Raw genomic sequence first — 57,671 nt, 5'->3', positions numbered from 1 at the left:
TTTTGGCGTGGTATGCCTGTTGCTGCTGGTGATGGTCGTGCTGAGCAATACCATGATGGCGCGTATCAACGCCGGTACTGACGAGATCGTTCACGACCGGATGCCGAAAATCGAGGCCACCACCCAGCTGATGGCCGGGGTCAACGAGATCGCGATCTCGCTGCGCAACATCATGCTCAGCGACGATGCTGCAGACCGCAAGGCCCAGACCGAGCGCATCATGGCGACGCGGCAGTCGAACCAGCAGGCGCTCGACATGCTCGAGCGCACCATCCGCGATCCGCGCGCGCGCGAACTGCTCACGCAAATCAAGGGCCATATCGGCCGCTATCGTCCGGGCCAGGACCGCATCATCGCCTACATGCAGGCCGACCGGCTCGGCGACGCCCGCGCCTACCTGGCCAGCGAGCTGCGGCCGATACTTACCGATCTCAAGCAGACAGTCAACGCGCTGGCAGCGCGCCAGAAAGAGCTGAGCGGCAAAACCGCCGACGCTGCCGAGGCCACTTTCCGCCAGAGCCAGCTCCAGTCGTGGGGCCTGGGTGCGCTGGCGATCGCGTTCGCAGCTGCCGTGGCATGGTGGATCACGACCTCGATCACGCGCCCAGCCAACCGTGCGCTGAGCATCGCCCGCACCGTCGCCAGCGGCGACCTCACCAGCCAGATCCACAGCGACAGCAACGATGAAATGGGCCAGCTGCTGCAAGCCCTGAAGGCGATGAACGACAACCTGGCCGCCACGGTCGGCACGGTGCGCACCGGCACGGACACCATCGCGACCGCCGCGCTGGAGGTGGCGTCGGGCAGCCTGGACCTGTCGTCGCGCACCGAGCAGCAGGCCAGCTCGCTGGAAGAAACCGCCTCGTCGATGGAGCAGCTGACCTCGACCACCCGGCAGAACGCCGAGAATGCGCGCCAGGCCAACGCGCTGGCGCGCAGCGCCTCGGAAGTGGCTGCGCGCGGCGGCCAGGTGATCGACCAGGTGACCGGCACCATGAACGATATCAACGCATCGTCGGCGCGGATCACCGACATCATCAGCGTCATCGACGGCATCGCGTTCCAGACCAACATCCTCGCACTGAACGCGGCGGTGGAGGCGGCGCGCGCCGGCGAAGACGGGCGCGGCTTCGCGGTGGTGGCGTCGGAGGTGCGCAACCTGGCCCAGCGGTCGGCATCGGCCGCGCGCGAAATCAAGGAGCTGATCGACGCGTCCACGGCCAAGGTGGCCAGCGGCAGCGAGCTGGTCAATACTGCCAGCCAGACCATGCGCGACATCGTCGACAGCGTGCAGCGGGTGACCGACATCATGGCCGAGATGTCGTCGGCCAGCGCCGAACAGAGCGCCGGCATCGAGCAGATCAACCAGGCCGTGATGCAGATGGATGCCGTGACCCAGCAGAATGCGGCGCTGGTCGAGCAGTCGGCTGCCGCGTCGGAATCGATGCAGGAACAGGCGGCGACGCTGGCCCAGGCAGTGGCCGTGTTCCGTCTGCACGGCGACACCGCCCAGGCGCACACCCCGGCGCCAGCACGGCCCACGACGGCGCCTAAACCCGCGGGCAAGGCGATGGTAGCGCTGCCGCGCCAGCAGCGGGCGCCGACAAAACCGGCCGCATCCGCAACAGCGGCGGCGCCATCAGCCGCAGCGAAGCCAGCCAGGCCGCAGCAGGCCGGCGTCACCCAGGGAGCCGGCGAGTGGGAAGAGTTCTGATGCCGGCGACCGCAGTCTGACGGTCGGTTTTACTGCCGGGTGGCAGTAACAGTGGTGGCGGTGGCGGAAGCGGTGGCGGTGGCGGCAGCGGCAGCGACAGCAATGCCAGCAGCGCCAGCAGCGGCAACACTGCCGCCAGCCCGCCATCGCCGCGCGCACCGCTCAGGGCGTCAGCTTCTTCATCCGGTACGACAGCTGCGGCCGCGTCAGTCCGAGCATGCGTGCCGCTGCCGACAGGTTACCGTCGGCGCGCTTGACGGCCGCCAGGATCAGCGTGTTTTCTAGCGTATCGAGCGACCAGTTCTGCGCATCGCCAAGCATGGCCGGCAGTGCGTCGAGCAAGTCGATGCGGACAGCAGCGGTGGGCCCTGCGCCTGATGCCGCAGCAGGTAGCCCTGCCGACGTTGCCGGCGCAGCCGCCGCGCCACCGCCCGCGCGGTCCCCTGCGCCGGTCGGGCGCCCGCTCTGCGCCAGCGAACAATACGCGGCCTGCGATTCCTCGCCGCTGGTAAACAGGTGCGCTACATCGATCGGGCCATCTTCGTCGGCGCAGATGACGCCGCGCTCGACCAGGTTCTGCAGCTCGCGGATATTGCCAGGGAACGCGTAGTTGAGCAGCGCATCGACCGAGCGCGCCGTAAAGCCGGTCAGGCGGCGCTGGTGTTTCTGCCCGTAGTGGCGCATGAAGTAGCCCATCAGCAGCGGGATGTCGTCGCGGCGGTCGCGCAGCGGCGGCAGGTGGATCGGAAACACGTTCAGGCGGAAGAACAGGTCTTCGCGAAAGCGTCCCTGGCGGATTTCCTCGCGCAGATCGACATTGGTGGCCGCCACCAGCCGCACATCGACGCGCTGGCTGCGCACCCCGCCCACGCGCTCGATCTCGCCTTCCTGCAGCGCGCGCAGCAGCTTGCCCTGGGCGACCAGGCTCAGGGTTGCGATCTCGTCGAGGAACAACGTGCCGCCGCTGGCGCGCTCGAAGCGCCCCGGGCGCGACACGGTGGCGCCGGTGAATGCGCCGCGCTCGACGCCGAACAGTTCCGATTCGATCAGTGTCTCCGGTATCGCCGCACAGTTGACCGCCACGAAAGGCCGGTCCCTGCGCTGGCCGATCTGGTGCAGCATATGGGCAAACAGCTCCTTGCCCACGCCCGATTCGCCCGTAAACAGTACCGTGGCCGTAGTCGGGGCGACGCGCCTGAGCATGTGGCAGGCGGCGTTAAAGGCAGGCGACACGCCCACCATTTCCTTGTCGGCGTAAGGACGCCCGTCGTCGCCTGCGAGGACGGCGGCCTGGCGCCGGGCCTGCGGTTCGCTGTAGGCCGTGGTGCTCACGAACGCTTCCGCATTCAGGAAGCGCAGATCCTCTTCCACGTGGTCCCATTCGTCGGCCGGCTTGCCCACCAAGCGGCAGTGCTGGTGGCCCATCGCGCAGCATTCGACTTCGCGGTAGATGGTCAGGCGGCCGATCATGGCGCTGGTGTAGCCGATCGCATACCCGGTCTGCATCCAGCACGCGGGCCCGCTGCCGGTGCCGAAATCGGCGACGTGGACTTCGCCCTCGCCCGAGTGGTGCCACAGGAATTCGCCACGATAGGTGCCCAGCGCCTGGTCGAATTCGAAGTGCAGCGCTTCCACCCTGGCCGCCCCCTCGAGCGAATGCATGCGCGGACCGGCCGAGAACAGCGCCGCCGGATCGGCATCGGGCCAGCGCTCGCGCAGCAGCTGGGCGTCGCGCGCGCCGGCCGTGTAGCCGACCCGCGTCAGCAGGCCGCGGGTGCGCTCGGCACCGATGCTCTCGATCAGTTCGCGCCGCAGCGAACCGAGCGACGACAGGTGCAGCAGCTGCATGCGCTGGCCGTTGAGCCAGATGCGGCCGTCGCCCGGCGAGAAATGCAGGCTCCCGGTGATGTCGTCGAGCGTGGGCGCCGCGCCCTCGTCCAGGTGCGCGCTGTCGCCCCGGTGCAGCATCTTGCCGCTGGACCTGGCCAGCTCCGCCAGCGAAATGCGGTCACGCTCGTTCATGTCTCCTCCGTCCGGTTTGATCAAATCATACATCGGCACATCGCAAGGTTGATGATTTGATGAAGCGGGCCGCCGCGCACGCGTTTGCTGCGCCGCGCCAGCGACATGCCGCAGCGTTCACCGGCGCGCCCGTGAGGAGGCCCATGCTGCGATGCATCAGCGCCGGCCGGCGCTGCCGGCCCGCGAACCTGGCACGCAACTTGTAAGAGAACCGGCACAAGCGGCAGACCATCGACTGCCCGTTCCTCAACCAAGGAGACGACATGACCGAGACCAGTGATCGCGCCGGCGCCAGTGCCGGCAAGCCCTTCCTCGACCCCGCCACCTGGCGCGGCCGGATCTTCAACGGCGCCTGGGTCGCCGCCCAGGGCGGCACGCACACCTTGACCGAGCCGGCCACCGGCGAGCAGCTGGGCGTGACCGGCATGGCCAATGCGGCCGACGTGCTGACGGCAGGCGTGCAGGCGCGCGCGGCGCAAACGGCTTGGGCGGCGTCCGACTACAAGGCGCGCGCCGACATCTTCCGCCGCGCTGCCGACCTGGTGGCACAGCACCACGACGAGCTGGCCACGTGGATCATGCGCGAGACGGGCGCCATCCGCGCCAAGGCCGACCTCGAACTGCGCGAGGCGATGGCCCACCTGCACGAAGCGGCAGCCATGCTGCGGCAACCGAGGGGGCAGCTGCTGGCGTCCGCCAGCGGCACCATGAGCATCGCCCGCCGCGTGCCGCACGGCGTGGTGGGCGTGATCTCGCCGTTCAATTTTCCGCTGATCCTGTCGATCCGTTCGATCGCGCCGGCGCTGGCCACCGGCAACGCCGTGGTGCACAAGCCGGACCTGCAAACGCCGGTCAGCGGCGGCGTCCTGATCGCCCGCATCTTCGAAGCGGCGGGCCTGCCTGCCGGCGTGCTGCACGTGCTGCCGGGCGGCGTCGAGGCCGGCCAGGCCCTGTGCAGCGCCCCCGCCATCGGCATGATCGCCTTCACCGGATCGACTGCGGCCGGTCACAGCGTGGGCGAACTGGCCGGCCGGCACCTGAAGAAGATGTCGCTGGAACTGGGCGGCAAGAACGCACTGATCATCCTCGACGATGCCGACCCCGAGATCGCCGCCGCCAACGCCGCCTGGGCCACCTTTTTGCACCAGGGCCAGATCTGCATGTGCGCCGGCCGCGTGCTGCTCCAGCGCGGCATCGCCGACGCCGTCATCGCGCGCCTGGTGGAAAAGGCGCGCCGGCTGCCGGTGGGCGACCCGATGGGCGGCAACGTGGCGCTGGGGCCGATGATCAATGCGCGCCAGGTGGCGCGCGTACACGCCATCGTCGAAGACAGCGTGGCCGCCGGCGCCACCCTGCTGGCCGGCGGCACCTTCGAGCAGCTGTTCTACCGGCCCACGGTGCTGACCGGCGCCCGCGCCGGCATGCGCTGCTTCGAGGAAGAGCTGTTCGGACCCGTCGCCTCGATCACCGTGTTCGATACCGACGACGAAGCGATTGCGCTTGCATCGGCCACCAGCGGCTGCCTGGCGCTGGGCGTGATCACGCCCGATATCGGCCGCGCCATGGCGATCGCCGACCGCGTGCCGTCCGGCCATGTCCACATCAACGACCAGACCGTGGTGGCGGAGGCGCATGCGCCGTTCGGCGGCGGCGGCACGTCCGGCAACGGCGGGCGGCACGGCGGCACCATCGACTGGGAAGAGTTCACGCAGACCCAGTGGCTCACCATCAAACCCGCGGCACCGCGCTATCCATTTTGAGGAGACCTCATGAAATTACGTAACAAGACCGTCGTTGTCACCGGCGCAGCCTCGGGCATCGGCGCCGAGGTGGCGCGCCTGGCGCGCTTCGAAGGCGCCACCGTGATCGGCATGGACCGCAACGCACCGGGGCTCACGCTCGATCGCTTCATCGCCGTGGACCTGAGCAGCACCGCCAGCATCGACGCCGCCATCGCCGCCCTGCCGCAGCGCGTGGACGCGCTGTGCAATATCGCCGGCGTGCCCGGCACCGCCAACCCGACGCTGCTGGCGCAGGTGAACTACCTGGGCCTGCGCTACCTGACCACCGGCGTGCTGACGCGGCTGCCGGCCGGCGGCGCCATCGTCAACATCGCGTCCATTCTCGGCGCCGACTGGCCGCAGCGGCTGGACCTGCACAAGCAGCTGGCCGCCACCGAGGGCTTTGCGGCCGGCCAGGCCTGGCTCGACCAGCACCCGGTGCCGGACGACAGCTGCTACCAGTATTTCAAGGAGGCGCTGATCGTCTGGACCTACGTACAGTCGCAGAAATGGTTCCTCGAACGCTCGGTGCGCATGAACAGCGTGGCCCCGGGCCCCGTCTTCACGCCGATACTGGGCGACTTCGTGTCGATGCTGGGCCAGGAGCGCGTGCAGCGCGACGCCGGCCGCATGAAACGTCCGGCCTATGCCGATGAAGTGGCGTCGGTGGTGACGTTCCTGTGCAGCGACGATGCGCGCTGGATCAGCGGCGTCAACCTGCCGGTCGATGGCGGCCTTGCCTCCACCTTCATCTGACGTTGCCCTTGTGTCCGCAGTGCGGAAGCGCCGGCGGACCCACGAACCGGTGCCGGCCGCGCGCATCGGTCGGGATAGTGCACAGTGCACGGCAGTACCGGCCAGGTCGCTGTACTCCTGCCCCGCTACGACTGCCGAACCTTAGCCGCATCTTGACGCCCGCTGCGGGCGGTCGGCGCGGGCGCCGCTGCGGCGCGGTACCGGCGCGGCGAGCTGTCCATCACGCGCTTGAAGGCGGCGCCGAAAGCGCTTTCCGATTCATAGCCGACCGAGGCGGCAATGTCGGCCAGCGCGCGGCTGGAACCGGTGAGCCTGTCCGCGGCCAGCACCATGCGCCAGCGGGTCAGGTAGGCGATCGGCGTGTCGCCGGTCACCCGCTCGAAGTGGGCCGCAAAGCTCGACCGCGACATGCCGGCGACGGCCGCCAGATCGCGCAGCGTCCAGCGCCGGGCCACATCGGCATGCATGGCGCTCAGGGCGCGCCGCAGGGTGGGCATGCCCAGCGCAGCGAGCCAGCCCTGGCTGCCTTCCCCGCTTTCCAGGTGGGCGCGCAATGCCTCGACCAGCAGCGCCTGGGCCAGGTGACTGGCGATCAGGTCGCTGCCCGGGCGCGGTGTGCGCAGTTCGTCCATCAGGCGTTGAACCCCGGCGCGCAGCGCGGTCTTGCTGCTGGCCGAGCGCACGTGTACCACGGCCGGCACGGCCGCCAGCAGGCTGGCCGCATGCCACCCCTGCAAGCCGAAAAAGCCGCCGATGCCTCGGCAGTCGCCGCCGCCGTTGAGGACGGCGACTTCGCCCGGCGGCACGCCGGACAGAAAGGCCGCAGCGTCGCGCCGTGGCGCGGCCTGGTGCGAATACAGCTCAACTTCACCGCCGCTGCTGAGCAGCACCACGTCGCCGGCAGCGAGCCGCAGCGGCGCCGGCGCCGACGCCAGCTGCAGCCAGCAGCTGCCGGTTTCGATCGCAAAACACAGCACGCCATCGGCAGCAGCAAAGGCAAGCGCCCAGTCGCCGCCGGCGTCGATACCGCGAAAGCCGTAGCCGGCAGGTTTCATCAGGGTCAGCAGGTCGGACAGAGGATCCATGGATTTGGACGATGGCGATGAATATTGCGACGATTAGCGGTGGATGGTCCGGAAATTGACGCCTATAGTAACGCCAAACATCACCGGACCACCACCATGACTGCCCAAATTCACCCCGCACCCGGCCACCACCTGCGCACCTGGCCGCGCCGCGCCTGGCGCGCGATGACTTTGCTCGCCACGATCGTCGCGCTGGTGTCGTTTCGCTACCTGTTCGGCAAGGGGCCGGTGCCACCCAACCTGCCGCTAAACCCGTATTTTCACCCGTGGCTGGTCATCCATGCAACGGGCGCCGCCACGGCGCTCCTGGTGGGGTCGCTGCAGTTCCTGCCGTCGCTGCGCCAGCGCCTGCCGGCCGTGCACCGCGCGGTGGGCCGCGTGTATGTGGCGGCCTGCCTGGTCGGGGGCGTGTCGGCGCTGGTGCTGGCGCCCGGTGTGTCGGCCGGCCCGGTCGCCGGCGCCGGCTTCGGCGCGCTCGGTATCGCCTGGCTGGTGACGACCGCTATCGCCGTCCGCCGCATCGTGGCCGGCGACGTGGCAGCGCACCGGCGCTGGATGGTACGGTCGTTCGCCCTCACCCTGGCGGCCGTCGCGCTGCGGCTCTACCTGCCGCTGTCGAGCGTGCTGGGCGTCGAGTTCCTGCTCGCCTACCGCGTCATTGCCTGGCTGTGCTGGGTGCCGAACCTGCTGCTGGCGCAGTGGTACCTGGCGCGCCGCACGCAGCCATCCTGAACCGGATCAACCGGGCAGCGCCAGCCGCGACATCGACCGCGGCGCCGGCAACGCGGTTTCCGCCGCCGACAGCTTGAAGATGCTGACCGCCTGCGACAGGTGCTGCGCCTGGTCCTGCATGCTCAGCGCCGCAGCGGCCGCTTCCTCCACCAGTGCCGCATTCTGCTGGGTGACGCCGTCGAGCTGACGGATGGCGTCGCTGATCTGGGCGATGCCGTCGGTCTGCTCCTGGCTGGCGGCGCTGATGTCGCTGATCAGATCGGTCACGTGGCGCACGCTGTCGACCACTTCCTGCATCGTGATGCCGGCCTGGCTGACCAGCTGCGCGCCGGTATCGACGCTGTGGACCGAATCGTCGATCAGGTGCTTGATTTCCTTGGCGGCGGCAGACGCGCGCTGCGCCAGGTTGCGCACCTCGGAGGCGACCACCGCGAAGCCGCGTCCCTGCTCGCCGGCGCGCGCCGCCTCCACCGCAGCGTTCAGCGCCAGGATGTTGGTCTGGAAGGCGATGCCGTCGATGACGCCGATGATGTCGACGATCTTCTTCGACGAATCGTTGATGGCGCCCATGGTATCGACCACCTGCGAGACCACTGCACCGCCGCGCAGCGCCACGTCGGACGCCGACAGCGCAAGCTGCTGCGCCTGACGCGCGTTGCCGGCGTTGTGCTTGACTGCCTGGGCCAGCGCCTCGATCGACGACGTGGTCTGCTCCAGTGCCGACGCTTGCGCTTCGGTGCGGGCGGACAGGTCCTGGTTGCCGGAGGCGATCTGCGCCGAGGCGCTGGCGATGGTGCCGGTCCCGCTGCGGATCTGGCCGACGATATCGACCAGCCCCCCTTGCATGGTCTTCATTGCCGCCAGCAGGCTGCCCTGGTCGCGCCCTGCGACCCGGATGCTGATGCCGAGATTGCCGGCGGCGATGCTGGACGCGATGGCCGCCGCATCGCCGGGCTCGCCGCCCATCTGCCCGATCAGGCTGCGCGCCAGCGCGTACGACACGGCCGCCGCCAGTCCGACCGACGCCAGCAGGATGGCAAGCATGATGGCCGAGGACGAGGCGATCTCGGCCCTGGCGCCTGCTTCGTCGTCCGCATTGAGCTTGGTGGCGCGCTCCACCAGTGCGTTGATCGCGCTGCGGTGCTGCGCGTAGTGCTGCTTCATCAGCGCCATTGCCGCCTCAGCGGCAGCGGTGTCGTTCTTTTCCAGCGCCGGCACCAGCTGCGCGAACGCGACCTGGTAGAACGCCTGCGCCGGCTTGTCGGCGCCCTTGACCAGCATGTCCTTGGTCTCGGCGTCCAGCGGCTGGCCAGTCCAGTAATCGTGGCGGGTGTCGTAGTCCTTCTTGAGCGCCCTGAGATTGTCGATCAGCGGTGCACGCTCGGCAGGCGGCGCGCTGGTGGCCTGCAGCGCCACCAGGTACGATTCGATGATGTATTCGGGAGGCGGCAGGATGTCGGCAATCAGGTCCTTGCCCTGCACCACCTGCTCGTAGATCGGGCCGTTGACCTTGACCCGGTTCAGCACATAAAACGACCAGCTGCCGTACAGGGCGAAGCCGGCAATGATTATTCCCATCAGTACAGCGAAGCGATGGGCCAGCTTCATGTCAAACAGCCTCATAATTTTTCCTCACATCAATAATCCGGTGAGTATACGAGGCAAAGCCGAAAAATCCTTGCACTATGATACTAGTAGAATATTTTTTCTAAAAAAGAGTGAGAAACACCACATAAGTTGTTGAAAATAAAGGTAATTTGACAATATTGCCCGGGCCTGGAAGCGCCCGGGCAGACAACATTGCCTTATTTATAGCCGGCGACAAGCGAGACGCCGCTCGATGCCTTGAAGCCATACACCAGCACGTAGTACGTGCCGGCCGTCGGCGCCGACAGCGTGATGCTTTCGCTGGTCGTGGTGCCGTCCGACTTCTGCAGGTACGAGCTGGTGGTCGGCGCCGAGCCCAGCTTGACATACAGGTCGGTGTCGCCGCTGCCGCCCGAGGTCTTGAACGTCACGCTGGTGGCGCCCGACGGCACGGCAAAGGTATAGGTCTTGCTGCCGTTGGCCGCCACCGAGATGCCGGTCACCGCGACATTATTGGTCAGCGCATTCGATGCCGGTGGCGTCGTGCTGCCGCCACCGCCGGCCATCACGCTGGCGAAGTTGGCCACGTTCAGGCTGCCGTAGCCGCTGGCGTAGTCCCAGCCGCTGGCGGCGCTGTAGCCACCGTTTTTGCCGGAGACGATGTCATGGAACATGCCGGGATTGGCTGCTGCGCGGGCGTACAGATTCGACGACGGGAACGGCAGCGCATTGTTGTTCATCGACTGCACGCGCGCCCAGAAACCGGTAAACAGCGGTGCGGCCAGGCTGGTGCCGCCGATCTGCTGGGTGGCGCCCTTGACCAGCACCAGTGCACCGCTGGACGGGTCGGCGTTCAAGGCGATGTCCGGCGTGCCGCGCTTGGTCGAGCTGCCCAGCACCCCGGCGTTGAGCTGCCAGCTCGGCGCCGATTCGGTCAGGCTCGGTCCGCCGCCGGCGCCGCCGTTGTTGCTCTGCTGGCAGTCCGAACTGCCGGTGCAGGACCACACGGATTCGGACGTCCAGGTGGTGTTGCTGCCGCTGCCGCTGGTGCCGAGCAGCGTGCCGCCCACCGACACCACCCATGGCGACACCGACGGGTAGCTTTGCGAGGTGCTGCTGCCGCCGCACTCGTAGGCGCCCGAGTCGCCCGACGAGACGGCGAAGGTCTGGCCCTGGGCCACGGCGGCCTGGAAGATCTGGTCGTTACTGGCCATGATGCCGGAGTTCTTGGCGCTGGTTTCGCATTCGCCGAGCGAGACGTTGATGGTCTTGGCGACATTGTCGCTGACGGCGCGGTTGTAGGTGTCGGTCAGGTCGGCGTCGCTCAGGGTGCTGGCCGTGTACAGGATCATCTGCTTGATGGTGCCGCCGGCGGCAGCCAGCGCGTCCTGGGTGTCCATATTCCATTCGCCGACACCGGAGGTGTCGCTGCTGGCCGAGCCCACGGTCACGGTCTTGACGTTGACGGTCGGGTAGCCGGCGCGGCTGGTGAAGGTATTCAGGTCGGCGATGGTTTGCTGCATGCTGCCCTGGGTAATGATGCCGATGGTGGCGTTGACCGCGCTGGGCAGACCGTTGGCGTTATAGATCGCCGGGAATTCGGTCGGATTGTGGCCGGTGGTGGCCAGGGTCACGGCGGCCGGCTTGGCCATCGTGTGATAGGTGTGGACGGTCTGCAGACCGTGGACCGACATCACGGTGTCGCCGAGCGACTGCGGCACGGCGGCGTCGCTGACGTTGGCGTAGGCGGTACGGCCTTCGACGTTATAGGTGCGCATCTCCGTGTTGAAGGCGTTCTTGACGGAACCGGCGGTGCCGTCGGCGCTCACCAGCATGCGGTTGTCGGAAACCGTGATGTTGATGAAGCCGCTGCGTTGCAGGTGATCGACCACCTTTTGCACCTGCGCGGCCGTCGGCGCATAGCGTTCCATGAACTGCGCCTTGGTGAGCGGCTGGCCGCCGTGGCCGGCGACCATGGCGCTGGTGAAGGCGTCAAGGTCGGCCTTGTTGCGCAGCTTGAGCGCCACCACCACGTGGGTCGCGATGCCGGACTGCATCAGCGATTGCGCCTGAATCGTGGCGCCGGTGGCGCCGGTGACGACAGGCGCCTTGGTGGCCGTGGCGACCCAGGTTTCGGCGTGGGCCACGCCGGTCGTGGCAGCCAGCGCCAGCACGGCCAGGGAAGTCAGGGATGCCAGGGGCGACAGTTTCAGTTGCTCTTTCAAATTCATATGGTTCTCCGAGTTGATCAACATGATGCGCCGCGCCGATCGGTCACCGGTGCCGCGCGCTTGCAACTACCCCTGAAAAAAACGGGTGTGTTTTTTCAGGGCGACACGGATCTATCGGCCGCGCCGGGAGGAGCGGTCAAGGCGTGTCTATCTCGATGCGACATGCCGGTGGGCAGTCGCGTCGCTAATGGGGAAATGAAGGGAAGCTCAGACGGCGTGCGCCGGTGGCGCGTGGGACAGCGGGATCAGGAAGGTGGTGGACTGTGTGGTGGAGCTGAAGTGGGCAGAGCGCAGGTGGTAGACGGGACCAGGCAGCCGGGGCGCGACGGTCAGGTCGCCCGGCGGCGGCAACGACGGCGTATCGATGACCAGCTGGCAGGTGGGGCAATCGGCGTCGTCGTCGGCGATCGCATGCTGGTGCACGCCGGCGGCCAGCAGCTGGGCCAGGAAGACCAGCAGCACGGCCAGCATCGCCACCACCCGCAGAACGGGTGGCCTGGATTTCACGCTGCTGATGCTTTCGTCGGGTGACCGCATGCTGGTGTTTTTTCCTGGTAGCGGTGGCTAACCGCGCCACCATGAAAAAAATTATAGCAAGCAGCTTCAGCAATGGTTGCTTTTATTTCAGTTTTTTCGGCGCAGTGTTGTTTTCGGTAATGTGACGCCGGCAGCACAATGACGCTGTGCTGCCGGCCTGATACCAAATGTTATTTTGAAGGGAGTACCGGCAAGTCAATATAGCTTTGCGCGGACGCGTCGTGATGGATCACGTTGTCGGCCACCACGCCGGTCTTTTCGCTCTCGTTCGGCCCGCCCGTGTTGAGGTTGCGGACGAACTTGGGGAAGTTCGACGACGTCACTTCCACCCGGATGCGGTGGCCGGCCGCGAAACGGTTGGCGGTCGTCATCGGCGTGGGATGGATGGTGTAGACCTGGTCCGGCGTCATCATCGCCGGTTTGTCGTAGCCGTCGCGGTAGCGCGCGCGGAAGATGGTGTCGCCGATGATCAGGGCGGTGCCGTCGGGCGCCACGTCCACCAGCTTTACGGCGAAGTCGGTATCCCTGGCGCTGGACGATACCTTCAGCACTGCATCGACGAAGCCCACCACATCGACGGGCGCCGTCAGCGGCTCGCTGCTGTACACCAGCACGTCGTGGCGCGACTCGATCTGGCGCTGATCGAATGCGCCCGGGATCACCACGCCGCCGTTGCAGCAGTCGCCGCCGCCGATGGTCTGCACCGGGTTCATCGGATCATAGCGGTAGCGGTCGGCCGCTTCGGCAGCCGGCGGCGCCTGCTCGGCCAGGCGGCCGTCGCCGTACAGCGAATTGGCCCTGCCGCCGGAACGCAGGTACAGCCGCATCGGCCTGGCTTCCTGCGGCGGCCACTGGGCCGCGCTCTGCCAGCGATTGGCGCCCATCAGGTAGTACCGCACGCGCGGCGTGCTGGCGGGGAAGGCCTTGCGATCGTCCTTGAGCCAGCGGTCGAACCAGCCGTACACGGCGCCATCGACATCGAAGCTGGTGTCGCCCAGGTCGCGCTCGCCCACCACCGTGTTCGGTCCCAGTTTCGAGAACTGGCAGTGCGGCACCGGTGCGATCACCGCGTACTGGTTGGCGCTCGCTTGCTGGTCGGTGTTGGCCGCGCGCGCCATGTTGAACAGCTCCATGTTCGGGCCGATCGACACGTCATACCAGGTGTTGAACCACAGCGCCGGCACCCCCCAGCCCATGCCTTCGTGATACAGGCCGCCCTGCTGCCAGGCCGGATCGGCTGGCGTGCGGGCGATCAGCTGCTCGAACGTGGCCGGCGGCTCGCCAAGGTCGGCCAGCATGCGGTCCACCGGCAGGTGCCTGATCTGCTTGTTCCAGTCCACCTTCGGCTTGCTGGCATCGAGGTCGTTGTAGGCTTCGATGCGGGCGCGCAGTTTTTCATCGGTCAGCGTAGCCGGCAGTTCGGCGCGCAGCGGATTGTCCACCTCATACAGCCAGACGAAGAACAGGTTGCGCGGCACGCCGCCCGTGTACCAGTTGCCCTGTTCCTGGAAGCGCCCCACCTTGCCGATGCCGGCGCCGGCCGACATCGGCACCATGGCCGCGTGGGCCGGGTGGTTCATGCCGGCCAGCGCCAGCTGCCATTCTGCCGACGACGAGCAGCCCAGCGTGCCGACCTTGCCGTTCGACCAGGGCTGGCTGGCGATCCAGGTCAGCGCATCGTAGCCGTCCGTCTGCGGGTGGCCGAGGATTTCCCATTTACCTTGCGAGAAGTATCGGCCACGCTCGTTCTGCACGATGAAGGTGTAGCCGCGCTTGACCGACTCGAGCACGTAGCGCAGCGTCGGGCCACGCAGCTTGTGCTCGTTGTACGGTGTGCGCCACAGGATCACCGGCTGCCTGGCGGCCGGCTTTTTCGGCGTATAGATATCGGTGGACAGCGCCACGCCGTCGCGCATCGGCACCATCACGCCCAGGCGCGAGACGGCAATGCTGGCCAGCTCCGCTTCCTGCGCGGCGGGGCTGTACTTGCCATACTCCTGTGCGGCCGCCAGGGACGCAACATGGGACAGGGCCAGGGTGACGGCAACGAGTTTGACTGCACGTGGATTCACTGCTTACTCCTTCGGTGTGGGCGAAGTGTTGAGTATGCAATATTTGCAGCGGCCCCGGATTTTTTTGTCGCGGCTGTCAGCGCTCCGACGAAGGGGCCGTCAGGCGATCTGCCACTACGGCAGTGACCACGCTCTGCAGGACGTGGATGGCCCAGCGCTCGCCGGCCTTGCGCGGACCGGCCTGGACTTCGCCTTCGGTAATGCCGAGCACGGGCGCGATGGCGCCGATGTTGACTGCGTACAAGGCCGTGCCGTACAGGGCGCCGATGGCCACCGGCGACCAGGTCGGCGCCATGCGCCGCAGCTCCGGATAGACCGAGGCGAAGGCCGCCGATGCGCCCAGGTGATTGGTGAATTCCACCATGCTGGTGCCGGTGTCGCCGATCACCTTGCGCGAGCCGGTCACGTCGTCGATCCAGTCGACGGCGTCGCGGTCCAGGGTCTTGCTCAGCACGCCGGATTTGCGTCCCGCCACCATTACTGCCGTGGTAACCAGGCCGGCGATCAGTCCACCGACGATCGCTGCTTTTCGTTCTTGCATGGTGCTTCCTCCGATAAGTTGAACTTGATTGGGGTACTGGGGCGGCGCGTTCCGGCGCCAGACAATCGACCGCAACGCCGTGCTTCGGGCGTCCGCATGTAACCGGGCGCGCTGCCCGGCGCACTGCCGGCCGCCATGTCTGCAACGGTAATGCGCGCAGCAGTTCGAACAGCTTACCGTGCAAGACCGCCGTTCTTGGTTGGCTCACGTACAGAGCGGTCACGAAAGGGGCTGCTGTGCGTACCGGATCGCTGCACGCGCCCTGATCGGGCGCCGTTTGCCGCAACAGACGACGTCACCGGCGATCGCGCCTGCCTGACACTTGGCGTACCCGCGCAGCGATGATGGCGCGCACCGGCATCGCTGCATGGCGCGCCGGCGGCCAGGCGGCGCAAATCGCGACGCCTGCTGCGCGCGGTGCCGGCAGCGCGTCGGCCAGCGGGACTGCCTGCCGCCCCCGGCCTTTGGCGCCGACGGCCCACGCCGATTCGTGGCTGTGCCTGCGGGCGGCGCCAGCGACGCCAACAGAAAAACAGGCATGGTTACGGATAACGCGCGACGTGCTCGCAGCGGCTGCCCTGGCCCGCGGCAGGCACGCTGGCAGCCGGGTCACCCGCTGCGAGCGGGCGAGCGCGGTACCGGCGCCAGCGCATACGCCCGGACACGCGGCCTGCCGGTTTTCATCGGCGCGGCAGAACCTGCTGGTGTGGGCGACATCATTCACGATGCCACTGTGCCATTCGAATACCCGGAAGTAGCCATCGAGTTAGACCCGGAGCATCCGAACGCAGTCTCGAGCCGGCGCACTGCTGTCCCGGGCAGGCTCGCGCCAGAGTGGATCGCTGGCGCCCACCTGCCGTTCCCGGGTCTGGGACGCACCCAGCGCATCGGAGGCCATGCCTGGCGCCGCGTCCCGGCCGAATACGGTCCGGTGGGCGAATAGCCTTGGCGCCATGCATTCAACGGGGTGGTCCCCGGTCGCCGCTGTTGCGGCACCGAGCGCTGCTGGCGGCCGGCGCAACCGGCCAGGTGCAGCCGGCCAGGTGCAGCCGCATTCCCTACGCTAGTCGGGCCGCACAGGCGACAGCAGCGCGGCCTCGCCCCACACCACCGGCAGCTGACCGCCAGGCGCCGAGGCGCTGCGCGCCACCAGCTCGAGCAGCTTGACGCCGGTGACATCGACGTTCATTGCCTGCACCGGTTCGTTCCAGCGAACCGCCCTGCTCTGCGCCAGCAATTTGCCGTCGCCGTAGATCATGAAGGTGACGGCCTGCTGGCGTGCTTGCGCCGAGTCGTCCACGCCGGCCTGCACCGTGAACTTGCGGTAGCCCTGGTTGCGCACTTCGAGCCGCGAATTGGCCAGCACGCCGAGGCCGGCGCTGTACGGCTTGCCGGCCACCTGCAGCACCTGGCCGTACGGCGTGCTGTCGGCACGCGCGCCGCCCCAGCCGCTGTACATCGGCCGTTCGCCGGCGCCCTTGGTGCCGGTCCAGCCGGCCGACGAGCGGAAGATGCTGGGGTCGGCCTGCGGCCAGACCACGCCATCGACCGCCGGGTTGACATTGCCCGGTTGCTCGGACAAATACACACCGTCGGCCAGCAGGCGCGCGCCGTCGACGCGGAAGATGCGCGTTTCGCGCGGCGCCACCATCACCTTGGTTTCGCCGGTGAACGTGGTCTTTTCGCGGCTCCACAAATCGGTCAGCGTGACCGGCGCGTTCTGCCGCAGCTTCAACTGCGCCGCGGTGAGGTCGGCAGCGATCGGCGCCAGGCCGCGGTTGAAGATGGCGACCGCCTTCTGCCCGGACGCCAGCGGCTTGACCAGGATCTGCAGGTCGTCGGCGTCGTAGGCCAGCGTGGCCTGGTTGCCGGCCGCGTCCTGGTTGAGGGCGATGATGTCGGTGTTGCCGACGATGTCCATCAGCGGCTGCGCCATCGTGCGCAGGTCGGCGCCGATCATCAGCGGCGCGTTGAGCATGGCCCACAGCGCAAAGTGCGAGCGCGCTTCGACCAGGTGGCCGGCATCGAAATCGCCCTTGCCGATGTAGAGCATGTCGGGATCGTTCCAGCTGCCGGGATGGGCGTACAGCTCGCGCCGGACCGCGCTGTCGAAATTGGTCAGCATGCGCGCCCACGACGGCGTGATGTCGTCGCTGGTGCGCGAGATGTTGCCGAAGTTCTTGCCCCACGCGCGCACATCGGCCGCACCCCACACGCACAGCGACAGCAGGTAGTCGCCATCGGGATTGCTGCGCTGGAGGGCGCGGTTGATCTCGGCAAACTCGGCCTGCACGGCCGGGATGTCGGAGCGGCTCACCGATTGCAGGTCCAGCACCGGCGCCAGCGCGCGGTAGGCGCCGGTGCGCACTTTCGGGCTGTCGGCGCCGTAGGCGCGCAGGCCGCAGCCATCGACCTTGATGAAATCGAAACCCCAGTCGCCGAAGTACAGCGCGATGTCCTGGTCGATATGGCCATACAGGCCGACCTCGCGTTCCAGCACGGTCCCCTGCGGCAGGTCGGCGTCGCCGCCGGAATAGGCTTGCGAGCAGGTGTTGCGGCCAAGGTCGGAATAGATGCCGGCTTTCAGGCCCATCGCGTGCAGCTTGTCGGTGAACGGGCGGAAGGTGCTGCCGCCCGCGGTGGACGGAAAACGGTCCGGCCGGATCACCAGCCGGCCATCGGGCTGGCGGCGGCGCAGCGCCCAGCCGTCGTCGATGTTGATGTAGCGGTAGCCGCTGGCGGCCAGGCCGCTGTCGACGATGCGCCGGGCCGAGCCGAGGATCTTGGCTTCGTCGATATCGGTGCCGAACGCGTTCCAGCTGCTCCATCCCATCGGCGGCGTGCCAGCGCGGCCGGCAGTATAGGCGCTCCAGCGTGCGGTCGGGGCCAGCGGATCGGCAGCCGCGCCGAAGGCCGCCGCCACCAGCAGCGCCGCCGACAGGCAGCGCAGCGCGCTTAGTGGACGCTGGCGCTGCGGTGGACGCACAGTCGGTTTTTCTTGCATCGGAGTCTCCTTGCCGCGTTCAGCGGACGTCGATGTCGAACGGTGCGGCCGGCTGGTCGTCGCCGCTGTACAGGTTGACGAACGGCGCGTCGGCCCAGGCGTAGCGCACGCGCGTCACGTCAGCGCTGCCCGCCCCCGGCAGGCGCACGGTATCGCCTTCGGCGCGCGCCTCGGTATAGCGGCAGGTCTGGCCGGCGCATGCTTCGAAGCCGATCGCGCGGTCCGCCGAATACGTGACCAGGCCGCCGCCGGTGTCGCGGAACGCGACCACGATGTCCTGGCCGCTGCGCCGGGCCGACACCGCGTACGGGCTGCCTGCCGCGCCACGCTCGCCGTAGGCGATGCTGCGCGCGGCGCGCGCCATGCGTTCGCCCACCACGGTTTTCTGGGTCGGGTGGATGTCGAAGCGGTCGCCGACGTCCAGCGTGACGGCCAGGCCCGCGTGTCCGTCGGCCGCCACGCTGGCCGCCTGCGCCGCGCGCAGGTCGGCCCAGCCGGATTCGCGCGGCGCCCTGGCCGGCGCACCGTACGCAGTGAGCTGCGCGACGATAAACGGCAGTTGCGGCTGGCCGAAGTGCTGGCGCCAGTCACGCATCAACAGCGTCAGCAGCGTGCGGTATTCCCGGGCCGCGCCGACATTCGATTCGCCCTGGTACCAGGCGGCCAGCTTGAACTTGTAGCCGGCCAGCGGCGCAATCATGCCGTTGTACAGGGTGGTCAGGCTGGTCGGAATCTCCCACGGCGCCGGCGGCACGGCCACCCCTTTCAACGGGCTGCCACGCTGCGCCTTCCACACCGCAGGCAGCGCTAGTACTTGGCCGTCGGCCAGACCGATGCCGCGGCTGGCGGGCGGCCCGGATGGTCCGCCGCCTTTGCCGCTGTTTAACACGCGCAGCGCGATCACGTTGCGGCCCGGCCGGAATACGCCGGCCGGCACCGGGTACTGGCGCCACACCCACGACGTGGCGGCACCGCCGACGCGGGTGCCGTTGACCCAGGCCGTGTCGAAGCTGTCGACCGGACCCAGGTTCAGCTGATTGGCCTGGCTGGCCTGCTCGGCCGTCAAGTCGATGGTGGTGCGGTACCAGACCACGCCGTCGAAGTCCTTGAATCCCGCCACGCCGCTGTCTTTCCACGAGACGCCGGGCGCCAGCGACGGCCACGCGCTGTCGTCGAATGCCGCCGTGCGCCAGCTGCGCTGCGCTGCTGCGGCAGGATCGTGGGCGGTCCACCACGCCTCGTTGCGCGCCTCCTCGGCACGCATGCCGGCCGCCGCATCGGCGCCATACTCGGCCACCGCGGCCACCCCGGCGCGGTAATCGGGCAGCGCACCGAGCGACCCGGCGCCGATCCAGCCCTGGATCGTGGTGCCGCCCCAGCTGGCGTGAATGAAGCCCACCGGTATCCGGTAACCGGCCTGCAGCGCGCGCGCCATGTAGTAGCACACGGCAGACGTGTCGCCGACCGATTGCGGCGTCGCCGAGGTCCAGGCCACCTTGCCCTTGAGCTCTTCCTGCGGCGTGGCAGCGCTGGTTTTTTCGATATCGAGGAAGCGCAGGCGGTCGTTCTGCGCCGCGCCGATCGTGCCGGTGGCATTGGTCGAGGTGCGGACCGGGAATTCCATATTGGACTGGCCCGAGCACAGGTAGACGTCGCCGACCAGGATGTCGCTGCGACTGAGCGTGGCGCCAGCCGACGCCACCTCCAGCGTGTAGGGACCGCCGGCCGGCTGCGGCGGCAGGGCTACGCGCCACTTGCCGCTGGCATCGGCGCCGGCGGTCGCGCTCTTGCCACCGAGGGTCACGGCCACCTTGTTACCGGCAGGCGCCGTGCCCCACACTGTCATCGGCTGGTCGCGCTGCAGGACAGCGTGGTCGGAAAAGATGCGCGCCAGTGCCAGTTCGCCGGCCAGCGCGGGCAGGCACTGGCAAGCTGCGGCCAGCGCCAGCAGCCTGGCCGCGTTACGTGTAGTCTCCATCGAGATGCCTCGTGATTGTCGTTATGCGGCAATTGTCCAGTCTTGCCTGTCACCCGACAATTACGAAAATCACCAAACCACCGAACGTAATTGACGCATGCGCCCCATGATCAGTCGATGGCCCACAGGGCGTGGGCGTCGAGCCGGACCCGGGCGGCAGCCGCCAGGGCGGCAATCTGCGCGGTGTGCGCCGCCAGCGTGGCGTCGAGCGCCTGGCGGCGGCTCAACAGCGCCTCGGCCAGGCCGACTTCACCGGCCTGGTACGCGCGCCCGATCAACGCCGCCTGGTGCGCGCTCTGTTGCGCCACGTCGCGCAGACCGGCCCAGTGGCGATAGGCATGGCGCTGCTCGGTCACCGCGCGCTGGGCGTCGCGCTGCACCCTGGCCCTGGTTTGGTCGACCCGCTCGTCGGCCATGCGCGCCTGCACGGCGGCAGCGGCGCCTTCGGCGCTGCGGGCAGCGCCGCCGAGCGGAATCGACAGCGTCACGCCGAGCGTGCGTTCCTGGCCGTCGCGCTCGCGCGTGCTGCGCAGGCCCAGCGTGGGATCGGGCATGCGCTCGCTGGCGGCGCGGCGCGCCTTGAGTGCATAAAACTGTGCTTCGGCGGCAGCGAGTTCCAGTTCGTGGTTGTCGCCCACGATGGAGGCCACCCGGGTGGCAACATCGTCCGCATCGTCCTGCGGCTCCGGCAGGCGGTCGACGGTGGGTGCAGGCAGCGCGCCATAGGTGGTCGCCAGCAAGGCCAGCGCCTGCGCAGCGTCGTGACGGGCTTGCGCCAGGGCGGCTTCCGCGCGCGCCAGCTCGGTCCCGGCTTGCATGCGCTCGAGCGCCGGCGCGTCGCCGGCCTGGACGCGCAGCGCGGCAGCCGATTGCAGCTGCAACATCAGCGCGTGCTGTTCGCTCAGCAGCTGCACGGTGGCCAGCGCCCGCAGCGCGTCGTACCAGTCCTGCATCAGGGCGCGGCCGGCTTCGTGCCAGGCATCCGTGCGCCGGGCCTGCGCCAGCGCCACACCCTGCTCGCCGATGCGGCGGTCCTGGTCAGCCTTGCCGAACCAGCGTACGGCCCGTTCCACACCGAGTTCCTGTTCCCTGTAGCGCCGCTCGCCTTCCACCCGGCGCTGCGCAGCGCCCACGCGGGCGATCCATTCGTGCGTGCCGGCCGTGAGCTTGTCGCGTTCGGCGGCGGCCAGGTCCTGTTCCAGTGCACCGAGGCGCAGCTGCGGCAAGGCCGCAAGCGACCGGCGCACGGCCGCTTCGGGCGGCAACGCATATAACACGTCGCCAGCGAGCGGCAGGCCGGCATGGGCACCACCCGCAGCCAGCGCACAGGCGTAGCCGAGGACCGCCAGTACCGCTCTCATGCCAGCCTCCCGCTGGCAAGCAGGGGGCTGATCCAGTATTCGACCTCGGGCACCGGCATCTCGCGCGCCAGCGCCTCGATCAGCCGCTGCAGGTCGGCATGGACACCGGCAATCAGGACCAGCTTGCGCGCGCTCCTGCCCTGCACCAGCTCCATCGCCGAGTGCAGGCGTGCGCCCTGCCCCATGCCCTGCGCAGCGATGATGGAAAATCCGCCCGCCCAGCGCGGGTGCAGCAGTAAAAAATCGAGGATGTCTTCTTCCAGGCTGACCGGGATCACCATGGTCAGCAGGCTGTCGTTGGCTAGGATGTTCATTCGTGGTCCAGTCGCGCAGGGATGCCGAAGCGGCGGAACAGCAGCGGCAGCAAAATCAGGGTGAGCAAGGTGGCGCTGAGCAGGCCGCCGATGACGACGATGGCCAGCGGCTTCTGGATCTCCGAGCCCGGGCCGGTGGCCAGCAGCAGCGGCACCAGTCCCAGCCCGGTGATACAGGCGGTCATCATCACCGGCCGCAGGCGCCGCAGTGCACCCTGCATCACCACGTCGGCCAGCGGCACGCCGCGCGCCACCATCTGGTTGAAGCAGGTGATCATCACCAGCCCGTTGAGTACCGCGATGCCCATCAGGGCGATGAACCCGACCGAGGCCGGCACCGACAGGTACTCGCCGGTCACCGCCAGCCCCACCATGCCGCCGACCAGGGCAAACGGGATGTTCACGAACACCAGCACCGCCTGGCGCACGCTGCCCAGGGTGCTGAACAGCAGCAGGAAGATCAGCGCCAGCGCCGCCGGCACCACCACGGCCAGCCTGGCAGCCGCGCGCTGCTGGTTCTCGAACTGGCCGCCCCACGACAACCGATAGCCGACGGGCAGCTTGACCTGCTGCGCCACCGCAGCCCTGGCTTCCTCGACGAAGCCGACCAGGTCGCGGCCGCGCACATTGGCGCGCACCACGGCCAGCCGGCTGCCGTTCTCGCGCTCGACCTTGACCGGACCGTCGACCGTGCGCAGCGTGGCGATCTGGCTCAGCGGCACCGACTGGCCATCGGCCAGCGGCACGCGCAGCTGCCGGAACAGCTCTGCCGACATGCGCAGGGCGTCGCCACCGCGCAGCAGCAGCGGCAACCGCTGGGCGCCATCGATGACGATGCCGGCCGTACGGCCTTCGATCATGGTGCGCAGGTCGTTCTGCACCTGTTCCGCGGTGAGATTCAGGCGCCCTGCAGCCACCCGGTCGATATCGACCAGCAGGTACTGCACGCCCTCGTTCTGCACCGTCAGCACGTCTCCGCTGCCGCGCAAGGTCTGCACCACGGCTGCGATCTGCGCCGCCAGCTGGCCCAGCTGGCGGGCATCGGCGCCGAAGATCTTGATGGCCAGGTCGCCGCGCACGCCGGAGAGCATCTCCGACGTGCGCATTTCGATCGGTTGGGTAAAACTGAAATTCATGCCGGGGAAATCGGCCGTGGCCCGGCGCAGTGCGTCGATCAGGTCTTCCTTGTCCGGGCTGCGCCACTGGTCGCGCGGCTTCAACACCAGGAAGGCATCGGTCTCGTTGGGCCCCATCGGATCGAGGCCCAGTTCGTCGGTGCCGAGACGGGCCACGATGCGCGTCACCTCGGGCACCTGCTGCAGGATGCGCCGCTGGATCGCCAGGTCCTGGGCGGTCGATTCCGCCAGGCTGATCGACGGCAGTTTTTCCGATTGCATGATCAGGTCGCCCTCTTCCAGCACCGGCATGAACGATTTGCCGACCACCAGGAACAGGGCGGTTGCGACCAGCAGCGCGCTGCCGGCGGCCAGCATCACCGGCCGCTCGCGCTGCAAGGCGGCCGCGAGCGCCGACTGGTACACGCGCTCCAGCCACACGACGATGCGCGGCGCCGGGCCGTGGTGCGCCTTGAGCAGGAACGACGACAGTACCGGGATCACCGTCAGCGACAGCAGCAGCGACGCGCCGAGCGCAAAGATGATGGTCATGGCCACCGGTGCGAACATCTTGCCCTCCAGTCCCTGCAAGGTCAGCAGCGGAATGAACACGACCATGATCACCACCATGCCGGCCGTGACCGGCACCGCCACCTCGCGTACGGCGCGGTAGATCACGTGCAGCCACGACATGCCCGGTTGCGCCTTGCTGCTGCGCGCCTCGATATTTTCCACCACCACCACGGCCGCATCGACCAGCATGCCGATGGCGATTGCCAGCCCGCCGAGCGACATCAGGTTGGCACTCAGGCCGAACTGGCCCATCAGCAGGAAGGTGCCGAGCGCGGACAGCGGCAGTATGCACGCCACGACCAAGGCCGCCCGCACATTGCCGAGGAAAACGTACAGCAGCAGCACCACCAGCACGGTCGCCTCGAGCAGGGCCTTGCCGACCGTGCCCACGGCCCGTTCGACCAGGTGACCACGGTCGTAAAACGTATTGATGGTCGTGCCGGCCGGGAGCGATTTGCCGATGTCCTGCAGGCATGCCCGTACCTGGTCCACCACGTCGAGCGCATTGGCGCCGCGCATGGCCAGCACCAGGCCCTGCACCGCTTCGCCCGTACCATTCTGCGTGACCGTGCCATAGCGGGTCAGTGCGCCGATGCGCACCTGCGCGACCTGGCCGACGGTGACCGCCACGCCATCGCGGCTGACCAGCGCGATCGCCGCCACGTCGTCCAGGGTGCGCACGCTGGCGTCGCTGCGGATCAGGAACGATTCCTCGCCGCTGTTCAGGCGCCCGGCGCCGTCGCTGCGGTTATTGGCGCGCAGCGCCTGCTCCAGCTGGTCGAGCGACACCTTGCGTGCAGCCAGCGCCGCCAGGTCGGGCACCACCTCGAAGCTGCGCACTTCGCCGCCGAGCGAATTGACATCGGCCACCCCGGCGATATTGCGCAGCTGCGGGCGGATGGTCCACTCGAGCAGCGTACGCTTTTCCATCAGCGACAGCGGCCCGTCGATGGTGAACATGAACACGTCACCGAGCGGCGTGGTGATCGGCGCCAGGCCGCCGCTGACCGACGCCGGCAGGTCCTGCAGCACGGCCGCCAGCCGCTCGGTGGCCTGCTGGCGCGCCCAGTACATATCGGTACCGTCGTCGAAGTTGAGCGTGATGTCGGCAATCGCATATTTCGACTGCGAGCGCAGCACCGACTGGTGCGGAATGCCGAGCAGCTCCTGCTCGATCGGCGCGACGATGCGGGTTTCGACTTCCTCCGGCGTCATGCCGGGCGCCTTCATGACGATCTTGACCTGGGTACTGGAGACGTCGGGGAAGGCGTCGATCGCCAGTGCGCCTGCCGCGCGCACGCCGGCAAGCACCATCAGCACTGCCAGCACCAGCACCAGCAGCCGCTGCGACAGCGACAGTGCGACCAGGCGGCCCAGCATTATGGCTGCTCCTTGCCGGCCGGCGGTTCGCCCAGCCCGTTCCACGCGCCCTTGATGGCGGCCACGCCGCGCAGCGCCACCGGCGCGCCCGGCAGCAGCGCGCCGCGCACCCAGACCAGCGCACCGGCTGCGGCGCCAGGCGCCACCGGCACGGCGGCAAAGCCCCGGGCATTGCGCACGAAGACGTAGCTGGCGGCGCCGCGCCGCACCAGCGCGGCGGTCGGTACCGCCAGCGCGCCGGGCTGGGTGCGCGGCGGTGTCACGCGTGCTTCGACAAAGGCGTTCATCTTCAGGCAGCTGTTACGCTCGCGCTGCTCGGCGCGCACCAGCGCGGTCTGGTTGACGCCATTGACCAGCGGCGAGATCGCGTTGATCCGCACATGGCAATTATCGGCCACCGTCAGCTGGTCGCCTACCGCCAGCGCCGGCAATTGCTGGCGCGAGGCCTGCAGTTCCACCCACAGCGGGCCGTCGCGCATGATCTTTGCCACGCTGGCGCCTGCCTCGGCCTGCTGGCCTACCGCCAGCGGCAACTCGACCACGGTTCCTGCCGCCTGCGCGCGGACCGTCAACAGGGGACTGAGGCGCCGGCTGGCCGGCAAGGCGTCGAGCGCCGCGCCGCGCAAGCCGCCTGCGCGCAGCATCTGCGCGTGCTGCTCGGCGGCCAGCTGCGCCAGCTGCGCCGCCGCGCGGCTCTCGTCGCGGCGGACGGCCGCGACGATCCCGTCCGCGTAGAGACTCTCGTCGCGCGCCAGCTTGTCGGCTGCCAGGCGCGCACGCGCTGTCAGCTCCACGTAGTCGCGCTGCAGTTCCATCCAGCTCTGGCTGAACAGCGTCACCAGCGGTGCGCCGGCCTTGACCGTTTGCAGCGTGGCCACATGGACTTGCTGTACCATACCGCCCCATGCCGTGCCGCTGACGACCATCGCGGTCGCGGACGGCACCACCGTACCTGACAGCACGATGGCGTCAGGGCCGGCACCGGCACTGGAACCGGCGCCGGGACCGGCGGCGCCATCGGGCAAGCGGGCCAGCGCCGGCGTAGTCTCGATGCCGGCGCGCGCAATCTGCGCTGCCGTGATGACGACCTGCTCGGTCCGGGGAGCCGCGGCCCCGGCGGCGGCAACGGCGGCGGACGCGGACGCGATTAACAATGGAGTGAACATGGCGGACGGTGACTGGTGGGGAAATGCGGGCGATGGTGCTGAGCAGTTCTTAAGAGGTTCTTAATAACTGCCGCCGCCCGGCCGCGCCATCTGGCCGGCCCGATAACACCCAGACAACCCCCAGACGACACCCAGACAACACGCACGACAACAGGCCGACACCATGCGCATATTGCTGACCGAAGACGATCCCCAACTGGGCCGCGCGACCCAGATCGGGCTGGAGCAAGGCGGCTACGCCGTCGACTGGGTGACCACGGCCGAACGGGCGCTGACGGCCGCGCGGCTGCACGATTACGGCTGCATCCTGCTCGACATCGGCCTGCCCGGTCAGGATGGCATGCACGTGCTGCACCGGCTGCGCGACAGCGGCTATGCCGGCGCGGTGCTGATGGTCACGGCGCGCGACCAGGTGCCGGACCGCATCGCCGGTCTTGACGCGGGCGCCGACGACTTCGTCGTCAAACCGTTCGACCTCGACGAACTGGCCGCGCGCATCCGCAGCGCCTGCCGGCGCGCGGCCGGCCGCGTGCGCGAACTGCTCGTGCATGGCGACCTGGTGATCGAGGTCGCCGACCGGCGCGTCTGCAAAGCCGGTCAGCCGATTGCCGTCACGATCAAGGAATTCCGCCTGTTGCTGCTGCTGGTCGAGCAGGCCGGCCGCGTGCTGAGCCGCGAGCAGCTGGAGAAAAACCTGTACAGCTGGGGCGATGAGGTGGAGAGCAACGCGGTGCAGGTGCACATCCATCACCTGCGCAAGAAGCTGGGCCGCGATCTGATCCGCACCGTGCACGCCATCGGCTACTGCATCGACAAACCGGCGGCAGCATGACGGGCGCGGGCCAGCGCTGGTCGCTGAAACGCACGCTGCTGGCATCGCTGCTGGGCCTGACGCTGCTGCTGTGGGCCAGCAGCGCAGCCATCGTGTACGTGGAGGCGCAGCAGGAAAGTGACGAACTGTTCGACCAGTCGCTGGTGGAGACGGCGCACCTGCTGCTGTCGCTGGTCGAAAACGAGGTGCGCGAACATGGCTTGTCGCGGCCTATCAGCCTGCCCATGCAGGGCCACGCCAATCCGCGCCGCTACCTGCTGTTCCAGGTCCGCGACGTCAATGGCCGGGTGCTGTACAAGAACGATGGTGCGCCCGACGCGGCGCTGGCGCCGGATGCGCCGGCCGGCCTGGCCTGGACCACGCTGCACGGCCAGCGCTGGCGCCTCTACAGCTTGTGGGACGAACGCCGCGAACTGGCGCTGGTCGTGGCCGAGCCGACCAGCCATCGCGAGGACATCAGCAGCCGCTTCTTCTACAAGATCGTCATCTTCGGCACGCTGATGGCCTTGCTGGCGGCAGCGGCGCTGTGGTGGAGCATCTCGCGCGTGGTGCGCGTGCTGCAAGATTCGGCCGACGAGGTGGCCGCGCGCACCCCGAACGACCTGGCCGAGGTCAGCGTGGATGCCGCGCCCAGCGAAGTCCACCCGCTGCTGCTGGCCATCAACCGCCTGTTTGCGCGCGTGCGCCAGACCATCGAGCACGAGCAGCGCTTCACGGCCGATGCCGCGCACGAACTGCGCACGCCGCTCGCTGCCATCAAGACCAATTTGCAGGTGCTGCAGCGCGCCCGCACGGCCGACGAACGCGATGAATTCACCGCAGCCCTCGGCGCCAGCGTGGACCGCGCAGCGCGGCTGATGGACCAGCTGCTGACACTGGAAAAAGTCGAGGGCGCCGTCACGCCCCGCCAGCCGGCAGACCTGGCGCCGCTGCTGCGCGAGCAGGCCGACCACTGGCGCCAGCAGTGCGCCGCGCACGGCCTGGCGTTGGCGTGCACGATCCACGCGGCGCCGTGCCAGCTGCACGGGGACAGCATGCATACGCTGCTGCGCAACCTGGTCGACAACGCGGTGCGCTATACGCCAGCGCCGGGGCGCATCGCGATCAGCTGCGGCCAGCGCGATGGCGCCACCTTCGTCTGCGTGGCCGATTCCGGGCCGGGCATCCCGGCAGCGATGCAGGCGCGCGTCTTCGAGCGCTTTTTCCGCCTGGCGGGTGCTGCGACGCCAGGCAGCGGGCTGGGCTTGTCGATCGTGGCGCGCATTGCCGAGCAGCATCACGCGAAGATCGAGCTGGGGGCCGGGCTTGACGGTCGCGGTCTGTCGGTCACGGTCCGCTTTCCCTGACGCGTAGCGCGCCACCCGTGCGCCGCCTGTATTGCTGCACCAAGTCACTGCCAACGTTACAGACCGTACGGCGCATACCGGGCTGGATGTGTACCATCGGGATGGTTTTTCAACATCGCTTGAAGAACACTCGGATAAATGCTTGCAATCGAGCTACATCACTCAAACCCTACTCTGGAGGACTCTATGAACATTGGTATCATTGGTGCCGGTCATATCGGCAGCGCGCTGGCAACACGACTGGTCAGCCTCGGACACTCGGTGTCCATCGCCAACTCGCGCGGTCCCGACACCCTCAAGGACGTGGCCCGCGACACCGGCGCCAGGCCGGTAACGGCCGAAGAGGCGGCCCGCCACGGCGAGATCGTCGTGGTCACCATTCCGCTCAAAAATATTCCCAAGCTGCCCAAGGATCTGTTCGCGGACGTGGCAGCCGACGTACCCGTGATCGACACCAGCAATTACTACCCGATCTTGCGTGACGGCCACATGCCGGAACTGGAACACGGCGACTTGACCGAAAGCGAGTGGGTGCAGCAACACTTGGGCCGCCCGGTGATCAAGGTGTTCAACAACATCTTTGCCGAGCACATCAAGACCAAGGGCTTGCCCAAGGGGACAGCCGGCCGTATCGCCCTGCCCGTCTCCGGCGACGACAGCGCGGCCAAGCAGAAAGTCATGGCGCTGGTGGACGAGCTGGGCTTCGACCCGGTCGATAACGGCACGCTGCACGAATCGTGGCGCCAGCAGCCCGGCACGCCCGGTTACGGCGCCGACCTGTCGGCCGACAAGCTGCGCGAGCTGTTCCAGAAAATGGGCACCGAGCGCACCGAGGCGCAACACGCAGAGTACCTGGCCAATCACGCCAAGCTGCAACGCGAGATGGCGCAAAAGGGATCGGACTGAACTGAGGCGCACCGCGCTGTCAGTCAACTCAAGCGGTAGCCAGTGCCGAACGGCGCCGCGCGCCGGCACCGGTTTCCGCTGACGGTCCTTTCCCGCGCTGGTTCTGCGATCACGGCAACATGCCGGCAGGACCAGCGCAGAGCGACCTCTACATGGCTACAGTACTTCCGCCTCCGTGGTAATTTCTGGTTTTTAATGGAACTCTCTATGGTTAGCGCAAATTCCCGCGACGAAGACGACGAGATCGTCAGCAAGAACGGCAGCGTAGGCGTCAAGGCCGGCGGCGAAATCGAAGGCAGTGCCTACAATCCGATGGGCAATCCAGGCGTGGAGCACTGGAAGGCCAGTGCCATTTCCCAGCCGGGCTTTGCCGACCAGGACAATATTTTCTTCGCAGCCGTCGAGATGACGCGCATGCCCATGGTCGTCACCGATCCGCGCCAGCCGGACAATCCGATCGTGTTTACCAACGGGGCGTTCCGCGACCTGACCGGTTACAGCGCTGACGAGATCCTCGGGCGCAATTGCCGCTTTCTGCAGGGACGCGGCACCGACCGTGCCACCGTCAAGGAGGTGGCCACGGCGCTGGCCCAGCACAAGGCGGTGGCGGTCGATATTTTGAACTACAAGAAAGACGGCACCAGCTTCTGGAACGGCCTGTTCATCGGTCCCGTGTTCGACCGGGAAGGCGAACTGCTCTACTTTTTTGCATCGCAACTCGATATCACGTCGCGTCGCACGAGCGAGATGTCGTACACGCAGGCGCAGAAGATGGAAGCGATCGGCCAGCTGACCGCCGGGCTGGCGCATGACTTCAACAACCTGCTGCAGGTGGCCATCGGCAACCAGGAAATCGCCCTGCGCAGCCTGTCCGACGCGGTGTTGACCGGCAAGATGCTGTCCAAGAGCCAGGCCGCGCTGCAAAAGGCCACAAAGCTCACCCAGCAGTTGCTGGCGTTTGCACGCAAGCAGCGCCTTGAACCGCGCCTGGTCAACCTGAACGACAAGGTGATTGCGTTCAGCGAAATCGTGGCAGGCACGCTGGGCAAAAGCGTCGAGCTCAGGCTGGACCTGCGGCACACCTTGCCCGACTGCTGCATCGACCCCCATCAATTCGAGGTGGCCCTGCTCAATGCATTGATCAATGCGCGTGACGCCATGCCGGACGGCGGCACCATCACGATCGGTTCCTCGGTCTTGCACGACAAGGAGAAAATCGCCGCGCACCGCCTGCTGGGCGACCAGTACGTTGTCATCTGCGTGACAGACACGGGCGAAGGCATGTCGCGCGAAGTCGTGGAGCGCGCGACCGAACCATTCTTCACCACCAAGGGGCCCGGCACGGGCCTGGGCCTGGCCATGGTCCACGGCTTCCTCGAGCAGTCGCACGGCCGGCTCGAACTCGACAGCGAGGTGGGCAAAGGAACGCAGGTGCGGATGATTTTCCCGGTAGCCGAGGCGGCGCGCGAACGCTTGCAGGACCAGACCGACACTGCGTCCGCTGGCGACGGGCAGGCAGACGCCGCCACCAAGCGCATCCTGGTGGTCGACGACAATGCCGACATCCGGGAAATGTCGGCCGCATTCCTGACCTCTCTTGGCTATGAGACGGTCGAAGCGGAAAGCGGCGAGGCAGCGCTGGTCGTGCTCGAATCGACACCGGTTGACCTCGTCTTTTCCGACGTCATCATGCCGGGAGGGATGAACGGCTTGCAATTGATCGACAACGTGCGCCGCCTGTACCCGGATGTGGCGACCCTGGCCGCCACCGGCTACTCGGAAAACGCGCTGGAACGACCGGCGTCAGCGTTGGACCTGCAGATCCTGCCCAAGCCGTTCAAGCTAGACGACCTGGCCGACATGATCAAAAAACTGATCCCTTAGCGCGCTGCAGCCGCTGGGCCCTGATCCTGGACGGGATTGCGCGGCTGCGACGGTGGGCCGAAGTAGGTGTCCGGCAGCGGGCTGTCATGCAGCACGATCTTCTGCACAACCAGCGATGGATCGACCATGATCACTTTCAGGTCGTACTGTCCGGGAGCTTCGATCCTGACCTTGAAGCGCATCACGCGCGCATTGTCCGCCGCATGCTTGTAGTGCTTTTTGCCGAGGAAAGTTTCGCTGTCGCGCGTTGCCGGTGTAAATACCCGCGACACCTGCGGTGCCTGGTCGCCGACCGCCAACGCAATCGCCAGGTCGCGGCCCGGATAGTTATCCAACGTTGGCGCCGTCACCAGTTCTACCTCCCAGGTGCCCGCGTAGGCGAAGTACACCGGATATTCGAGCCGCGGCGCTGCCGCAAAGTCGGTGACGCTTTGCGCCGTAACGGGGAAAATCGTCATCGCCCCCGTCCCGCGCCCATAGTCCGGCAACGCTTCCCAGCGCGCCGTTTTTCCCGCGATGTTACGCACTGCGGCCATCGCGTCGAACGCGATCGGACCGACCAGTCCGCCGAATGCACCGGCGCTGGCGCGTCGCTCGTCCTCGGTAGCGAGCGTCGCGAACGCGTTCACGTTCAGGCGCTGGCCATTGGCGATGATCGCGATGCGGCCCAGCTGTGCCGGTCCGATGGGAACCAGGCGCCAGTCGATATCGACCCAGATGCGCTGGTCTTCGCTGGCGTCCGGCACCGGCGCACGCGATAGCTTGATCCATGGCTGGTCGACCTCGGTGGTGAAGACCGGCCGGCGGCCATCTTTCGAAAACACGTCGATGTAGGAACGCTGTCGGTTGATCGAATCGAAGCCTGGCAGCGCTGGCGGGTCGCCATCGCCGGGCCAGGCAGGCCTGGCGCCATCGACCGCGATACCGATGGCACCCGCTTCGCCGGCCTGGACCGAGCGCAAGGCCGGCAGCAGATTGGTCTGGGGCGAGCGCCAATCCTTGTAGCCGATGTGGGTCTGGTCCATCATGTGGCGCCATTTGCCGTTGGCCAGCGCGTTGTTGTAGAAGTCGGAGAGCGCCTGATCGCGCCGGAACAGGCTGCGCACACGCGCAGCCTCGGCGTTGGCTGCGAACCGGCCCTGCTCGGCATACAGCTGATTGCGGCCTGCGGCGATCTGCAGTTCCATGAAGTTCGACAGCGCCAGGATAGGATGGAGCACCAGCTGGTAGTAGGCATCCTGCTGACGCGCTGGAAGCTTCTCCTTCAGAAGAACGGCGCGGCGGTTGAGCTCGCCCCAGGCAGCCGACACCCGCTCCGCCTCGCGGTAGTCAGTCAGGCTGAAAGTGTCCGGGCGCACCAGCTCAGGTTTGCGCCAGGCGCTGTATTTGGCATAGTGAGCCACCAGCGCTGCAATCTCCACAGCGTGCTCGGCGCCAAACTCCCGCGCCGCCCAGCGTTCGGTCCAGGCACCGATCTGGTCCTTGCTGATGGCAGACGGGTCCCACGCCATGCGCAGGAAAAACTCGATCGGCACTTCCAGCGGCTTGAGGTCGCCGACATTGGCGATCCAGATCTGATGGGCCCCGTAGGCATTTGCCAGGTTCATCTGCTCCCAGATTTTGGGCAGGGGATTGCTGTTTAGCCACTTATAAGAGAAGGGGCCGCCATTCATGTCCATGTGAAAATAGATACCGGCGCCGCCGGGACGCGCCCGCTCGGCTGGCGTGGGCAGGCGGCGCAGATTGCCCACGTTATCGTCCGTAAAGAGCAGCGTGACGTTGTCGGGCACTGTCAGCCCGGCGTCGTAATACTGCTGCACCTCGGTAAACAGTGCCCACAGCTGCGGTACCTGGCGCTGGTCCACACCGCTTTGCTCGGTAATGATGCGCTGTTGGTCAGCAATGATTTTTTCAATCATTTTCTTGTTTGCTTCCAGACCGCCGGCGTCGGGCATCGCCACATCGCCATCACCGCGCATGCCCATGGTCATGACGCTTTCGTACGCCTTGTTGCGACGCACGCCGTCGGCAAAGAAACGCCTGATGCCTGCTTCGTTGGTCAGGTAGTTCCACTCTCCATTGCCATAGTCCTTGCGGTGGGCAGTCCACTCCCGATGGGCGCGTATCATGGGTTCGTGGTGGCTCGTGCCCATCACGATGCCATAGGCGTCCGCCAGCCGCGGGTTGTCGGGATCGTCCTCGTTGAAGGCGCTCGACCACATCGCCGGCCACAGATAATTTGCGCGCAGGCGCAGCAGCAGCTCGAACATGTGGGTGTACATTTTGGCGTTCAGCGCGCCAAACTTCGCACGCGACCAGCCCGCCAGCGCAGGCTCTTCGTCATTGATAAAGATGCCGCGATACTTGACGGCAGGTGGCCCCTGGACCGTCACACCGGGTACGGCGAACAGCGTACGGCGTTGCCTGGGCGGCACGTCTGCCCACCAGTGCCAGGGAGACACGCCAAGCTGCTCCGATATTTCGTAGATGCCGTAAATGGTGCCGCGCTTGTCGCTGCCTGCGATCACCAGCGCTCGCTCGACGCCCGGCAACGGTTGCTGCACGGTGGCGATGACGAACGATTCCCATTTCCCGCGGATCGGCGCCACATCCAGCTTGTTCGCCTTGACGAGCTGTTCGATTAAAGCGCTCTTGCCGACCGTGCCGATCAGAATCGCCGTGTGGGAGCCAGGCTTTTCCGCTCCGGTGTAGAGCGCAGGCTTGGTGCCGCTGACGCTGGCGATGTCGGCCTGCAGGTCGCCCGCAGCGCGCAGCACGCCCCAATGGTCTGCCTGATCGAGCATCAACGGCGCCGCCCTGCCCCCATCGACGAGAGCAACGCGGTCAGCGCCACCGCGTTCGCTGACCAGCTCGCGTGTGGAGCCGAGACCGGTTTGCGCAAGCAGCTGGGGGCTGGCGATCAGCAGCAGCCACAACATCCACCATCTCATAGCAACGATGTTCATTTTTCCTCTCGGGCAGCACCACGGTGACGATCGGACTTGAAGTCGGAACGACGCCGGGCATGGTCAGGTTGACGACAGTAAAGTTTATCATTACCAATCTATCAAGGTCGACCAGCCGAACCTTCGAGCAGTGAGAGCACCGTTGCAGCTACGTTTCAGCAACGCTGTGCCACGAACCGGATCAACGCGTCATCCAGCGGTGGCAACAGCATGGCGCGGTTGCTATGCAGCGCGCTGTTTGCAGGGCGCCTGGCGAAGTAGTTGCAGTCGGACGAATGCTGTTCGCGCAGGGCTGCTGGGTCCAGTCCTGCTTGCACGGCCGCCATGCGCGCCAGCGCTATCCATGAAACGGCGTCGCCATTGGTCAGGTGCCAGATGCCGCACTCGCCGTCCACGACCAGGTTCAGGCAAGTATCGACCAGGTCGGGGACATAGGTGGGCGTGATGATGAGGTCACCAGGGGCGGCAAACGCCTGCCCCGATTGCAGCGCCGCCAGCGCGTGGTGTACGAAGTTGTACTGGTCCCAGGGACCGAAAAAACTGCTGGTGCGGATCACCAGCGCATCGGACAGCAGGCCAAGCACCGCCTGTTCGCCGTCGGCCTTGCTGCGCCCGTAGACGTTGATGGGCGAGATGGGATCGGTTTCGACATACGGCTGCCCTGCCCGGCCATCGAACACCAGGTCGCTCGAGAAAGTGGTCAGGTGGATGCGGTGGCGCGCACATGCCCGTGCCAGCACCTGCGGACCCTGGGCGTTCTCGCGAAAACATCGCTCGGCGTCGTGCTCGGCATCGTCGACGCGGACATAGCCGCTGGCATTGATCAGTGCCCACGGCTGGTAGCGCTCGAGTGCGCGCTCGACCGCGGCGGGGTCGGTAATGTCCATCTCGGCCCGGCTGACCAGCTTGAAAGCAAGATTGCGCTCGGTGCAGATCCGGGCAAAAGCGCGGCCCAGCGTGCCGCTCGCGCCGGAAATGAGCAACGGCGGCCGCCCGCTGGCATCCGCTGCCGTCAGGGACGCTGCTGCGCCCGGTCTCAGGGCGCTGCGCCGGCCCGGGTGGTAGCGCGTGGGGCGCCGCCACCAGCCGGCCCCGGGCGCAGCCGGATGCGCGGGGTGGTCGCCGGCAGCGAGTTGTTGCAACATCCGGGCCACGGCCGTGGGGCGCGGCTTGCCGCCACGGATGTCGAAAGCGCCCGATTCGTAATGGCCGACCTGGCGCGTGACCAGGCTGTCCCAGTCGAACGAACCCAGCAGCGCCCAGGCCGTGACGGCCTGCACGTCGGCTCCTTCAGCCCGGGCCGCCAAAGCGGCCTCCCAGATTTCCGTCATCCAGCGCAGCTGGTCTTCGCGGCCAGCGTGGATGTGTGCTTCCGTGATGGCGATCGGCAGGCCGTAGCGGTGCCAGGCTTCGATCAGCAATGGCGCCAGCTGCGTCTCCGGCGCCTCGGCCACCCGCGCGGCTTCGGTATCGATGCAAGGCTTGCCGTCGATCAGGCCGGGGCGCAGGTGCGGATAGCGTTCGACCCGGTGGTCGAGCCAGCGCTCGCTGGTGACGTAGTAATTCACGCCGATGATGTCGGGCGGGCACCGGTGATCGCGGAACCAGAGCACATCGGCTGCGGTGGCGCCGTGTTGCAGCAGATATGCCCACAGGCGGTGGTCCTGATCGACCTTGCCACACAGCAGGTCCCACGCCAGCCAGCGCCTGTCGTTATAGAACTCTGTCACCGCTGCCATCTCGTCCGTGCCCCAGGTCTTGCCGAGGTCGTCGGTCTGCACCAGCTTCGCGGCCGGATTGACGCTGCGCACGGCCTGCATGGCCAGTACCGTGGCGCGGGTCTGGTTCAGCACGGCGGTGACAAAGGCATGGTCGCTGCTGGCATGCGGGTACCACAATCCGTACAAGGTGCTGAAGCGCGCCGTGGTCAGCGGTTCGTTGACCGGCGTGTAATGGTCTATCCACGGATAGCGTGCGGCAACGGCCCCCGCGTACGCGGCCAGTCCCGGTGCAAAACCGGCATCGACCAGGCTCGTAGTGCGCGGCCCGCTGCCGTGGTGCACGAGGCCGGCGATCACGGTAATGCCGCGTTCGCGGCACGCCGCCAGCTGCGCGTCGGCCACCGACCAGTCGGCGCTTTCCAGTCCATCGGGCGCAATGCGTTCCCACAATATTGGGTAGCGCAGTGCCGACAAGCCTGTGGAATGCAGCAGTTCCACCTCGCCCGGGCGCGCGCCGTGGCCGCTTTGCGCGGCCTGGTCGAAGTACCGGTCACCGACCCGGTTCACCGTGCATTCCACGCCGCCCCACAGCGCCAGCGGTGGCGTCACTGAGTTATTCTGGAAAATCTGCATGCAGGGTACCTTGCAGGAAGCGGTCAGCGCACAGCGGCAGCAAGGCGCTACGCCAGTGGATCGACAACGAAGGCAGGCATGGCAACGCGGTCGTTTGCGCAGGCCAGGAACTTGTCGGCAGTGAGCAGCGCCTCGTGGATGGTGACATCCATGTCCAGGTAGCGGTAGGTGCCCAGCCGCCCCACGAAGGTGACGTTGCGCTCTTGCCTGGCGATGGCGACATAGCGCTCGAGCTGCTCCTTGTCGCGCGCCAGGCGGATCGGATAGTAGGGAATGTCGCCGTCCTCGCACTGCCGGCTGTATTCCTTGTACAGGATGGTGCCGTCGTGCTGCTCCCATGGCGAAAAGTGCTTGTGTTCGGTGATCCGCGTGTACGGCTGGGCTGCGTCGCAGTAATTGACGACGGCGTTACCCTGGTAGTCGCCACGGTCGCGGAACACCTCGAAGTCGAGCGTGCGATAGGGCAGGCGTCCTTCCGCATGACCGAACCACGCATCGATGGGTCCGGCATAGAACACATGCTCGAAATCGTTTTTCGCTGCCGGGTCGAACGGGGTGCCGAGGTGGACGGTGACGCCGGGCACGTCGAACATCTTCTCGATCAACGCGGTATAGCCGTGCACCGGCATGCCCTGGTACTTGTGGCTGAAATAGTTGTCGTCGTAATTGAAGCGCACCGGCAGCCGTTTCAGGATGCTCGCCGGCAGCGCGCTGGGCGACAGCCCCCACTGCTTGATCGTGTAGGTCTTGAAAAACGCTTCATACAGCTCGCGGCCGACGAAGCGCAGTGCCTGTTCCTCGAAGGTCTGCGGATGCTCGATGGTCTTGTCGCCGAGGGACGCGAGAAAATCGGCCGCCTCGGCGGGACGGAAGGTCTTGCCGAAGAACTGGTTGATGGTCAACAGGTTGATCGGCAGGGTGTAGACCCGGTCGCCCGTAATCGCCTTCACACGGTTCACGTACGGCTTGAACTCGCTGAAGCGGTTGACGAACTCCCAGGCCCGCTCATTATCGGTATGAAAAATATGCGGGCCGTACACGTGCAGCATGACGCCGGTCTCGGCATCGCGCTCGGAATGGCAGTTGCCGCCCACGTGAGAACGGGACTCGAACACCTGGACGGTACGACCGGCTTGCGCCAACTGGTGGGCAATCACGGCCCCGGAAAATCCTGCACCGACAATGGCGATAGGTTTCATGTAGTCTCCCGCAACGTGGGGGTGGTTAACTGTAGCCTGGCGCGCGATGGACAGCGCCAGGTAATGGGCGGGTGCAGGTTGCAGCGTGGTGACGGACGCGGCGTCGTCACCATCGTTGGCAGTGGTTCAGGCAACCAGTTCGGGCCGCAGCACGGCTGCGCGACCGGTGTCCAGCTCGCTCGCGCTGCCGACCAGCACCGGCGGCAGCGCGTGCCGCGACCCGGCCACCCGTTCGGCCGTGGCATGTTCGAGCAGTTCGCGCATGTGATCGGCCGTGGCGTCCCAGGACGTTGCCGCGATGATGGTGCGCATCTGCTGCGCCATGGCGGCGGTTTGCGCGGTCGTCTGGCCCAACGCTTTCTCGCAGTGGGCGATGAATTCGGCGTGGTCATGACCGATGGCCACGATGTGGCCATAAGGCTGCTCGACATCGGTAATGGCGGTGCTGACGACGGGCAAGGAGGCAGCCATGTATTCGAGGACCTTTGTCGGGCTGATGAAGCGCGTCGATTCGTTGAGCGCAAACGGCAGCAGGCACACATCCCATCCCGCCAAAAATTGCGGCAGCGCCTGATACGAATGCTGTCCCAGGTAATGGATGTTGGAACGCACGGGAAGTTCGGCCGCATCGATCTTGACCACCGGCCCGACCAGCACGATCTGCCATGCCGGATGGGCATCGGCCATGGCTGCGATCAGGCCGGTGTCGAATCGTTCATCGATGACGCCGTAAAAGCCCAGGCGCGGCCTGCCGATGTGCTGCTGCAGCGGATGCACATCGCTGCGGTCGAGCGAACGTGCGAAGTGCGCTGCATCGACGCTGCTGGGGAAGCAGTACGCATTGGCGTGACGGTTGCGCTTTGCCTCGTAAAGACTGGGTCCGCCGGTGAATACGAGATCGGCCACTGCCAGCAGCGCCGTCTCGCGCTGCAGCAGCTCGGGCGGCGGATTCTTGAACGCAGAGAGTTCGTCCATGCAGTCGTACACAACCAGTGACGGGTGCTGCTGTCCCAGCAACGGCAGCGCCATCGGCGTATAGAACCAGACCACGGGATCTTCGTCTGGCGGTACCAGGTCGGCCAGCAGCAGTTGCAGGACCGGCATCTGCTCGTCATGGAACCCGGGCGCATGCACCGGGGTGTGGGGCTGGTACACGGTCAGATTGGGCGCCGGGCTATAGGTGTGCAGGAGGGGTTCGGCCGCATCGAACAGCGGTTCCTCGATGAACAGCACCTTGTAGTGTTCGGCGAGCCGCGTCAGCAGTTGCTGCGGCCGTTGATAAACGAAGTCCCAACGCAGGTGGCAGAAAACGACGATGGTTTGCATGAGACTCTCCTCGGTGGGCTCTTGCGAGCCGGGGGTTGTGGGTGCGGCTGGACTGCGGGCGTCAACGCCCGGCATTGCGGGTGGCGCTACTGATCTGTTCAAGCGGAATTTTGGGTGTACGGTCTGCATTGAGCAGGCCATTGGTCTCCTGGAAAGTGTCGGCAAATTGGGTGTAGCAAAAGCCGCTGAACATCGGCGTCTCGTTGACCACCTTGAGCAGCTCGCGGTACAGGTCCTCGAATGCCTCGGCGGTGTTGCTGCGCGAATAGCCCCAGGTGTGGTGCGACGGCGCCTTGGGGTCGTAGGCAATGCCGCCAAATTCGGTCAGTACGATCGGCTGGCCCCGGTGCGGGAAGCCGTCCAGTGTCAGTATCCGCCCGCCCGGGCGGCGCCGGTCGAACAGCGTTTGCGACTCCTGGCTTTCGTAGCGCGCCCGCACGCGCTGCGGTTCGCCATCGTAGTCGTGGATGCCGAGAATGTCGGTGGCAGCCGCCTCCCAGCCATCGTTGCCGATCACCGGGCGCGTGGCGTCGAGCACCCGCGTCAGGTGGTACAAGGCTTCGACCGCATTGCGGTGCGCCTGCATGGCCGTCAGATTGGGCACGCCCCACGATTCGTTGAACGGCACCCAGACGATCACGCAGGGATGGCTGTAATCGCGCTCGATGGCCTCGGTCCACTCCTTGACCAGCCGGGTCACCGCGCGCGGGCTGAACGCGTAGGCGGAAGGCATTTCTTCCCACACCAGCAATCCGAGCTTGTCGGCCCAGTACAGGTAGCGCGGATCTTCGATCTTCTGGTGCTTGCGCACGCCGTTGAATCCCATCGCCTTGGCCAGCTCGACATCGCGCCGCAGCGCCTCGTCATTGGGCGCGGTCATCAGCGATTCGGTCCAGTAGCCCTGGTCCAGCACCAGCCGCAACTGGTAGGGGCGGCCGTTGAGCATGAAGCGGTCGCGGTTGATCGATACCGACCGCAGGGCCGTATAGGAGCGCACGGTATCGAGTACGCGGTCGCCGTGGCGCAGAATCACTTCGGCATCGATCAGGATGGGCCGCTCGGGACTCCACAGCAGCTCGTTGCGGGAATCATCGATACCGGGATCGGACAAGGCGATTTTCCGGTTCGCTTCCAGCCCGACCAGCATGTAGATATCGTCGGCCAGCACCTTGTCGCCGAGCGAGAGCCGGACCTCCACCGAGAGCCCGGACTTTTGCTTGCCCGCTGCCAGCACCTCGCAGCCGATTTCAAAGCCGTCGAAAATCGGCGTCCAGCGCAGCTGCTTGATGTAGGTGTCGGCCACCTGCTCGATCCACACGGTCTGCCAGATGCCGGTGGTGCGCGGGTACCAGATCGAATGCGGTTCGCGCAGCCAATCCTGCTTGCCGCGCGGCTTGTGCAGATCGGCCGGGTCGTCTTCGGCACGGACAATCAACACCTGGGGGGCGCCGGTAACCAGGGCATCGGTGATATCGGCCGTAAACGGCGTGTGACCGCCTTCGTGCTGGGCCACCAGGCGGCCGTTCAGCCATACCTTCGCGGCGTAGTCGACAGCGCCGAAATGCAGCAGCACACAGTCGCCTTCGGGCACCAGGTCGAAATTCAGGCGGTACCACACGCACGGGTGGAAATTCTCGTCGCCCAGCCCGCTGGCAGCCGATTCCGGTGCGAACGGCACCTCGATCCGATGCTTCCACGCGATGTCGTGATCAGGGCCACCGTACAGCAGTTCGTCGTCATACGCGAAATCCCATTGGCCATTGAGAGACATCCATCCATCCCTCACCAGCTGGGGCCGGGGATATTCGAACTGGCTCATGTGCGCTCCTTGATAAAGGCTGACGTGATTGATGCAGGGCAGAGCTGGCTTCGATCAATGTGACCGGAAATAAAATTTTAACAACAACTGCCGAGTTACTATGTGTGTTATTTAACAAAGTAAAAAAAGCTGCTCGACATTGTCAATTCGGTCGGGAAAGCGCCACGGCATCTGCAAAAAGCGCCCTCTGCTGTAGATCGCCTGGTCGACAGCGGCACCACGACACCCTGCCCTGCTCCCTACACTCAATGTTGCGCCGCCGTCCTGCGCCCCGCGGTAGCCAATGCCAGCACCGCACCGATCGCCCCGACCGCACCGAGCACCCAGGCGGTCGTGCTGCCGGAAAAGCCGACGGCATGGCTGATGGCAACCTTGCCTGCCTGGGGCGCCAGCAGTTCCACTCGTCGCTTGTTCATCTCCACACCAAGCTGGTTGAGACGCTCTTTCGACAGCCGGCGCTCGGCGGCAGGCAGCACCACGGTTTCCTCGTCCGCGACATGGTGTATGACTTCGCGCATCAGCTCCAGCAAGACACGGTCGTGGCGGTCATCGTGTCCCGGGATGGCGCGCAGCTCGCGGATCAGCCGTTTCATGTCGGCGTGCTCATCCGGCGCCTTTTCCAGCACGGGGTCGGCGGCATCGACGGTCCGCATGACCGGATAGAAAATCTCTTCCTCCAGCGTTGCGTGTATCTCCAGCGCAGAACAGATCGTCTCGCTCAACGCCTTCTTCACTGTCGGGCTTTTGTCATGGGTGAACTGGTGAAAGGTAACGAAGACATGCGAGTGATCGAAGCGGATCATGTCGGTAACGGTGGGGCTGAGTTTCGCAAGGGAAAACATGGGTAAGCCTCCTGAAGAATACGTGTCAAGGGGTGCAGCGCCGCAGCACCGGCTTGCCGTGCGGCTGAACCTCCATGATGGATGGCTCGTGTACGACCCCATGTAGGAGAAGTGAGCAGTATCGTGTAGGGGCCATACTCTTGGGACAGGAGCGCATGAGTGAACAGCTGGAGAAGCCACATTCTTGCTCGGACGATTGGTGTGACGTCCCCTCCGGGGCCGCATTGCCCCGCACGCGCAAGGCTACTAAAATGGCATATCGAGAATTCGATGTCCGGAGCGAACCGTGAATGCTGCTATCCCAATTCAGCCGACTCAACAGGTTGTGGGCGACTACACTGTCGTCCGCTCTCCTGGCGCCCGGTTTCGCGCCTGGAGCGGGGTGGTCATCTGCGACGTCACCATCGTCTGGAAAGGCAACGTCTTTGTTGTCGTCCTGAGTCAACGCCCTGACCACCGTGGCGTATCCATCACCAACGCAATCGAGGATATTACCGAGCAGATGCACGAAGTGATTCCGGGAGATGCGAACGTGCGCTGGTTTGAACACTACCCGGCCGGACTGGGCATTCTGGGTAATCGATACAGCCTGATGGAAGTATCCTTCGATCAAGGCCAAGCCTCGTGGGGCCGGCTGACCACCTGGGAAGAAACTGCACAAGAAACCGGTGTACCGCCCGAGCTTCTGGCATGTGGCTACGAGGACGAACTCCTGCCTGCAGCGGAACTGGCCGATGCCTGATGTAAAAAACCAGGGGCTGAATCTCGAGAAGTTCAAGGCACTGGCCGGATTTATACCGCCTACGCCAGTCCCAACCGGACCGACGGACACTGAACTGGAACCGCTGGCCACGATTGAAATGTCCTGGGCCGAGGTTGCGGTACGCTTGGCCGTTGCCGCCCTTCAGATCCATTTCTCGAACAATCCCAAGCATCAGGAGACGATGGACGAATTCCTCGTCCGCGGCGAGCTGAGGGCAATTTTGGTCAGCATGCTGTCTGCCGAACCGGCGGACACGTCTTTGACGCCCTCCCAGCCAAGCTCCTTGTTCTCAACTACCGAGCTCTTGCACTGTATCAAAGCGCCCTCGTTGCGCTTGATGGCCACCACGTCAATGCCGCCATCGCCAACGCGCTTAGTCTTGATGGTCCGCGAGTAACCCATTTTGCTCCACAAGAGCGCGCAGAAGGCTTCGAAAGCGTCGCCATCAAGCGATCCCATGTCGTCGGTAGTCAAAGGCTCGTTGCTAAACGCGTTGCCGCCGTCGGGAGCCTCCAAATCGCCGAAGTCGGCGGGGCTCACATCCCCGGCGCCATTGAGCATGTCAGCCGACAGCTCGCGCTTCTTGTCCAGCAGCTTGTCGAGCTTGGCGTCGAACGTGAGAAAATCGTGGGCGACGACGACCGGATAGTAGACATGGACATCTCGCTCTTGGCCGATGCGATAGGCCCGATCCGTGGCTTGGTCCTCCTTGGCCGGATTCCATGTGCGCGTGAAATGGATGACGTGGTTGGCCGCCTGGATGTTCACGCCAAATCCCACGGCCAGTGGCGACAGGACGATCACGCCAAATCCAGGCTTCTCTTGGAAAGCCCTGATACGCTTCTGGCGATTGTTCGCATTGGCCGAGTCCGCCGACGTGTCGCCGTTGATCACGTCCGGCGTGAATCCAAATCGATCAGCGATGGATCGCTGGAGCGTGCGCTGCAAGTCCCTGAACTCGCAGAACACGATGACTGAGGTGTACTGTCAATAGTGGACACATCCGTTTCAAGCAGCCAGCACCTGTTTCCTGAAATTTTCAGCGAACGACGCCGGCGATACGTAGCCAAGGCGTGAGTGGCGCCGCTGGCGGTTGTAGAAGATCTCGATGTACTCCTTGATTGCCGCTTCGGCGTTGGCCCGTGTGGCGTACCTTTGATGATGAATCATCTCGTTTTTCAAGCTGCCCCAGAAGCTCTCCATCGGCGCGTTGTCGTAGCAGTTCCTCTTGCGCGACATCGATGCCTGCATGCCGAACTGCGCGACCAGTTTGCGATAGTCGTCGGCGCAATATTGGCTGCCACGGTCCGAGTGCAGAATCAGCCCTGGCGCCGGCCGCTTTCCTCGAACGGCCCGCCACAACGCTTGCGCCGTGAGCTCCTGCGTCATCCTCGGCCCAAGCGCATAGCCCACCATCTCGCATGTGAAGACGTCCTTGATGCCGGCCAGATAGAGCCATCCTTCATCGGTGGCGACGTAGGTAATGTCGCTCACCCAGGCTTCGTTCGGGCGCGTCGGGGCGAAGGTCTGTTCCAACAGGTTCGGCGCCACCGGGAAGCTATGGTTCGAGTTTGTCGTGGCCTTGAACTTTCGCTTTTGTTTGCAGCGCAGGCCAAGCTCGCGCCGCAGCCGAACGATGCGATCACGGCCGGTGTCGAATCCCTGGGCGACGAGCTCCGGCTGCAGGCGCAAAGGCCCGTAGGTTTCACGGGCCTGCACGTGGGCCGCCTTGATGGCCAGCATCGCAGAGCAAGGGCCGCACCAGATGCTCATCGACAGCTGCGGCTTATACAACCATCTTTTCTCGCAGCAAGCGGGAGCGCTGGCATGAGGTTGCAGGCAATCTCCTTGAATGGCTGGCTGGCGCAGCGACGCGCTTTTTCAGCAGCTCGGCTATCAGCTTATAGCACCAATGCGCTGTCGCCGCGATGAACCACTTTCCAGCATCGAATGGGATGTCCCATTGACCGGAAGCTGCCGACCGGAATTTCGGCAGTGTTTGAAAGCGAGTTGAAAATGAGCCTTTCCTCTTATGAAGATGACGACTACAGCAGCTATGACGATGGCGGCAGCTATGCGGACTCGGGCGATAGCAGCAGCAGCGGCAGCAGCAGCAGCAACGAGGCCGGCGGTAAATACACCACCGTGGGAGGCGTGACGGCGGTCGGTGTAGGCGGCTCGGTGACTGTCACCGACAAGGGCGATACGCTGGTTTCCATCGTGGTCGGCAACCCGGGAAAGATCATCACCACCGGCACTACGCCGTCGGGACAGGATCCTAAAGACTGGCTGTCCGGCTTTGGTGGTTCCGTCAACCTGCCCAACGGCGCCGGTGCGGCGACGAACTTCGATTCCGTGCAGCCTACCGTCAGCCCTCCCGGCGGCGCTGGGGCGAGCGTTTCGTACACAGTGCCGCTGAACAGCAATCCGGTCCCGTTATCGGATCAGTTCAAGAACGTGATCCATGATGCGGTCAATTACTCGAACCACGCGGTCGGTATTCATCAATACGCACGATAATCCTGTTTGCTGACTTGACGAGGGGTGGCGCCGCTCCTCGTTTTATGCCTTTATATGAAACGAATTTTTCTCATCATTGCAATGCAATTTCTGCCGTGGCTGCCAACGCAAGCGGCTACCCTCGCGTCGCAGGAGCGGGTTCAGGTGGACCTGACCATCCTTGCGGGTGGTGGCTACGACGAATTGTTGCAACGGACCCATGCCGTAGCCGATGCCTCCGATGGCCAAGAGATACGAGGTTTGCTCGCGGCGCAAAGCAAGCTGGTGACGATTCAACGGATACGCATCTTACCTCACCGCGATGGCGCAGATGCTACCGAGATACCGGCAGGACCTGCCTTGGGACAGGTGCTGGCCGCTCTCAAGCCCGGGGATATCGTCGATTACGCGATCAATATTCATCATCCCCAATTGCTGCCGCAAGGGCAGCAATCGCTGCATTACGAGCTGCGCCGCCACCAGATATTCGGCGAAGGCCGCGTCAATGTGCACGTTCCCAAGGGCAGCACAATTAAAGTGAGCGCTTCAGGATTCGAACAGCAAACAATCCAGACTACTGCGGCCGGGCGGACCTATTCCTACGTGGTCAGGAACGATACGGCGCTGCCTGAAGAAGACAATGTCGCCAACCGCGAAGCGACAATGCCCACCGTGCGTGTATCGACCTTCAAGAATTACACTGCGCTGGCAGCGCTAATCGAGGGTGAATTCGCCAAAGCCGTTGTCCATAGCGATGTGCTGGGCCAGATCGCCGAGCGAATCGCCGCTCGAGCCGATAACCCACGCGCGGCTGCGCGCGCCACGTATCAGTGGGTCCAACAACATATCGCTTACGACGCACAGGCCATGGATGCCAACGGCATCACGCCGCGTTCGCTGCCAGCCATACTGGCAAGCGGCCACGGTGACTGCAAGGATCATGTCGTTCTGTTCCAGGCGCTGCTCAAGGCGCAGGGCATCGAAAGCATCATGGTGCTCATCAACACCGAAAGCCAGTATCAGCTGTCGACCACGCCCGTGGTGGCCGACTTCAATCACGTCATCACTTATCTGCCCGCATTCGATCTGTATGTCGATGCCACGGACAAGTATGCCCGCTTCGACCGTCTCCCTCTGAACCGCCAAGACAAGCCGGTGCTGTGGTTGGACCGCGACGGCAAGCAGGCGCGTACACCGCTCACCGCTGACGACAGCAGCGTGACTGACGCCGCGTATCGCCTCGACCAAGGTAGCATGGTGGTTAGCTCGCGCACAGTCAGCGAAGGTGAAAGTGCGCTGGAGACGATATTGGTGCGCGATGCGATGCAAGGGCAAGACCTGGGGGCCTTACTTGAGAAGTCGCTGGTCGCGCGTGGCTTGCGCGCACCTCGCGGTACGATGCGTTTTGACGGTGACGTCGATCGTATGAATTTCACCATGAATTTTTCATCGCAGCTAGCGTCGGCCGATCACCGGGTAGCTATCGCGTTCAATCCGTTTTTTGGCAAACGGTCTACCTTGGGCGGCATGTCGCTTGGCTTCCAGGCCGCGCGGCGTGCTAACGGATTCCTGTGCCCGCCGCGCACCATCGTGGAACGCTATACGCTCGTTATGCCAACTGGTAGCAAGGCGACCATGCCTGACGCAGTAGATATTCAGGCGGCAGAACTTGCCTATCAGTCGAGCTATACGCAACAAGGAAACCGGGTCACGATCAGTCGTCGGTTTACCAGCACCAGCAAAAAAGCAGCGTGCGATGCCGGCGACTATATACGCTACCAGCGCTTCGCACGACGCGTTGCAGACGATATCGCCACCCAAATACGGTACTCCTGGCCATGACCGCCGCTACGCAAAGCCAGCGAATTGCGGATATCGAAGCACGGGGCACCGATACCATAGTCCTGGCCTGCCTGCTCACGTTTATGCGCTGGAGGGGCTTTCGCGGACGTCTGATCAATGTGCTCGGCCTTGCGCCAATGACGCCGGGCAGTGGCGCCGGTTTGCAGTTCGCCTGCCGCCAGTTGGGTCTTAGCCTGCAGCAGCTGGCACAGCCGCTTCACCAGCAGTCGCTCCCTGACGACAGTATCTTGCTGCTTTGCTGGGCGGACGGTCGCGCAATGCTGGCGGTGGCCCGTGCCAGCGGAGTTGCTATATTGTTCGATCCGTGCTCGCCCCCTATCCCCCCATGGCAGGCCTTGCCAGCCGGTGCTGTCAGCTATCTGCTCGAAGTCAGCGACCGCCGGCGCTGGGCCCGTCCGCGAGCACGGCCACCGCGATTATGGCTGGTCGATTACCGTCCGCACAGTCCCGCCGATCTGGATATGGACGCTATTGGTACAATGTCCAAACGTTATGCTGCCGCTTGCATTGAAGAACGCGAGCCGAATGTTCCCGTTGAACTGACGACCGCCGCCGTGCTGGCTTGTCACGAATCGATGGCTCCTGCGCATCCGGCATTTTTCGGCTGTCTGCGAACGTTGAACATAAGACAGTACAGCGTGTTCGTCGATGCGGCAGACGTTCCGCGATTGCTCGATGCACTGCTCGTAGCAGTGGCACGCGGACCGGCGCTCGTACCCGAAGGGCTACTGCCTTTCGCAGCCAGGGTTCTCACCGACTTCCTGACGATACATCCTTTCCTCAACGGTAATCGTCGCGTGGCGCTGGCGCTGGTGTCGGCCATGCTACACAGGCACGACTTAAAAATTTACTGGGACCAGATAGGAGTCGCTGCGTTTTACTATGCAATGCGCTGCGCCGCTCGTGGCCATTTTGGACCGTTGCTCTCGCAAATTCGAAGCCATCTCAAACCGGAAACGCTGCATGGATGACCATTCCAGACGCCTGTCGTCAATGGCGACCGCCGCAGAGTTGTTCAAGAGGGTGCAGCCGGTGCTGATACGTCTGCGTGCCAACGGCTTCCACGCGTATATTACCGGCGGCTGCATTCGGGATTTGCTCTGTGGGATGCCAGTCCAAGATCTGGATATGGTGACAGATGCCATGCCCATCCAGCTATTTCAGTTGTTCGACCGCGTGAGCATCATCGGCCACCGTCACCAATTGGCGGTAGTGCGCGACGGCGGAATCAGTCTCGAAGTCAGTACACTTGCCAGCGTGGCTATTGACGGATCCAACACACTGATTGGCCGGCTGGCGGCCGATGCTTCAACACGGGACTTCCGGGTCAATGCTTTGTATTGGGATCCGCTGGCAGGCAAAGTCCACGATCCGTACGGCGGCTTGGCCGACCTTGACGCCTTCCGGTTAAGCTGCGTGGGCGACGCCTGCGCCAGTTTGGCATTCGATCCTATCCGGATGCTGCGTGCTGCCAGGCTGGCGGCAAAGCTGGGCTTCGATATCGATCCGCACTTGCTTGCGTCAATGCGTCAGAGCGAGCTGCGTTGGGACGCCGAATCGTGCTGGCGCGCTGCCAGGGAGCTCATTCGCATGGGCCAGTTTCGGCCATCGTCGGCGTGGCGGTGGCTTGACCAAGCCGGCCAGCTGGGCGCGTTCTTGCCACCGGAGCACCATGCGTTCTTGCGTGCAGCGCTTGGCGGCAGGGATGGCCCGCATACGCCCGCTTACTTAATCGCAGTATTGCTATGGCCTTCCCTGGGTGCGAAAATGGCGAACCTGGATCGCAGTTCATCTTGGGCTTGCCACGCTGCAGTGGACGAATTAATTGACGCCCAAAGTGGATTGCTGCGACACCTGCTGAACAAACACGATGGCGGCTGCCGCAATCTTCTTTTGATGCAGTTGCATGGCGATGCATTGCGGGATGGGAATGAAGGGGTACTCGGTGCGGATGCACGGTGCCTGGCGGCAGCCCGAAATGAAGGGGCAACCTCATGAAAATAGTTCGCTTCCTTCTGATGGCCGTCCTCGCCTGGTTCCTACTGATTTTCGCCTATGGTATCGCCACGTATCCCGACGCACCCATCAAGCCGGGCAATAACGGCACCTATACCGGCAAGACTCACCGGCAGCATACCGAAGCCGAGTACTATGCTTTCCTGCGCTGGCAAACCTTGCTGATGGTTTCCGGACCTTTCGGCCTAGCGGCCGGGCTCATTCTGCCGAGGCTGAAGGCGAAAAAAACCGGCGCCGAGTCCCGCAACTCCTTGCGCCGCTGAGACGACAATCCACACTTTCAGGTGCAATCGAGTCAACTCTCCCTGACAGGGTCGAGGATCCCACCACGCTGACTTTTTGATGGAGCGGAATCGACTGGCGCGCCCAACCGACTCCAGGCGGCACCAAAATTGAACTAACGTCGCGGGTGATTAACAATGGCGCGTGGTTGATACAGTACCTCGGTAACGCTGCGTGAATATGCCTGACGCAAACTGATGCATATAGTGACAGTGTGCACGTGCTACGCCTTTCCAATCATGGTGGTGACGCTATGTCCCAGCCTTTTTCCGATCTCTGCGACAAACTCTTCGGACAGCGGCGACCAGTTCCAGAACTCAAACGCCAGGGCAACAAACCTGATGTCCGGGTGCGGCCATTTCGGCAAAATACTGGCCTGCTCGCAATTGCTACAGGTCATGGTATCGCTTACTTGCTCGATCCACAGATTGCCTGCAGCGTACAGGTCATCGATGGGCATTGGAGCTGCGCATGCGGGACACGGGACCGGACCGAACCCGCCCTGCATATTGACAATGGCCCATCGGCTCGCGACTACCCGCATGCCATTGACCGCATCCCGCGAGAAGTCCGCATAGTTCCCGTTGGAGGCGTCATTTTCACTGCCGCCGCACGCCTGCATAAAGCGTCTTCCAGGTGGATAGCAGGCCCCGTCCCCAAGACAGCAGTCGCACTGCCTGTCCTCGATGATCTGCTCTTCCGCCAACCACGCCACAATGACCGCCGCAAGTTCACGAGCCTGCCCCTCGGTGGTCACTGCCTCGTCAATAATCGCTTCATTCCAGTTGCCCATGGCTCATCCCTCAATCGCCGATTGGCGTATCAGAGCACATTAATGGAAACAGAGCCTTGCGCACTCCCGCCACGCCTGAAATATTTGACGCCCTATGTGGCCCTGACGATGCTCGGTGCGGTCATCAAGTCGCTGAGGGGATATTGGCGATGATTTCAATTAATTGCTGTGAATGAATTCCAGACTTACTCAAGTGCCCTCTCGCCCAATCAATCCGCGTTGATGCATCGAGCACCGCTGGGTCGTTCCAGAGCAAATCAATCGCCACCCCCAGGTGGTTTGCAGGACAGGCTAAAACCACGGCGCCGAGCGTCGTTGTACTAAGAGGCGTTTCTTTGCGTAGCAATGCTATGGCGGCTTCCGGATCCCAATCCCACAAGAAACTGATTGCGGCGTCAACCATCACGCCGCTTTCCAGGTAGTCAAGAAGGCATGGAGCAGCGCTCGGCCCGAAACGCTCCAGGAACTGCTCTTCGTTCAACAGCGCCATTTCCGATACAAGTGGCATCACCAACGAGAGCAGCGGCGCCCGAAATGCCGGCGGCAGGGTTTCCGGTATTGCTGCCAGGTAGAGAAGATCTTGATTTGTCAGGGAGTTCAGTCCATTGCTGGGATTAAGCTGTCCCAGCAGCCATCGGCGTACTGGCGAAAAGCGCACAAACTGATCCGAACTCGTACGCTCGAACAGCAAAAAGGACGGCCATAACGTCGCCGCGCCCTCCGAGTTATTGACGCTAATACGTTCTAATAAATTTTTTGACACCCATGATTCGCGTGCAGAACCATTGAGAAATAGCCACCATGAGGGTTCAGCGCACCAGGCGCCGCGCGCTGCTTTTCCAAGCAGTGCGATGCTCAAGAGGCGCGGAGCATTCAAAACAGGATGGCTCAAATCCTTTACCAGTTCATCGACAACCGAAAAGAAGTTTGTCCAGGCAGGTGGCAGCTGGTTGCGACTCGATTGCGGCCAGAGGTGTTCTAGCCATAGCGGTGCCTCGCCCAAAGACTCGCACCAGCCGGGAAAGAGCCATTCCGCCGAGACGTCCATTCGTAGCTCCGGCAACAGGCTCCAGGACCAGCACGCGGTGATCCATTCGATTTGTTCATCTGGCGATGACGATGGTCTTGACCATGGACTGGGTAAAAACCAATCCCCCTGTGTAAAGTCCAGGCGCCCCAGCACACATTTTGCGAGTGACGTCAGTGCGGCGATATATTCAGGACCAAACGTGTCGCCTCTCGCAATTCTTCGCGCTATGGCCATGAATATCGCTTCGGAGGCACCAATCTTCGTAGCACAATCTTGAGTGACAAGATGTAATTTCTCAGCGACATTAATGAGCTCGACGATTGAGATGGCATCTAGCGCGGCGTCAACCATTGACCTGCGCTGCTCCTCAAAGCAGGCCAGTGCCCAGCTGTCCAGCGCTTCTTTCGTTATTTGGTGTATCAAATAGTCGCGTACGGCGAGGTTGGCGAGGGCACGGTGCTGAAACTCAAATTGCCCCATCCTTTCCTGTTTCAATAAGCCACTAGCACAGAGGTGCTTCGGATTCTCTGAATTGAACAGTGTGAAACTACCCGACGCCGTGAGCGCAAGCCAAGTTTTCAGCGGCAAAGCGCCTTTCCATACCAGATCGTCGCGCTGCCAGCGAAGTTTAGCCAACTGTGCTAATTCACTGCCGAAGGAAAGCGTTTCTGTCCGCAGTAGCGACTCAGCAAACTCGTTGACAGCATCGGAGTGGCTCGCCGCAGGCATTTTTGTGCCGCTGTGGTGGCACATCTGGCAAAGGTGCAGCACGTCTGTGGTGGTAGAAAACCATATGCCCCTCGGATCGAAGGCCTTTAGCCAAGTAGTGATGCGCTGTGCTGAAAACAGGCTGTCGCCTACATGCTGACCGATATGAGCATCCACCTTCTCGATCAGTTGATCGCGCCAGGCCGGAACAAGTGTCCATGTCCAGCGTTTCACTGGCGCAAATCGCCCGGGCATTTCGATTTCATATAGATTCAGATCCCGCTGGCTCGACGACTGCCGCTCCCATCCAAAATATTCAGCAGAACTTGTTGCCTTGCGGGTTGGCAACATAAATGGGGCAATGATCAGCACACCTGCATTTTCTGGCCTGTGCGCCAATGCCAGCATATCGTCATGCCCTCCGTCGCCACGCACGCAGATGACAACCGGTTTCTGGATTCGCAGGCGGCTGGCTACATCAGCCAGTGTTTCTGCGTACACAACCTCGAAATGGGCGACTGTCGCCAACGACCTGGACAGTATTTCGCGTTCCAGGTCGTCTTCGACATACAGCCATTCGAGATCATAGGGCGGGCGCTGTGTCCATCCAGCAGGCTCGAGCCAGTGCTCAAGCGTGGGAATGCTCAGCGCTCCAGGATCCCGCTGCGATAAATCCAACTCTGCAGTCGCCAGCTGCCACGGCCTGCCTTGTTTCAAGTCCAGCGGAGGCAATAGGAAAGCATCGAGGGCGAACATATGGCTCCTCGATGCCTGCTCGTACAGCCCGAGATCTTCCAGGGAGACCTGCAGCAGCTCCGCCAGTCCGACAGAACTTTCTGGATGGTTTATCCACCAAGTTCGTTTTCCCCGATCCAAGTCGCCTATTTTTGCAGCCAGACTTCGTGCCTGGTTTGAAGAATAGGTGCTTGGATAATTTCTGATCAACTCCTGCGCGATACGCTCGTAAGAGTTGAATACAGGATATCCGTGGGCCTTGCGCACTGGACCCGGGTGAGATTTCGGCTTTGCCATGGGGCATTTTCAAAAGTGGCGTATTAACGGCTCGAACAGTACTGCATCCAACAAAATATTGCACCAATTAATGCATCGATGCACACGTGATGCATTGGATTTGCTCCCGATCCGGTTGTAGCACACACTTCCCTCATTGAACAGCCAACGCTAATTCATAAAGTAAATAAGGTTGCCGTGACTTTCACGGTTCAGTTTCAGGACACTTTTTGGAGAACCATCATGAGTAAAATATCAACAGCAAAAAACAAGCCGCCGGCATCGCCGAAGAAGCAGGAAGAAGGGAAAAGTGTGCTAGCCGGTAGGGCTACCATTGCTGCCAAAGACGTGCGCAGGATGCAAAGAGTGGCATCAACGAAAGGCGATGGCCACACCGCGAAGAATAGTCATATCGCCAGAATTCAGCGGGCGTACGACATGCAGAACAAGCCTGAATAACTTGACGATTTCAAAAGCAGAAGTTAGTTATTTTTAAAAATTTTAAGGAGAACCATAATGGGCTGAACAGCCAACGATGACCGTAGTGTCAGCATGAATCCGAATAACGATGCTTACGATGACAGCATGGATAATCATTCGAATCAGCTTAACCCCAATAACGACGCCTACCAAGGTGTAGATAAGGATGACGGCGGGGATGAGTGATCGTTTCCCGCTAGTGACGAACTTGATATGAGATAGCCAAATCATTCCCCGGTCGAAGTCCGTGATTATGGACTTTACCGGGCTTAATTCGGATGTGGTGTGGCGCCCCGAACTTTGGGCGGGCGATCCACGACATGCATCAAAATGTTGCTGACCCAGGCCTCGGAATCGCCTCCGTCGAGCTTGGTTCTTCCGGTCTTGACCAGGCAGGTCGTTCAGCTTCCGGGATGTCCGGCTGGGAGAACGAGTCGACGAGCTTACCGGTAGCGAAGTCATACAGCGACAGGGTTCCGGCGAAGTGCAGGCCGCCACAATCGATCGCGAGCTGCTCCCCCCCGTTCCAGAACCAGTAGCTTCGTATGAACGGCGAGCACTTGATACGCCGGTATCTGCCATCTCTATAGGCCATGAGCGTGTCAGCGGTGACGAAGGGCTGGCCGTCGAGCTCCCAGGTCTCCCGCACGAGTCAGGCGGCCGTGCGCCTGTCGCCCGAGAGAGCGACGTTCATCGCGCGGCCATTGGTCGTCAGCCGTCGTTCGCCACCCTGTGCCAGCGATACATGGGCATTACTTTTACGGTCCAGGAAAATGTTGCTGAAGGTCTCGGCCTTCGCGCAGGCATCGCCGCAGAACATGAACAAGACAAGCAATAGGACACTTCGCATCGCATCGGCCTCCTGGTCATTTAACGGGATTTTCACTAACAAAGTGGCGGAGCACGATTAATCAGCGCCGCCGTCCACTATCTGCTTTGAAATGTGTGCGCTGCCGCCTGTCTTCGCGCCGGGTCAAGTCTGCAATTCAGCGCTTGAGCTTCCTACGATTTTCCTCGTCCCAGCGCTTGACCGTAAACGCCTGGAAAGGAGTAAGCACGGCACTCACGCGTACATACCCATCGGGCAGGCTCTGCGTGGTTTGTCCATCCATCAGCGCCGCCATGGTGGCGTCATCGAGGTCGGTGATTTCCAGCAGCGCCGGCAGCGCGGTATTGAGTGCGCGGGCGATGGCATCAAGCACCTTGAGCGAGGGGTTGGCTTTTGCGTTGGTCAGGTCGGATAGGAACGACACCGAGATGCCAGCCTTGTCGGCCAGTTCGCTCTTGGTCATGCCCTGCTCATCGAGCGTGCGCAGCACGTTGGTGAAGAATATCTGGTTGTACATGATGCGATGTGCTGTCCTTTGCGCGAATTTCGTCCCAGCGAAATATGGAACATCGGCCGGCGGTGACCGCTAGCGCCTGATACCGCGCCGCACTTGCTGGCCTTCCTGTTCGCAGCTTGCCTTGCCCTGGGCGTATTCGATCCGCGCTGCTGCGCCGTGCGCAGGCGTCTGCGCGAAGGCATCGGCGTCGTGCCTGACGAGTGACTGCCCCGACTGCTGGAAAACCGATTGCCGGTCCGCATGGACGATGACGCCAAGATGAGACTTGGCCTTGTCCGCTGGCTGCGCGGCGTCGAGGCGGTAGATGCCCGGCTTGAGCTGCCCTGCCTTGTCCACCTTGTTGGTCACCCATTTGCCGTCGCTCTCGCTTTGCAGCAGACGCTGGCCGTTCATCACCAAGACCCTCTGGCTCATCTATATCTCCCGGCATGGCGCGTCGTCGCGGTCACTGTCGTTTCCGATCACTATAGTCTTTTGTCGCAGGAATTCTGCCGCCGATTGCGCCGGCAACCATCTGCATCAAGTGCAGCATCTCGGCGCGGACTGCAGCAAGTTCCGTCTGGCTGGCTGCGTCCTTTGCCGCCTGGGGGGCATTTGCGGCATGGGTGCGGTCAAGCTCGGTGCGTAGTTCGTCGGCGCGCCGCTGGATCTCCACCGCGCGCGCTGACTGGGTGCGTACTTCTGCCTGCGCCGCGCTCAAGTCTGACGACATCCTGGACATCGACTCCAGGTGGGCGTGGGCCTCGGCCTCCAGTTCGGCGATGCGCTGCCGGCAAGCTGCTCGTTCATTGTTGGCATGTTCCAGTTCAGCCGCCTGTGCCTCGAAGGCTACAACCATTTCGCGGTTCAGTTGTTCGGTCTCGGCGCGCTCGGCGTCCCACGCCACCTGCATGTTGGCCATGCTCTGGCTGGCATGGTGCTGCGCGGCGCGCCACAGTGCCTCCAGCCACGCACGGTGGATGTCTTGCAAAGCTGGTGGCACATCGACCGGGGCCGGCTTGGGGCCGGCCAGGTGCGCACGGCGCCAGGCCTTCATGACCTGGCTGGCGTCGTTCATGCTGACGCGCGCCGCCTTGCGTACGGCATCAACGGTAGGAAACTGGATACCGCCGCCCTGCTCGAACAGAGCGTCGGCAGCGGACATGATGCGGGTTGGAATATCGGTATCGGTGTTCATGAGGCGCCCTCCCATAGGAAGAATATTATTCTTATTACTGGCGCGGACCTTGCGGCGTATCAAGCAGTAGTAATAGCAATAATAAGAGTAGTAATAGGAATACTATTCTTATTACTATTATTCGTGCCTGGAAGGCACGAGCTTGTAGATTCGACAGGTGGCTGCCCTTCACCCAGATCGGCGCCTGATGAATGACGAGCAGGAACATGGACTGGACCGCATTGGCGGCAAGGTCGGTGAACTGGCAAGCGGAATACCCGTAGCGCCGGCGCCAACGGTGAAAGTGCGCAGCAAAATTAAAATGAGATAAATCGTTTCCTGCATCAGACACCGCGCCAGGCATCGCCATGCAAATCCGACAGCGCCACCTCTGCGATGCGCCCGTCATCGTAGCGCACCCACGCCAGCTTGCGGCTCGACGGGCGGCGCATCAGCAGCTCGCACGATAGCCCTGCATGCGTGAACAGCAGCACGCCCTTGAAGGCCGGCTCCCTTGCTTGCCGCGCCAGCGAGGACGCGTCAGGAACGCTGTCGCTGGCCGCCGGTTCCTGCGCAGCATCGTTCGGCATTTCCAGGACGATCGATTGGGCCAGGAACTCGCGCAGCATGCGCACCGATCCCCGGGTAATTTCCTGCTGGTCGTCGTCTAACCAAGCCGTCACCACGTCGGGCCGGTCCCTGTAAGCCTGCACCAGTTCATTCACCAGCGAGACGTCGCGCACGCGCGCCGAACTGAATGCCCGCGCCACTGGCTCCGGCAGGTCGAGCAGCATGGCATGCTGGGTAACGTAGGCAGGCGACTTGCTGATGCGCTGCGCGATCTCTTTGCGGCGCAGCCCGCGCGCCAGTTCGCGCCCGATGTAGTCGGCAATCTCGCGCGCCGTCAGGTCGTTGCGCTGGAGGTTTTCGATGACCTGGTCGGTCTCGTTGTAGTCGTTGTCGATGAAGGCGGGAATGGTGAGCAGGCCGGCCAGGCGCGAGGCACGGAAACGGCGGGCGCCGTGGTTGACGATGTAACGCCCAGGCATGCCCGGATGCTCGCGCACCGAAATCGGCGTCTTGACGCCGCGCAGCCGGACCGACTTCGCCAGTTCACCCAGGCTGGCGGCGGAAAAGCCCGGGCTGTCCGCCGCGCGCGGCTGGTGCGGATCTTCATCGACGAGATCGAGCGGCAACTGGAGCGGTGCGCCCTGCGTCGCCGGCTTTAACATGGATGTGCCATCGTGCTGCCCTCCGACATTGCTCAATTCCACCATGCTGACCGGGCCGTCACCACGCGTCTTGAGAAAAATCAAATCCAGTAGCGCGCGTGAATTTAGCGGCTGAAACACCCACGATCACTTCCGCCGACAAGGTCGCTTACCGCATTTGATCCATTCGATATTTCCGTCGCCTTTCGCTTTGCTGCGTCTGAAAGCCCTTGCATACTGGTGTCGTCATTTCGACATACTGATCGCGCTGCAGTTCGGCGCATGACCACTAGGAGGCTATGATGAGCGAACGTATGCTGCATTTCATGGGACCATCGCGCTGGGACGAAGTCGGCGCCATCGTGGGTGACCGAGTCGCGCTGCTGGAGCTGCGCGCAGCCGTCGATACGGCGCTGAGAACCGGCGCGGGCGGCACGTACAGTTTCCAGTCGGACGGCGAACCCTATGCACTGGTGGTGGCTCTCGAGCAGGACATGCACCCGGTGCACACGGCATACGCGGCCGAGAAGCCGAGAGGCCGCTCCCTGCGCGAGACGGTCCCGATGCGCACCGTCACCAACTTCAACGACGGCTATCGCAAGGCGCTGGAATTTCGCGATCATCTTTTCCGGGGCGATGTCATCGTTCCGGCGCTGTCGGTGGAGGTCATGAGCGGCAACGCGCAATCGTCACACGGTGCCTGACCATGGAAGCCCAGGACACCTTCAACGCCCTGGGTGCGGCCACCCTGCTCCATGCGGACGTGGAGACGGTGCTGGCACTCGCCCGCAAGGGCGAGCTGCCGGGCACGAAGATCGGCAAGTCCTGGGTTTTCCTGCGTACCGACATCCTCGATTTTCTGCGCGAGCGCGTCAGGCACGACACCGCGCAGCGTCTGCAATCACAACGCGCAGCATCCCCGGCGCCTGCCGCCCTGCTGGTGCCACGGCCTGCGTCGCGCAAGCGGCGAGAACTTCCTGTGCTGCCATTGCTGCCGGAGCCGCCCACCCTTTCCGCGCGCGCCGGCACCAAATAATCCTCTACCAGAGATGGCTGGCCAGATCGCTGCCGCGCAGGCTCGCATAGCGCT

General features: G+C 64.4%; 45 protein-coding genes and 1 pseudogene (2 of these 46 running past the window's edge). 17 read left to right on the top strand and 29 right to left on the bottom strand.

Annotation, left to right across the window (positions count from 1 at the left end; genetic code table 11):
• Window positions 1-1,714 carry the 3' portion of a methyl-accepting chemotaxis protein gene (locus ASF61_RS08765; protein WP_082491377.1) on the top strand. 44 nt of this gene lie to the left of the window's left edge, so the window shows 1,714 of its 1,758 coding nt (coding positions 45-1,758); its start codon lies beyond the left edge, outside the window; the stop codon is at window positions 1,712-1,714.
• Window positions 1,715-1,876: 162 nt separating this feature from the next.
• Here the strand turns inward: ASF61_RS08765 and ASF61_RS08760 are convergent, their stop codons facing one another.
• The gene (locus ASF61_RS08760; RefSeq protein WP_056154087.1) at window positions 1,877-3,736 is read right to left on the bottom strand and encodes a sigma-54-dependent Fis family transcriptional regulator; all 1,860 of its coding nucleotides are present in this window, start codon (window positions 3,734-3,736) and stop codon (window positions 1,877-1,879) included.
• Window positions 3,737-3,999: 263 nt separating this feature from the next.
• Between ASF61_RS08760 and ASF61_RS08755 the strand changes: the two genes are divergently transcribed.
• Together ASF61_RS08755 and ASF61_RS08750 are read left to right on the top strand one after the other, a co-directional pair.
• Window positions 4,000-5,496 carry a benzaldehyde dehydrogenase gene (locus ASF61_RS08755; protein WP_082491375.1) on the top strand — a complete coding sequence of 499 codons (1,497 nt, stop codon included), beginning with the start codon at window positions 4,000-4,002 and terminating at the stop codon, window positions 5,494-5,496.
• 9 nt (window positions 5,497-5,505) lie between these two features.
• Window positions 5,506-6,273 (top strand): coniferyl-alcohol dehydrogenase, encoded by a 768-nt coding sequence (locus tag ASF61_RS08750; RefSeq protein ID WP_056154084.1) that lies wholly within the window; start codon window positions 5,506-5,508, stop codon window positions 6,271-6,273.
• A gap of 125 nt (window positions 6,274-6,398) precedes the next feature.
• Here ASF61_RS08750 and ASF61_RS08745 read toward each other — a convergent pair whose 3' ends face one another.
• On the bottom strand, window positions 6,399-7,358 hold the full coding sequence (locus ASF61_RS08745; protein WP_056154081.1) for an AraC family transcriptional regulator: 960 nt from the start codon (window positions 7,356-7,358) through the stop codon (window positions 6,399-6,401).
• A gap of 96 nt (window positions 7,359-7,454) precedes the next feature.
• On the opposite strand from ASF61_RS08745, the gene ASF61_RS08740 reads away from it, so the two are divergent.
• Window positions 7,455-8,090: a DUF2306 domain-containing protein gene (locus tag ASF61_RS08740; protein ID WP_056154078.1), complete on the top strand. Its 636-nt coding sequence runs from the start codon at window positions 7,455-7,457 to the stop codon at window positions 8,088-8,090.
• A 6-nt stretch (window positions 8,091-8,096) separates the two neighbouring features.
• On the opposite strand, the gene ASF61_RS08735 is transcribed toward ASF61_RS08740, so the two are convergent.
• From ASF61_RS08735 to ASF61_RS08685, 11 genes are all read right to left on the bottom strand, one after another.
• Entirely contained in the window at window positions 8,097-9,713 is a 1,617-nt protein-coding gene (locus ASF61_RS08735; protein ID WP_056154076.1) for a methyl-accepting chemotaxis protein, read from the bottom strand.
• A 182-nt stretch (window positions 9,714-9,895) separates the two neighbouring features.
• Window positions 9,896-11,908, bottom strand: a complete 2,013-nt coding sequence (locus tag ASF61_RS08730) for a protease pro-enzyme activation domain-containing protein (protein WP_162241980.1) — start codon at window positions 11,906-11,908, stop codon at window positions 9,896-9,898.
• A gap of 207 nt (window positions 11,909-12,115) precedes the next feature.
• The gene (locus ASF61_RS08725) at window positions 12,116-12,415 is read right to left on the bottom strand and encodes a hypothetical protein (RefSeq protein ID WP_156369504.1); all 300 of its coding nucleotides are present in this window, start codon (window positions 12,413-12,415) and stop codon (window positions 12,116-12,118) included.
• A 200-nt stretch (window positions 12,416-12,615) separates the two neighbouring features.
• Window positions 12,616-14,517 (bottom strand): CocE/NonD family hydrolase, encoded by a 1,902-nt coding sequence (locus tag ASF61_RS08720; protein WP_056154065.1) that lies wholly within the window; start codon window positions 14,515-14,517, stop codon window positions 12,616-12,618.
• Between the two features lie 76 nt (window positions 14,518-14,593).
• Window positions 14,594-15,058, bottom strand: a complete 465-nt coding sequence (locus tag ASF61_RS08715) for a hypothetical protein (RefSeq protein WP_056154062.1) — start codon at window positions 15,056-15,058, stop codon at window positions 14,594-14,596.
• Between the two features lie 1,063 nt (window positions 15,059-16,121).
• Window positions 16,122-18,062, bottom strand: coding sequence for an NPCBM/NEW2 domain-containing protein (locus tag ASF61_RS08710; protein WP_056154060.1), 1,941 nt, complete (start codon window positions 18,060-18,062; stop codon window positions 16,122-16,124).
• A gap of 19 nt (window positions 18,063-18,081) precedes the next feature.
• A complete protein-coding gene (locus ASF61_RS08705) occupies window positions 18,082-20,040 on the bottom strand; it encodes a sialate O-acetylesterase (protein ID WP_056154059.1) in 1,959 nt (652 codons plus the stop codon).
• A gap of 110 nt (window positions 20,041-20,150) precedes the next feature.
• Window positions 20,151-21,401 (bottom strand): TolC family protein, encoded by a 1,251-nt coding sequence (locus tag ASF61_RS08700; RefSeq protein WP_056154057.1) that lies wholly within the window; start codon window positions 21,399-21,401, stop codon window positions 20,151-20,153.
• Entirely contained in the window at window positions 21,398-21,715 is a 318-nt protein-coding gene (locus ASF61_RS08695; protein WP_056154053.1) for a DUF3240 family protein, read from the bottom strand. Before ASF61_RS08695 ends, ASF61_RS08700 begins: the two co-directional genes overlap by 4 nt.
• Window positions 21,712-24,783 carry an efflux RND transporter permease subunit gene (locus tag ASF61_RS08690; protein WP_056154050.1) on the bottom strand — a complete coding sequence of 1,024 codons (3,072 nt, stop codon included), beginning with the start codon at window positions 24,781-24,783 and terminating at the stop codon, window positions 21,712-21,714. The genes ASF61_RS08695 and ASF61_RS08690 overlap by 4 nt, the downstream gene beginning before the upstream one ends.
• A complete protein-coding gene (locus ASF61_RS08685; protein ID WP_056154047.1) occupies window positions 24,783-25,949 on the bottom strand; it encodes an efflux RND transporter periplasmic adaptor subunit in 1,167 nt (388 codons plus the stop codon). Before ASF61_RS08685 ends, ASF61_RS08690 begins: the two co-directional genes overlap by 1 nt.
• Window positions 25,950-26,112: 163 nt before the next feature.
• Here ASF61_RS08685 and ASF61_RS08680 point away from each other — a divergent pair, with 163 nt between their 5' ends.
• The 4 genes from ASF61_RS08680 to ASF61_RS08665 all read left to right on the top strand — a co-directional run bounded on the left by ASF61_RS08680 (window position 26,113) and on the right by ASF61_RS08665 (window position 30,917).
• Window positions 26,113-26,781, top strand: a complete 669-nt coding sequence (locus tag ASF61_RS08680; protein ID WP_056154043.1) for a response regulator — start codon at window positions 26,113-26,115, stop codon at window positions 26,779-26,781.
• Window positions 26,778-28,127, top strand: coding sequence for an ATP-binding protein (locus ASF61_RS08675; protein ID WP_056154039.1), 1,350 nt, complete (start codon window positions 26,778-26,780; stop codon window positions 28,125-28,127). The genes ASF61_RS08680 and ASF61_RS08675 overlap by 4 nt, the downstream gene beginning before the upstream one ends.
• Window positions 28,128-28,313: 186 nt before the next feature.
• A complete protein-coding gene (locus ASF61_RS08670; RefSeq protein WP_056154037.1) occupies window positions 28,314-29,033 on the top strand; it encodes an NADPH-dependent F420 reductase in 720 nt (239 codons plus the stop codon).
• A 207-nt stretch (window positions 29,034-29,240) separates the two neighbouring features.
• Window positions 29,241-30,917 carry a response regulator gene (locus tag ASF61_RS08665; protein ID WP_200919828.1) on the top strand — a complete coding sequence of 559 codons (1,677 nt, stop codon included), beginning with the start codon at window positions 29,241-29,243 and terminating at the stop codon, window positions 30,915-30,917.
• Here the strand turns inward: ASF61_RS08665 and ASF61_RS08660 are convergent.
• The 6 genes from ASF61_RS08660 to ASF61_RS08635 all read right to left on the bottom strand — a co-directional run bounded on the left by ASF61_RS08660 (window position 30,914) and on the right by ASF61_RS08635 (window position 41,423).
• Window positions 30,914-33,883: a glycosyl hydrolase 115 family protein gene (locus ASF61_RS08660; protein WP_082491371.1), complete on the bottom strand. Its 2,970-nt coding sequence runs from the start codon at window positions 33,881-33,883 to the stop codon at window positions 30,914-30,916. The genes ASF61_RS08665 and ASF61_RS08660 overlap by 4 nt on opposite strands.
• A gap of 155 nt (window positions 33,884-34,038) precedes the next feature.
• On the bottom strand, window positions 34,039-36,237 hold the full coding sequence (locus tag ASF61_RS08655) for a family 1 glycosylhydrolase (RefSeq protein WP_056154027.1): 2,199 nt from the start codon (window positions 36,235-36,237) through the stop codon (window positions 34,039-34,041).
• 47 nt (window positions 36,238-36,284) lie between these two features.
• Window positions 36,285-37,436 (bottom strand): UDP-galactopyranose mutase, encoded by a 1,152-nt coding sequence (gene glf, locus ASF61_RS08650; protein WP_056154024.1) that lies wholly within the window; start codon window positions 37,434-37,436, stop codon window positions 36,285-36,287.
• A gap of 126 nt (window positions 37,437-37,562) precedes the next feature.
• On the bottom strand, window positions 37,563-38,762 hold the full coding sequence (locus ASF61_RS08645; RefSeq protein WP_056154021.1) for a glycosyltransferase: 1,200 nt from the start codon (window positions 38,760-38,762) through the stop codon (window positions 37,563-37,565).
• Window positions 38,763-38,823: 61 nt separating this feature from the next.
• Window positions 38,824-40,581, bottom strand: coding sequence for a glycoside hydrolase family 2 protein (locus ASF61_RS08640; protein WP_056154018.1), 1,758 nt, complete (start codon window positions 40,579-40,581; stop codon window positions 38,824-38,826).
• Between the two features lie 245 nt (window positions 40,582-40,826).
• Window positions 40,827-41,423 (bottom strand): hemerythrin domain-containing protein, encoded by a 597-nt coding sequence (locus ASF61_RS08635; protein WP_056154016.1) that lies wholly within the window; start codon window positions 41,421-41,423, stop codon window positions 40,827-40,829.
• Between the two features lie 286 nt (window positions 41,424-41,709).
• Here ASF61_RS08635 and ASF61_RS08630 point away from each other — a divergent pair, with 286 nt between their 5' ends.
• Entirely contained in the window at window positions 41,710-42,165 is a 456-nt protein-coding gene (locus tag ASF61_RS08630; RefSeq protein WP_156369503.1) for a hypothetical protein, read from the top strand.
• 192 nt (window positions 42,166-42,357) lie between these two features.
• On the opposite strand, the gene ASF61_RS08625 is transcribed toward ASF61_RS08630, so the two are convergent.
• Window positions 42,358-43,155, bottom strand: a complete 798-nt coding sequence (locus ASF61_RS08625; protein ID WP_056154009.1) for a helicase-related protein — start codon at window positions 43,153-43,155, stop codon at window positions 42,358-42,360.
• Between the two features lie 39 nt (window positions 43,156-43,194).
• Window positions 43,195-43,926: pseudogene (locus ASF61_RS08620) on the bottom strand (IS3 family transposase); the annotation flags it as partial.
• Window positions 43,927-44,202: 276 nt separating this feature from the next.
• On the opposite strand from ASF61_RS08620, the gene ASF61_RS08615 reads away from it, so the two are divergent.
• The 5 genes from ASF61_RS08615 to ASF61_RS08595 are packed head-to-tail and all read left to right on the top strand — an operon-like array spanning window position 44,203 to window position 48,827.
• Complete coding sequence (locus ASF61_RS08615; RefSeq protein WP_056154005.1) at window positions 44,203-44,706, top strand: hypothetical protein; 504 nt, start codon at window positions 44,203-44,205, stop codon at window positions 44,704-44,706.
• 54 nt (window positions 44,707-44,760) lie between these two features.
• Window positions 44,761-46,527, top strand: coding sequence for a transglutaminase family protein (locus ASF61_RS08610; RefSeq protein WP_082491369.1), 1,767 nt, complete (start codon window positions 44,761-44,763; stop codon window positions 46,525-46,527).
• Entirely contained in the window at window positions 46,524-47,519 is a 996-nt protein-coding gene (locus tag ASF61_RS08605; protein ID WP_056153997.1) for a Fic family protein, read from the top strand. The genes ASF61_RS08610 and ASF61_RS08605 overlap by 4 nt, the downstream gene beginning before the upstream one ends.
• The gene (locus ASF61_RS08600) at window positions 47,512-48,546 is read left to right on the top strand and encodes a CCA tRNA nucleotidyltransferase (RefSeq protein ID WP_056153995.1); all 1,035 of its coding nucleotides are present in this window, start codon (window positions 47,512-47,514) and stop codon (window positions 48,544-48,546) included. Before ASF61_RS08605 ends, ASF61_RS08600 begins: the two co-directional genes overlap by 8 nt.
• Window positions 48,543-48,827: a hypothetical protein gene (locus tag ASF61_RS08595; protein ID WP_056153992.1), complete on the top strand. Its 285-nt coding sequence runs from the start codon at window positions 48,543-48,545 to the stop codon at window positions 48,825-48,827. The genes ASF61_RS08600 and ASF61_RS08595 overlap by 4 nt, the downstream gene beginning before the upstream one ends.
• Window positions 48,828-49,069: 242 nt before the next feature.
• Here the strand turns inward: ASF61_RS08595 and ASF61_RS08590 are convergent, their stop codons facing one another.
• Both ASF61_RS08590 and ASF61_RS08585 read right to left on the bottom strand, forming a co-directional pair.
• Window positions 49,070-49,639, bottom strand: coding sequence for a hypothetical protein (locus ASF61_RS08590; protein ID WP_056153989.1), 570 nt, complete (start codon window positions 49,637-49,639; stop codon window positions 49,070-49,072).
• A gap of 124 nt (window positions 49,640-49,763) precedes the next feature.
• A complete protein-coding gene (locus ASF61_RS08585) occupies window positions 49,764-52,409 on the bottom strand; it encodes a hypothetical protein (protein WP_156369502.1) in 2,646 nt (881 codons plus the stop codon).
• A gap of 222 nt (window positions 52,410-52,631) precedes the next feature.
• Between ASF61_RS08585 and ASF61_RS23210 the strand changes: the two genes are divergently transcribed.
• On the top strand, window positions 52,632-52,847 hold the full coding sequence (locus tag ASF61_RS23210; RefSeq protein ID WP_156369501.1) for a hypothetical protein: 216 nt from the start codon (window positions 52,632-52,634) through the stop codon (window positions 52,845-52,847).
• A 673-nt stretch (window positions 52,848-53,520) separates the two neighbouring features.
• On the opposite strand, the gene ASF61_RS08575 is transcribed toward ASF61_RS23210, so the two are convergent.
• The 5 genes from ASF61_RS08575 to ASF61_RS08555 form a co-directional block, all read right to left on the bottom strand.
• On the bottom strand, window positions 53,521-53,754 hold the full coding sequence (locus tag ASF61_RS08575) for a hypothetical protein (RefSeq protein ID WP_156369500.1): 234 nt from the start codon (window positions 53,752-53,754) through the stop codon (window positions 53,521-53,523).
• Window positions 53,755-53,854: 100 nt separating this feature from the next.
• Complete coding sequence (locus tag ASF61_RS08570; RefSeq protein ID WP_056153981.1) at window positions 53,855-54,214, bottom strand: transcriptional regulator; 360 nt, start codon at window positions 54,212-54,214, stop codon at window positions 53,855-53,857.
• Between the two features lie 69 nt (window positions 54,215-54,283).
• Window positions 54,284-54,628 (bottom strand): KfrB domain-containing protein, encoded by a 345-nt coding sequence (locus ASF61_RS08565; RefSeq protein WP_056153977.1) that lies wholly within the window; start codon window positions 54,626-54,628, stop codon window positions 54,284-54,286.
• 31 nt (window positions 54,629-54,659) lie between these two features.
• Entirely contained in the window at window positions 54,660-55,391 is a 732-nt protein-coding gene (locus ASF61_RS08560) for a DNA-binding protein (RefSeq protein WP_056153975.1), read from the bottom strand.
• A 323-nt stretch (window positions 55,392-55,714) separates the two neighbouring features.
• Complete coding sequence (locus ASF61_RS08555) at window positions 55,715-56,602, bottom strand: ParB/RepB/Spo0J family partition protein (protein ID WP_082491365.1); 888 nt, start codon at window positions 56,600-56,602, stop codon at window positions 55,715-55,717.
• 278 nt (window positions 56,603-56,880) lie between these two features.
• On the opposite strand from ASF61_RS08555, the gene ASF61_RS08550 reads away from it, so the two are divergent.
• Window positions 56,881-57,285, top strand: a complete 405-nt coding sequence (locus ASF61_RS08550) for a hypothetical protein (RefSeq protein WP_229205766.1) — start codon at window positions 56,881-56,883, stop codon at window positions 57,283-57,285.
• Between the two features lie 2 nt (window positions 57,286-57,287).
• On the top strand, window positions 57,288-57,617 hold the full coding sequence (locus tag ASF61_RS08545; RefSeq protein WP_056153966.1) for a helix-turn-helix domain-containing protein: 330 nt from the start codon (window positions 57,288-57,290) through the stop codon (window positions 57,615-57,617).
• Between the two features lie 4 nt (window positions 57,618-57,621).
• Here ASF61_RS08545 and ASF61_RS08540 read toward each other — a convergent pair whose 3' ends face one another.
• A protein-coding gene (locus ASF61_RS08540; RefSeq protein ID WP_082491361.1) for a site-specific integrase crosses the window boundary here: on the bottom strand, window positions 57,622-57,671 show its final stretch. The gene runs 1,150 nt beyond the window's last position; only the last 50 of its 1,200 coding nucleotides appear in the window; its start codon lies off the right edge, out of view; the stop codon is at window positions 57,622-57,624.

This window comes from Duganella sp. Leaf126, assembly GCF_001423125.1.
Classification (GTDB): domain Bacteria; phylum Pseudomonadota; class Gammaproteobacteria; order Burkholderiales; family Burkholderiaceae_D; genus Rugamonas.
This window is presented reverse-complemented; position numbering and strand designations above follow the sequence as displayed.

What these genes read in the sequence shown, in the direction of transcription:
- ASF61_RS08545 (WP_056153966.1), top strand. Translation starts at nt 57,288, where the DNA reads ATGGAAGCCCAGGACACCTTCAACGCCCTGGGTGCGGCCACCCTGCTC.
- ASF61_RS08565 (WP_056153977.1), bottom strand. Translation starts at nt 54,628, where the DNA reads ATGAGCCAGAGGGTCTTGGTGATGAACGGCCAGCGTCTGCTGCAAAGC.
- ASF61_RS08555 (WP_082491365.1), bottom strand. Translation starts at nt 56,602, where the DNA reads ATGTTAAAGCCGGCGACGCAGGGCGCACCGCTCCAGTTGCCGCTCGAT.
- ASF61_RS08640 (WP_056154018.1), bottom strand. Translation starts at nt 40,581, where the DNA reads ATGAGCCAGTTCGAATATCCCCGGCCCCAGCTGGTGAGGGATGGATGG.
- ASF61_RS08675 (WP_056154039.1), top strand. Translation starts at nt 26,778, where the DNA reads ATGACGGGCGCGGGCCAGCGCTGGTCGCTGAAACGCACGCTGCTGGCA.
- ASF61_RS08550 (WP_229205766.1), top strand. Translation starts at nt 56,881, where the DNA reads ATGATGAGCGAACGTATGCTGCATTTCATGGGACCATCGCGCTGGGAC.
- ASF61_RS08665 (WP_200919828.1), top strand. Translation starts at nt 29,241, where the DNA reads ATGGTTAGCGCAAATTCCCGCGACGAAGACGACGAGATCGTCAGCAAG.
- ASF61_RS08660 (WP_082491371.1), bottom strand. Translation starts at nt 33,883, where the DNA reads ATGAACATCGTTGCTATGAGATGGTGGATGTTGTGGCTGCTGCTGATC.
- glf (WP_056154024.1), bottom strand. Translation starts at nt 37,436, where the DNA reads ATGAAACCTATCGCCATTGTCGGTGCAGGATTTTCCGGGGCCGTGATT.
- ASF61_RS23210 (WP_156369501.1), top strand. Translation starts at nt 52,632, where the DNA reads ATGAGTAAAATATCAACAGCAAAAAACAAGCCGCCGGCATCGCCGAAG.
- ASF61_RS08595 (WP_056153992.1), top strand. Translation starts at nt 48,543, where the DNA reads ATGAAAATAGTTCGCTTCCTTCTGATGGCCGTCCTCGCCTGGTTCCTA.
- ASF61_RS08635 (WP_056154016.1), bottom strand. Translation starts at nt 41,423, where the DNA reads ATGTTTTCCCTTGCGAAACTCAGCCCCACCGTTACCGACATGATCCGC.
- ASF61_RS08755 (WP_082491375.1), top strand. Translation starts at nt 4,000, where the DNA reads ATGACCGAGACCAGTGATCGCGCCGGCGCCAGTGCCGGCAAGCCCTTC.
- ASF61_RS08750 (WP_056154084.1), top strand. Translation starts at nt 5,506, where the DNA reads ATGAAATTACGTAACAAGACCGTCGTTGTCACCGGCGCAGCCTCGGGC.
- ASF61_RS08710 (WP_056154060.1), bottom strand. Translation starts at nt 18,062, where the DNA reads ATGCAAGAAAAACCGACTGTGCGTCCACCGCAGCGCCAGCGTCCACTA.
- ASF61_RS08645 (WP_056154021.1), bottom strand. Translation starts at nt 38,762, where the DNA reads ATGCAAACCATCGTCGTTTTCTGCCACCTGCGTTGGGACTTCGTTTAT.
- ASF61_RS08680 (WP_056154043.1), top strand. Translation starts at nt 26,113, where the DNA reads ATGCGCATATTGCTGACCGAAGACGATCCCCAACTGGGCCGCGCGACC.
- ASF61_RS08730 (WP_162241980.1), bottom strand. Translation starts at nt 11,908, where the DNA reads ATGAATTTGAAAGAGCAACTGAAACTGTCGCCCCTGGCATCCCTGACT.
- ASF61_RS08585 (WP_156369502.1), bottom strand. Translation starts at nt 52,409, where the DNA reads ATGGCAAAGCCGAAATCTCACCCGGGTCCAGTGCGCAAGGCCCACGGA.
- ASF61_RS08685 (WP_056154047.1), bottom strand. Translation starts at nt 25,949, where the DNA reads ATGTTCACTCCATTGTTAATCGCGTCCGCGTCCGCCGCCGTTGCCGCC.
- ASF61_RS08690 (WP_056154050.1), bottom strand. Translation starts at nt 24,783, where the DNA reads ATGCTGGGCCGCCTGGTCGCACTGTCGCTGTCGCAGCGGCTGCTGGTG.
- ASF61_RS08610 (WP_082491369.1), top strand. Translation starts at nt 44,761, where the DNA reads ATGAAACGAATTTTTCTCATCATTGCAATGCAATTTCTGCCGTGGCTG.
- ASF61_RS08570 (WP_056153981.1), bottom strand. Translation starts at nt 54,214, where the DNA reads ATGTACAACCAGATATTCTTCACCAACGTGCTGCGCACGCTCGATGAG.
- ASF61_RS08735 (WP_056154076.1), bottom strand. Translation starts at nt 9,713, where the DNA reads ATGAGGCTGTTTGACATGAAGCTGGCCCATCGCTTCGCTGTACTGATG.
- ASF61_RS08615 (WP_056154005.1), top strand. Translation starts at nt 44,203, where the DNA reads ATGAGCCTTTCCTCTTATGAAGATGACGACTACAGCAGCTATGACGAT.
- ASF61_RS08715 (WP_056154062.1), bottom strand. Translation starts at nt 15,058, where the DNA reads ATGCAAGAACGAAAAGCAGCGATCGTCGGTGGACTGATCGCCGGCCTG.
- ASF61_RS08745 (WP_056154081.1), bottom strand. Translation starts at nt 7,358, where the DNA reads ATGGATCCTCTGTCCGACCTGCTGACCCTGATGAAACCTGCCGGCTAC.
- ASF61_RS08605 (WP_056153997.1), top strand. Translation starts at nt 46,524, where the DNA reads ATGACCGCCGCTACGCAAAGCCAGCGAATTGCGGATATCGAAGCACGG.
- ASF61_RS08600 (WP_056153995.1), top strand. Translation starts at nt 47,512, where the DNA reads ATGGATGACCATTCCAGACGCCTGTCGTCAATGGCGACCGCCGCAGAG.
- ASF61_RS08760 (WP_056154087.1), bottom strand. Translation starts at nt 3,736, where the DNA reads ATGAACGAGCGTGACCGCATTTCGCTGGCGGAGCTGGCCAGGTCCAGC.
- ASF61_RS08670 (WP_056154037.1), top strand. Translation starts at nt 28,314, where the DNA reads ATGAACATTGGTATCATTGGTGCCGGTCATATCGGCAGCGCGCTGGCA.
- ASF61_RS08590 (WP_056153989.1), bottom strand. Translation starts at nt 49,639, where the DNA reads ATGGGCAACTGGAATGAAGCGATTATTGACGAGGCAGTGACCACCGAG.
- ASF61_RS08705 (WP_056154059.1), bottom strand. Translation starts at nt 20,040, where the DNA reads ATGGAGACTACACGTAACGCGGCCAGGCTGCTGGCGCTGGCCGCAGCT.
- ASF61_RS08695 (WP_056154053.1), bottom strand. Translation starts at nt 21,715, where the DNA reads ATGAACATCCTAGCCAACGACAGCCTGCTGACCATGGTGATCCCGGTC.
- ASF61_RS08655 (WP_056154027.1), bottom strand. Translation starts at nt 36,237, where the DNA reads ATGCAGATTTTCCAGAATAACTCAGTGACGCCACCGCTGGCGCTGTGG.
- ASF61_RS08560 (WP_056153975.1), bottom strand. Translation starts at nt 55,391, where the DNA reads ATGAACACCGATACCGATATTCCAACCCGCATCATGTCCGCTGCCGAC.
- ASF61_RS08740 (WP_056154078.1), top strand. Translation starts at nt 7,455, where the DNA reads ATGACTGCCCAAATTCACCCCGCACCCGGCCACCACCTGCGCACCTGG.
- ASF61_RS08700 (WP_056154057.1), bottom strand. Translation starts at nt 21,401, where the DNA reads ATGAGAGCGGTACTGGCGGTCCTCGGCTACGCCTGTGCGCTGGCTGCG.